Below are 57,671 nucleotides of genomic sequence, written 5' to 3'. Positions count from 1 at the left end.
TTGTAGGGGTTGACCAGCTTGTCCCAGTAGATGCGCTCCGCGCGCTCGTACAGCGCTTCCGGCGTGTAGTCGAAGTACGTCGCGTCGGTGTAGCGGCCGCCGGCGCCGTGGACGAACATGACCTCGGCGGCTTCCAGGGTCCGCATCACCCGTTCGGCGGCTTGCGGGAGCGTGTTGGCGAAGTTCTCGATGTTCACGAGGCGGTGGAAGAGTTCGCGGTCGTCGGCCGGGGCGGCTGAGGCGATCACGACATCCGGGGGCAGGTCGGCGGCCAGCCGCGTGCGCCATCGGGCGGCGTGCGCGTCGCCGGCGGTGCAGGGCGAGAGCTCGATCTCGGGACGCTCCCCCGCCGGCATCGACTCCGACCAGGCCTTGAAGGTCGAGGCCTCATGCTCGTCGAAGATGCCGAACATGGGTCCGCCGATCTTGACGGCCTCCAAGAACCGGGGCAGGTGAGGCGATTCGCGGAACTCCGCCAGGAACGCGGCGAGGTCGAGGTCCGGCTCGGCGAACGTCTCGGTCAGCGGCCGGCCGCCGACGCGCACGGCCCCGTGCTGCGAGCCGGCCAGCGGCGCGTGGCGCGCGACGATCTCGGCGACCCTCGACTCCAGGGACCTGTTCGACGTCCACTCGGCGAGGTCGGCGAGCAGGGCCACGTGCTCACGTTCGAGGGCGAGGGCCAGGCGGACGCCGTCGGCGAGGCGGGCGCGCTCGTCGGCGCCGGCCAGGGCCACGTACTGCGCGAGCACCGCCCGCAGCTCCGGCTCGGCGAGCCGGGGCGTCGTGCCGAGCAGCAGATCATCGACGCCGAGCGCGTGGAACACGTAGTGCACGCCGACCAGCTCCGGCAGGAAGTTCGCCGGCAGGCGCGACAGCGCGAGGTAGAAGCAGCCGTGCAGCGCGGTGAGCGGCCGGGCGGCGGCGGCATCGAGGAAGCTGGCGGCGCCGACGTCCGGTAGCTGGATGCCGGCATCCTCCAGGGCGCGCCGCCGCAGGTGCTGTGCCGAACGCAGCGGGCTGCCGGCGCCGCGCAGCACGACGTACTGCGCGAACAGCCGGTTGACGACGACAGACGGCTGGGTCGCGGGCTGCGAGAGCACGTCGAGCCAGCAGCCGCCGAGCTGTCCGAGCACGGCGCGCTGGCGCAGGACGGCTTCACGAGCGTCGGGGGCGTCGCGAACGTCGGGGGCGTCGCGAGCGTCGCGAGCGTCGCGAGCGTCGCGAGCGTCGCGAGCGTCGGGGGCGTCGGGGGCGTCGGGGGCGTCGCGAGCGTTGGACGCGAGCATGGCGATGGCCGCGCGGAGGTCATCGCGGGCTGCTGCCACCTGCGACGCGATGAGATCGGCATCAACATCAACATCGACATCGACATCGACATCGAAGGCGACGGCATCCGAGCGGCTCGAATCCAGGAAGGCGTGCAGGATGTGCCGCGCCGCGAGCAGAACCGACTCAGACTCCTGATCGCGCATCAACCGCCGGAACAGGACCGCAGGCTCCAGCGCCAGCATCGCCTTGGCCTCCTCGCGCGCGGCGGGGCTGAACTCGAAGGGGCGGCGCTCCAACGCGACCATCGTGTCCGGCAATTCGAAGACGGACATCATGAGCCGCCCTTCCGCTGCAACAGCACGCCGATCCGTGATCCCGGAACGCTCGCCGCGAGCATGTAGTGACCACCAGCCCGCACTTCGCCGGCGGCGGCACGGTCGGCGAGGTTGATGAGCGGGTCGGCGGCGAAGCAGTGGCCGTTGCGGCTGATGTTCTCCTGGTAGAGCTGCTCCGCGCTGAAGCCGGCCTGGCGCTCCTTCATCACCACGAGCGGGGTGAACAGGTTCAGGTGCATTAGGCCGGCGATGTCGCCGAGCTTCATACCCCGCGGCGCCAGGAGCCGCTCGTTGACCTCGCGGGCCAGGTCGGAGCTGATCTCGTTGCTCGCCTCGAGGGTCGCGGTGTCCTGAGCCGTGGCACAGCCCAGCACGCGGTAGGCGTCCGGGCCGTCCTCGTCGGAGGACACCACGCAGCTGGCCGCGCCGTCGCAGAACAGCGCGAAGCTGCCCATCCGATCGTCCTCGTCGGCGACCCGGTCGGTCGTGATGCACAGGACCCTGCGATAGCGGCCGGCCGCCACGAACGCGCTCGCCAGGTCCAGCGCGGCCAGCAGGTTCACGCACCGGTTCAGCGTCTGCCCGTAGTACGGGACGTCGCCGAGCCCGAGCCCGCGGATCACCGTCTGCATGAACCGACCGTGGTCCTCGGAAGGAACCGGAATCCGCGTGGAACACAGAATCAGCGCATCGATCGACGACGGCTCCATCCCCGCCGCACGCAGCGTCGCCGCCCCGCTCGCGATCGCCAGCCGCTCCAAGCTCCGAGCGCTCCGGCGGAACGTCCCCCAGCCCCACAACTGTGGGTTCGGCGCCAAGGCGAAGCGCGCGACCTGTGCATCGAGGTTGGCGATGCTCGTGTGGTCCACCACCTCTTCGCCGAGTTCGTAGCACGGCCCATGGAGGAACACCGACACTCAGATCACCTCGACATGGTGATCAGCACGGACCACCTCACGCAACACATCCGTGACCGCATCAGGGTGACGCTCGAAATAGAAGTGCCCGCCGTCGGCCCAGTGGTGGACCGGCGCAGCGCTCTCATGACGCCATGGCGCCAGCTGCGCGGGCCCTATATGCGGGTCCTGACGGCCGTTGATCAACGACAGCGGGACGGTCAGCTGTGCCCCCGGGCGGTACTCGTAGCCCACCGCCATCCGGAAGTCCGCGATCAGACCCGGCAGCAGCAGGGCACGCACATCCTCATCGGCAGCGACCTCCGGCGTCAGCCCGCCGAAGAAGCAGATCGCCTCAGCGAACTCCCGCCCCTCCAGCGCAGCGATCGCCCGCACGCGCTCAGACGGCAGCAACTCAGGGGCCGAGCAACCGGACGCGACCAGATGCCGCAGCTCCGGCAGATCGGCCAACTGCCGCGCGACCTCGAACGCGACCAGCGCGCCGAGGCTGTGCCCGAACAGGTAGATCGGCCGACCGTCGACAGCAGCACGGATGGCAGCGGCAGCACCATCGGCATACTCGTCGAAGGTGGGTGCCGGCTCGTCCACCCGATGCTCACGCCCCGGCCGGCACACGGCCAGCAGCTGAGCGTCATCGCGCAGCGCACTCTGCCAAGCCAGCAGAGAACGGCTGCTACCGCCCGCATGCGGAAAGCAGAAGATCCGGGCCGGCTGCCCGGTCACTTCGCCATCGGTGAGGAACCACCCAGTCCGCGCGTTCACGGCGCCGCCAACGAAAAGCTCTGCGTCACCGATCGCGACGGGTCCCCGGGCCGCAGATGCAGCTCACCGTGCTCGGGCCGCATGACGACCGCCGCGACGGTCCGCTCCCGGCGCACGTCCCCGTTGTCCGCGACGCAGATCGGCGCTGCGGACATCAGCGCGAAGTGCTCCTCGGGACTCGCATCCGCGGGCAGGGCGGGAAGAGCCGCTTGGCACGCCTTGAGCCGCAGAAGCGAGGAGTTGCGCGCGAAGACGTTGAGCTCGTCGTGGAGAACGAAGTCGGGATGCAGAAAGTGGTTGGTGTGGACCAGTTCCTGCGAGTCGACCACCCGGATCTCGTCCCCGAGTATCTCGACGCAGACCGCCTTCGAGCCGTCGCACAACATCAGCGAGCGGGAACTGGCCAGCCGCAGCCCCCGTAGAATCGCAACCGCGTCATCGACTCCGGTCGCGGTATCCAGCAGATGCCGGATCGCGAGGTACGGCGGCAGGCCGGGACGCCACTGGCCGCCGAGCACCAGATTCAGCCCGACCGCCAGGCCGTCGCTGTTGATCCCCAGGTAGCCGAGCAGCCCGCCGAAACTCAGCACCAGCGACCGCCGCCCTGACCCCGGCCGGGAAACATCGAGCACGGAGATCTGATCGTCCAGATCGCCGTTGAGGTCCACGGTCTGCGCCAGCACGGCCGTGCCGGGTCGCGAGTCCCCGAGGCGCGCATAGGTGGTGCAGTCCCCCATCGTCGGGATCTTGCTGTACCCCATGATCTCGCGCCGCAGCTGCAACAGCAGCGCCTGCTCGTAGCTGATATCGGCACCCTGTGCCAGGCCACGCAGCTCCTCAGCCAGATCCGGCGTCGCCGCACTGATCTCAACAGAGTACGCAGCCAGCTGCGAGCCCAGCGAAGCCGGCGTCACCGGCTCGGGCAGGATCCGATTGAGCCGGGTCAGCCCGTCATCGAGAAAGGCGTGCAGCGCCTCGGACAGGGCCGCACCATGCTGGTGGCCAACCGAGAAAGGGTCTCCATGGGCCCTGATATAGGGAACGCTCAAGACGCTCGTGTCCGTCATGCCGAGCCACCCGTGACACCCAGCAGATGATCACGCACCGACGGCCACTCGCCCCGCACCACGCTGAAGAACACCGCATCACGCCGCCGTCCACCCGGCATCGGGTTGAAACTGCGCAACGTGCCTTCCTCCGTGGCACCGATCTTCTTCAGCGCCCGCAGAGCCTTGACGTTGAGCCGATCGGTCTTGAACTCCACCCGCTCGGCACCCATGCGCTCAAAGGCGTGCTCCAGCATCAGGAACTTGGCCCACCGGTTGATTCCGCGTCCCTGGAACTCCGTACCCAGCCACGACCAGCCGATCTCCAACCGGCCGTCGCGCTCGGCGAGGTTGCCGAAGCTCATGCTCCCGGCGGTCAGCCCCTTCGCCTTGTCCGTGACGCAGTACGCGACCCGGACCCCGGCCGCACGGTCGGACAGCGCCGCGTCGAAGAACGCGTCGAACTCCGCCTCGGTATCGATCCGCGTGACGAAGTAGTCCCAGATCTCCGGGTCCATGGCCAGATCGTGCAGCGGCGCGCGGTCCGCCTCGCCCACCGGCCGCAGCCGGACGTGCTCGTTCTCCAGCGTCGTCGCCGCGATGTCGGCCCACGTCATCTCAGTTCTCCTTTTCCGGCGTGCGCGGCCAGCGCCGCGACCACGTCCCCCAGCGTCCGCATCGCGGCCACGTCGGCCTCGGTGAAGGCGGACAGGCTCACCCCGGTCTCGTCGCAGACCGCCATCAGGAACAGCACCTTGTTCAGCGACGTCAGCCCGTACCCGTCGCTCATGTCCAGGTTCAGGTCGAAGTCGGCCGGGGCGAGGTCCGAGGCCAGCACCCGCGCGAGGCTTTCCCGGGCGGGGCCGGCTAGCTCCAGTTGCACGATGTCTCCAGGGTTGATTCGGTGATCCAGTGCGCGATCTCCTCGACCCGCGGTGACCGCAGGAAGGAGTAGTGGTCGGTGTCCACGGGACGCAGGACGCTGTTCCGGCCCAGCAGGCGGGTCCAGTCCGCCTGGACGGCGGCGTTCGGAGATCGCAGAGCGCTGATGAGCAGGGTCCGCGTACGCAACGCGGCCGCCGGCCGGAAGCCGGCGACCATCGCGGTGTTCGCCTTGTACACCTCGAAGCGGCGCTCGATCTGACCTCGGACGGCGGCCAGGTCTGCCGCGCTCCCGCCCCCGGCGACCCGACGCGCCAGCCAGTCCAGGTGATCGTCATCGGGGCAGTCCGCGTCCCAGCCCAGAGCCTGCGCGGCATCAGCGGCGAACCGCGACGTCAGAAGGCTTTCGGACTCCGCACGCTTGGGCGGCGCGAACGGCGCGTCCAGCAGCACCAACCGCGCCACGTCCTTGCCGAGCCCTTCCAACCGCCGCGCGATCTCGTACGCCACAAGGCCGCCCATCGACCATCCGGCCAACCGGTAGGGCCCTTCGGGCTGCGCGGCAAGGATCGCGTTCAGGTACTCGGCCACCGTGGTGGCGAGCGAGGACACCGGCGCGGCACCCTCAGCCAGGCCTGCGGCTTCGAGGCCGTAGACCTGGAAAGAGCCGGCCAGACAAGCAGCGAGCGGGGTATAGGGATGAACCGTTCCGCCGACCGCGTGCACGATGAAGAGCGGCACTTCGCCCGCGCCATCGCTGAGCCGCACCAAAGGATCGCGAGCAGCCGACCGTACGCTGCCGCCCCCGGTCTCCTCGATCCGAGCCGCCAGCCGGCGCACCGTGGGCGCCAAGAAGACCGCGGTCACGGCGATGTCGGCACCCAGCTCCTGCTGGATCGCGGCGACCAGCCGCATCGCCTGCAGTGAGTTGCCGCCCAGGTCGAAGAAGCCTTGCTCCACGCCGACCCGGGGCAGGCCGAGAAGCCGCGCGTAGATGCCGGCCAGCGCGTGTTCGGTCGGCGTCGCGGGAGCGGCGTCCGGCGTCCAGGCCTCGGCCGCGGCTTGGGCCGGGAACACCTGCGGCAGAGCCGCGCGGTCCACCTTCCCGCTGGCGTTGAGCGGGAAGGAGTCGATGGTCACGACGTGCGCCGGAACCATGTACCCGGGCAGGAGCCCGGCCAAGTGCCGGCGCAGTCCGTCCGGATCGGCAGCGGCGGCGCGGCCCCGCGGCCGCACGTACCCGACGAGCATCTTCTCCCCGGCCGGGTCGTCGGCGGTGACCACCACGGCCTGCGCGACGTCCGGGTGCGCCAGCAGGCCGGTCTCGATCTCGCCGAGCTCGATCCGCAGGCCGCGGATCTTGACCTGGCCGTCGCGCCGGCCGAGGAACACGATGTTCCCGTCCGGCAGGCGCCGCACCCGGTCCCCGGTCTTGTACAGCCGGGCTTCCGGCGCGGTGGCGAAGGGATCCGGGATGAACCGCTGCCCGGTCAGCTCCGGCGCGTTCAGATATCCCCGCGCCACGCCGGCGCCGCCGAGATAGAGCTCGCCGGCCACGCCCACCGGCACCGGGTTCAGGTTCGGATCCAGCACGTACGCCTGCTGGTTGGCCACCGGCAGCCCGATCGGCGGCGGCAGCACCGACCCGTCGAGTTCGGCGGAAGTCGCGATGACCGTGTCCTCGGTCGGACCGTAGGCGTTGACCAGGCGCAGGCCCGGACGCAGCCACGCCCGCACGAGTTCGGCCGGGAACTCCTCCCCGCCGACCAGCAGCACTCGCAGGTCGGGAAACTGCTCGCCGGTGAGCAGGTTCACCACCGCCGGCGGCAGGCAGGTGAAGGTCACCTGCCGCTCCCGGATCAACGCCGCGAGCCGGGAGGGGGACAGCCGCGTCTGGCTGGAGGCCACGACGGCTCGGGCGCCGGACAACAGCGCGGTGAAGATCTCGTGCACGGACGCGTCGAAGTTCAGCGACGCGAACTGCAGCACCCGGTCGGCCGGACCCACCAGCCACTGCTCGGCGATGCCCAGCGCGTGGTTGACCAGGTTGCGGTGCTCGACGAGCACACCCTTGGGCCGGCCCGTGGAGCCCGAGGTGTAGATCGCGTAGGCCGCGTTCGACGGCTCCACCGGCAGGTTCGGATTCCATCCGTCCAGATGCGCGATGTGCTCCCACTCGGCGTCGACCGACACCACCTCGGCGCCGAGCCGCCCCTCAGCCGAAGCCGGTGGCAGGGCCGCCGCGCCGGCCTCGTCGGCGACGACGACCGCCACCGCCGCGTCGGTCGCCATGAACGCCAGGCGCTCCGCCGGCAGCGCCGGGTCCAGGGGCACATACGCGCCCCCGGCCTTCAGGATCCCCATCAGCACCGCCAACCGGCGCGTCGATGGACCCATACAGACCCCGACCAGCACCTCCGGCCCGACGCCGGCGGCGTGCAACCACCGCGCGATCCGGTTGGCCCGGGCATTGAGCTGCGCGTAGGTCACCGCGTCGCCGCCGTACTCGGCGGCCACCGCCTGCGGAGAGCACTCCACCTGCCGCTCGAACAGCTCGTGGACGCACCCCGACGGCAGATCGACCCGCGTGTTGTTCCACACCACCAGCTCGCGCCGACGCTCAGCCGCGGTCAGCAACGGCAGCCGGGACACCCGGGACGAGGCGTCCGCGACCACCCCGGCCAACAGCACCCGGAAGTTGCGCAGCATCCGCCGCACCGTCGAGCGGTCGAACAACGCCGAGGCGTAGGACAGCTCGACCCAGAGCCGGTCCCCGCGCACCTGCGCGAAGAAGGCCAGGTCGAACTTGGCAGCCGGCAGGTCGATGGGCTCGGGCCGGATCGTGACGGTGTCCAGCGCGAGCTCCGGCGCGGCCTCGCCGAAGTTGAAGGAGACCTGGAACACCGGCGAGCGGCCGGCGTCGCGGCGCACCCCGAGTTCCTCGACCAGCTTCGCGAACGGCAGTTCCTGGTGCGCGTACGCGGCGACGGTCCTTTCGCGGACCTGCGCGAGCAGGTCGCGGAACACCGGGTCCCCGGACAGGTCGGCCCGGATCGGCAGAGCGTTGACCAGATAGCCGATCAGCGGCGCCAGCTCCGCGCGGCCGCGATTGGCGCTGATCGTGCCCACCACCACGTCGTCCTGACCCGAATAGCGGTGCAGCAGGACCAGAAGACCCGTGAGCAGCACCACGAACGGGGTGGTCTGCTCCCGGCGGGCGACCTCCCCGACGCCCTGCCACAGCTCGGCGCCGAGGTCGAGCCATTCCACGCCGCCCTCGAAGCCCTCCACCGGCGGCCGCGGCCGGTCGGTGGGCAGGTGCAGCGTCTGGAACCCCGCCAGGGTCGAGCGCCAGTAGTCGGCGGCGTCGGACAGCACCGCGCCGCCGGCCCGCTCGCGCTCCCACAGGGCGACGTCCGCGGGCTGCACCGCGAGCGCGGGCAACGCGGCCGGCTGCCCGCACACCTGCGCCCGGTACAGCGTTCCGAGCTCGGCCAGGAACACCCCGAACGACACCGCGTCGAAGACGATGTGGTGCACGACCAGGATCAGCATCCACTCCCGCTCATCCAGGCGGATCAGCGTGGTGCGGAACAGGCCGCCCTCGGCGAGATCGAACGGTGCCATCGCTTCCCGGAGCGCCGTCTCCTCCAGCTGCTTCTCCCGCTCGTCGGGCTCCAGGCCCGACAGGTCAAGGCGGCCGAGCACGACCCCGGACGGCTCGGCGACATCCTGGACCGGCAGGCCGTCCGGTCCGGTCACGAACCGGGTGCGCAGGGCCTCGTGCCGTTCGACCAGCGCGTCCAGGGCCCGGCCGAGGGCCGCGACGTCGAGCAGGCCGGTCACCCGCAGCGCCTGCGGGATGTTGTACACGGGCTGGTTCGGCGCGAAGTGGTCGAGGAACCACAGCTGCTCCTGGCCGAAGGACAGCGGGAGCGGCCCCGCGCCGGCACCGCGCCGGAGGATGCCGGCCGGGGCCGCGGTCCGGCCGCGGCGCAGCCGCTCGGTGTACGCCGCCCGCTGGGCGTCGGTCAACATCCGCGCTACTCCGTTCCGCCGTCTTCGAGCGCTGCGTCGGCCAGGTCGACGTCGGCCAGGTCGACGTCGTCCAGGCCGACGTCGGCCAGGTCGACGTCGTCCAGGTCGACGTCGGCCAGGCCCTGCCGGTCCCGCAGGAACACGGCGAGCTGCCGGGCGGCGGGCGCCTGGAAGACGGCGGTGACGTCGATGTCGACCGCGAGGTCCGAGCGCAGCCGGGCGACCAGCTGCATCGCCTGCAGGGAGTTGCCGCCGAGGTCGAAGAAGCCGTCGTCGACGCCGACCCGGTCCCGGCGCAGCAGGCCGGCGTACACGTCGGTGAGCACGGCTTCGAGCATCGTGCGCGGCGCGACGAACTCCGCGCCCGCCATGGCCTGCGCCGACTCCACGGCCGGCAGCGCCTTGCGGTCGATCTTGCCGTTGGCGGTCAGCGGGATCGCGTCCACCGCCAGCAGGCCGGCCGGGACCATCGAGGCCGGGAGCCGGGTCGCCAGGTACTGGCGAAGCTGGGCGACGTTGACGGCGGGCTCTCCCGGTACCCCGCGCACGTAGCCGACCAGCCGCTTGTGGCCCGCGCGGTCCTCGGACACGACCACGACGGCCTGCTCGACCGCCTCGTGCGCGACCAGCGCCGCCTCGATCTCGCCGAGCTCGATCCGGATGCCCCTGATCTTCACCTGGCCGTCGACGCGGCCGACGAAGACGATGGTCCCGTCGGGATTGCGCCGCACCAGGTCTCCGGTCTTGTACAGGCGCGCGCCGGGCACGTCGCGGAACGGGTCCGGGATGAAGCGCTGCTCGGTGAGCTCCGGGGCGTTCAGGTAGCCGCGGGTCACGCCGGCCCCGCCGACGTGCAGCTCGCCGACCACGCCGACCGGGACCGGATTGAGCCATCGATCCAGCACGTAGGCCTGGTAGTTGGGCTTCGGGCGGCCGATCGGCGGCGGGAAGATCGAGCCGTCGATCTCCATGAAGGTCGAGCCGATCGCGGCCTCGGTGGGGCCGTAGCCGTTGTAGAAGTGCAGCCCCGGGCGCAGCCAGCGCCGCACCAGCTCGGCGGGCAGCTCCTCCCCCGCCGACAGCAGGATCCGCAGATCCGGGAACTGCTCGCCGGTCAGCAGACTGACCACCGCCGGGGGCAGGCAGGCGAAGGTCACCTTCCGGTCGCGGATCAGGTCGGCCAGGCGCGGCGGGGCCATGAGCGTCTCCTTGCCGGCCAGGACGGCCCGCGCGCCGGCCAGCAGCGTCATGAACAGGTCCATCACCGACACGTCGAAGTTCAGCGACGCGAACTGCAGGACGCGGTCGTCCGGGCCGACCTGCCACGGTCCGAGCATGCCGAGCAGGAAGTTCACGGCATGGCGGTGTTCGACCACGACGCCCTTGGGCTGGCCGGTCGAGCCCGAGGTGTAGATGACGTAGGCGATGTTCGAGGACTGGACCGGGTAGCCGGGGTTCTCCGATTCGAGCTTGGCGATCCGGTCCCATTCCTGGTCGATGGCCACCACCTGAGCCGTGGTCGCCGGTAGCGCCGCCGCGCCTGCTTCATCCGCGACGACCACCGGCATCGCGGTGTCGGACATCATGTAGGAGAGCCGTTCGGCCGGGAGCGCCGGGTCCAGGGGGACGTATCCGCTGCCTGCCTTCATGATTCCGAGCAGGACGGCCAACCGCTCGATCGAGGGCGCCATGGCGACACCCACCAGAATCTCCGGTCCGGCTCCCGCCTCGCGCAGGCGTCGGGCGATTTGGTTGGCGCGGGCGTTGAGCTGCGCATAGGTCAGCATCTCGCCGTCGAGCTCCGCCGCGACCGCGTCGGGGGTGCGGTCGACTTGGCGCTCGAAGCCCTCGTGGATGCACACGTCGGGGAGTTCGGTGGCCGTGTCGTTCCACTCGACGACTTCGCGGTGCCGCTCGGCTTCGGTGAGGATCGGCAGCTTGGACAGCCGCTGCGACGGATCGCTGGTCACCGCAGCGAGCAGGACGCCGACGTGGCCGAGGATGCGCTCGGCCGTGGGCGGGTCGTACAAGCCGGTGTCGTAGGTGAGGCGGAGCCAGAGTTCGTCGTCGCGCACGTGAGCGGCGAAGTCGAGGTCGAACTTGGCCGCCGGCAAGTCGACGTGTTCGATGCGCATCGACACGCCGCCGGCTTCGAGCTCCGGCAGGGCCTCGGAGAAGGTCAGACCGACCTGGAAGATCGGGGCACGGCTGGTGTCGCGCTCGACCGGGACCTCCTCGACGAGGCGGGCGAACGGCAGGCTCTGGTGCTCGCGGGCGCGATGGACCGTTTGAGCCACGCGCGCCAGCAGTTCGCGGAACTCCGGGTCGCCGGACAGGTCGGAGCGGATCGGCAGGGTGTTGACGAGAAAGCCGATCAGCGGCTTCAGGGCCTCGTGCGGGCCCCGGTCGGCGGCGGCCGTCCCGATGACGATGTCGTCCTGGCCGGTGTAGCGGTGGAGCAGGACCTGGATCGTCGCGGTCAGGACTTCCTGCGGGCCCACTCCCTGCTGCTCGCTCAGGGTCCTGAGTCCGGCGAGGGCTTCGGCGCCGAGGTTCTGCCACCGGACGCCGCCGTGGTGGCCGACGACGAGCGGTCGCGGTCGGTCGGCGGGGAGCTGGGCGGTCTGCAGCCCGTCGAGCTCGGTGCGCCAGAACGTGACCAGGTCGGCCAGGATGTCGCCGCGCAGCTGCTCGCGTTCCCACAGCGCGACGTCCGCGGGCTGCACCCACAGCGGCGCGAAGTGTGCCGGCGTTCCCGCCAGCTCGACCTGGTAGAGCGCGGCCAGATCGTTGAGCAGAACGCCGCTCGACAGAGCGTCGAAGACCACATGGTGGGTCACCAGGAGCAGGACGTGCTCCTGCGCGCTGTGCCGGATCAGATGGGCGCGCAGGAGCGGGCCGCGGTCCAGGGCGAACGGCCGGGCGGCCTCGTCGGCGGGCTCGATGCCGGTTTCGGTGTCGATTTCGGTGAGCTCGACGTGGCCGGGCTCGTCGATGACCTGGACCGGACGCCCGTCGTCGTCGCCGACGAACCTGGTGCGCAGGGCTTCGTGCCGCTCGACCAGGCCGTCCAGCGCGCGGCCGAGCGCCGCGACGTCGAGACCGCCACGCAGCCGGACCAAGTGGGGGACGTTGTAGGTGGGTAGGCCGGCGTGGAACTGCTCGATGAACCAGAGCTGTTCCTGGTTGAACGACAGCGGAAGCTCGCCCGCGAGCTCCCCCCGCGCTGGGATGTCAGTGTTCACCATCGGAGGTGGCTCCTGTCGCGATCGAAGCGCCCATCAGCTCGGGCAGAGGTTCGGTGGGCATGGTCTTGAGCCGATAGGCCGGGGAGAAGGCCACCCACAGGATCGGGGTGGTGATGAGGCAGGCGATGATCACCATGGCCGAGCGCAGCCCGACGGCCTGGCCGAGGAACCCGGACAGCGCCGCGCCGATCGGCAGCGTGCCGAGGACGGCCAGGCGGTAGCTGGCGTTGACCCGCCCGAGCAGCCGGTCCGGCGTGACGCTCTGGCGCAGGGTGGTGGCGTTGACGTTGAACATCAGCACGCCGAACCCGTAAACGAACTCGACGGTCGACAGGATCGCCAGCGACGCGAAGCTCGAACTGCGCGGTATCAGCAGGAACAGCGGGCACAGCGTGCCGGCGGTGATCCCGGCCGCCATGGTCCGCCCCAGCCCGAACCGCTCGCGGATCCGGTTGGCGGACATCGAGCCGCACACGCCGCCGACGGCGATCGCGCCCAGCACCACGCCCAGCTGGAACGGGGTGAGCAGCAGATCCTTGATCGCGTACACGACCAGGATGGTGATCAGCCCGCTCTGGAACAGGTTGAAGGTGCCGGACTGGGTGAGCAGGCCCCGGAGCACCGGGGAGCCGAACACGGCTCGCACTCCCTCGGCGATCGAACTGCGGACCGACTGGTGCTGCGCCGCCGGTGCCGGCTCGCGCCCGCGGATGGCGATCAGCCCGAGCGCGCAGCAGAAGTAGGAGATCGCGTCGGCGGTCAGCGTGGTCGGCGCGGTGATCGTCCCGACCAGGACGCCGGCGAGCCCGGGACCCGCCACCATGGCCAGCGACAGGCTGGTCTGCAGCCGGCTGTTGGTCGCGGCCAGGTGCCGGCGCTCGACCAGGCTCGGCACATAGGAGAACACCCCGACCTCGGAGACCACGGACAGCACGCCGGTCAGGATGCAGACCACGTACATCAGGCCCATGGACAGCACACCGAGCGAGGAGGCCAGCGGGATCAGCCCGATCAGCACGCCGCAGCCCAGCGCGCAGCCGATCAGGATCGGCCGCCGCCGGTGCCGGTCCACCCACACCCCGGCGAACAGGATGACCGCCACGACCGGCGCGCTGCGCGAGGCGTTGAGCAGGCCGACCTCGGAGACGCTCGCGTGCAGGGTCAACACCGCGATCAGCGGCAGCGTGAACTGGGTGATCTGGGTACCGATCAGGGAGATCGTCTCGCCGGTCCAGAGTTTGACGAAGTCGTGGTTCCGCCAGACGCTGCCGGACTCGGCGGGGGCGTCCTCAGGCGGGGCGGCCTCGGACGATGCGGCCTGGGGCGGGACAGGCTCGGTCAGCGCGGCTCGGGGTGACGTGGTCCCGGGCGGCACGGCCTGCGCGCCCGACGTGCCGGACTCACGCGGCTCCTTTTGCGTCAGTGCCATGTCAGACCCCTCCCACACCGGTGATCCGGTCCCGGTAGAGCTCGAAGATCTCCGCCCGCCGCGGCTTGAACTGCGAGGTCAGCAGCCCGTTGTCGATACTGAACCGCGGCTGGGCGATGACCACGCGCGCGATCTGCTCATCCGCGGCGGCCTCGGCGTTGGCGCGCGCCACGTGCTCGGCGATCGCCGCCTCGTCCACCGGTCCGGCCGCCGGCGAGACCACGGCGACCAGCCGCGTCTGGTCCGGGCAGAAGACCACGCACTCCTGGATCGCCGAGCCGCCGCGCAACCGTTCCTCGATCGGGCGCACGATCACCTTGCGGCCGTTGTCCAGCACGATCGTGTCGTCGGCGCGGCCCTGGATGTACAGGAAGCCGTCCCGGTCGAGGTAGCCCACATCCCCGGTGCGCACCACGTCCCCGGGCAGGAACATCCGCTCGGACTCCCCCGGCGGCGCGTACTCGTACCGGTCGTTGACCGGGTACTCGCTGTGGATGCTGATCACGCCGTCCTGGTCGAACAGCACCTTCTTGCGCGGCAGGACCCGCCCGACACTCCCCTCCCGATGTGCACCGGGATGGTTCTTCGCCACGATGCAGGCCTCGTTCAGCCCATAGCCCTCATACAGCGGCAGCCCGGCGTCATCGGTGAAGAACCGCAGCATCGCGGCGCGCGCCGGTGCCGAGCCGGTCCACAGGTAGCGGATCCGGTCGCCGAACAGGTCCTGAGCGGCAGAGCGCACCGCTGTGGCGCCATCCTCAGCGCCGGCGCGCCGTGCCTGCCCCTCGATATGCGCCATGGCGGCCTCGTAGAACGCCGGAACGCCCATCACCACCGTCGGCCGGACCTGCCGCAGCGACGGCAGCGCCGCCTCGTACGTGCTGACCGTGACGTCGTGGCCGTAGAACAGCGCGGAGTAGACCCAGAACCGCTGCTGGAGCAACGACAGCGGCAGGAAGACGAACAGGTTGTCGTCCTCGCCGTGCTGGAACAGCTCCTGCACGGCACTCACCGAGCTGTCGATGCTGCCGGCGGTGGCGGCCAAGCCCTTCGGCTCGCCGGAGCTGCCCGACGTGAACTTGATCGTCGTCGGCTCGTCCGGCGTGAACCCCGGCGCCGGTATGACCGGCGCGGCAACGGCCGGCTCAGCAGCCAGCGCGGCGACCTCGCCGACGGACCGGATCACGCCCTGCGCATCGCCCTCGAACGGCCGGTCGGTGAACAGCATCTTCAGGCCGTACTTGGCCGGCAGGGCTTCGAGCTCGAACTTGCCGGGCTCGAACCCGGCGGTGACCGCCTTCAGCCGCAGCGCGGCCAGATCAAGCAGCACCCACTCAAGACTGTTCGCAGCCAGGATGCCGAGCCGGTCGCCCGGACCGAGGCCGAGCGCGGCCAGGCCGCCGGCCAGCCGCCCCGCCGCCTCGTGGAGCTCCGCGAGGTCCATGGACTGCGCGGATCCGAGGCGGACAAAGGAAATCTGATGGCCGCGCGCGACAACACCACCGGCAGCGTGGTTGATGACCGGGTCGATCATGACGCCCTCCTCGCAGCCTCGACATGAGCCGCCATGGCACGCACCGTCTGCATCTCGTGCATCCGCTCCAACGTGATCCCGATGCCGAACCGCTTACGCACCTTGGTGAGAATGCGCGCCGCAGCCAGCGACTCCCCGCCGAGCTCGTAGAAGTCGACCTCCGGCGGGATAGAACCTTCGGGCAGCCGCAACACCGAGGCCCATATGCCGGCCAGCTCTTGTTCGAGCTCTGTGTTCGCCGTCGCCGTCGCCTTCGCCGCACCGCCGCTACCCGATCCGGCGCCGGACGGCGCGGCAGCGAGCAGCGCAGCCCGGTCGACCTTGCCGTTCCGGGTGAGCGGCAAGCTCTCGTGCCACACGAGCACCGAGGGCGTCATGTACACCGGCAGGTGCTCGCCGAGCCGGGCACGAATCGCCGCGACATCAGGATGCTGATCCCCGGCCGCGACCACATGCGCCACCAGCCGATCCCCTGACACCAACGCGTCCGGCGCATCCGGCGCATCCGGCGCATCCGGCGCACCGGCCTGGCACACCACGACCGCCTCCTTGATCTCATCGATCGCGGCCAGGCGCGTCTCCACCTCGCCGGCCTCGACGCGGTACCCGTTGACCTTCAGCTGGAAGTCGCCCCGCCCTTGAATCGCGATCTCGCCGTCGGGCAGGTAGCAGCCGAGGTCGCCGGTGCGATACAGCCGCACGCCCCGCCGCTCGTCGTCGAAGAAGCGCTCGGCGGTGCGCGCCGCATCGCCCCAGTAGCCGCGCGCCAGACCAGCCCCGGCGGCGCAGATCTCGCCGGTGACCCAGTCCGGAGTGTCCAGACCGTCGGCGTCCAGGATGTACGCCTGGTTGTTGGCGTTCGGCCGGCCATAGGGGATGCTGCGCGAGCCGTCCTCCTCGCGGCCGACCGGGTGCGAGATGTTCCAGATCGTGGTCTCGGTGGGACCGCCGAGACAGATCACGGACAGGTCGTCCTTGAGACGCCACAACCTCGCCGGAAGCTCCGGCGGGATCCGGTCCCCGCTCATCATCACCAGGCGCAAGGCGCCCAGCGGACCGTCCTGGCCGGCCTCACCGGCCGCGGCCTGCTCACCCAGCAGCGCCACGAGCGCCGGCACCGAGTTCCACACGGTCACCCCGAACTGCGCGCACAACGCCAGCCAGTGCGCCGGATCGGCAGCCCGGTCGGCGTCCGGCAGCACGATCGCAGCACCCGCGGACAGCGCGCCGAAGACGTCGTACACGGACAGGTCGAAGTTGAACGCGCTGATCCCGAAGAACCGATCCCGCGCCTCGACAGCGAATCGCGCGTTGCAGTCGGCCACGACGTTGGCCACGCTGCGGTGGCTGACCATGACTCCCTTCGGCTCACCGGTCGTCCCGGAGGTGTAGAGCACGTAGGCGAGGTCGTCGGGTCCGGAGCCGGCGGGCAGCGCCGGCAGGGACTCCCCGTCCGCGGGTTCGGTCGCGTCCAGCGCCAGGACGTCGGTATCAGGCTCCTGCCATCCAGCGTTGGTCAGGACGCACCGCACGCGGCCGTCGCGCAGCATGTACCGCTTGCGCTCCTCGGGCAGCGCCGCGTCAATGGGCAGATACGCAGCGCCGGCCAGCAGCGTCGCCAGGATCCCGACGATCTGCTCCGGCCCCCGCGTCATCACCAGGCCGACGAGCTCGTCCCGCCCGACCCGACGTGCCTGAAGCCAGGCCGCGGCCGATCGTGCACGCCGGGACAGCTCGCCGTACGTCATCGTGCCCTGAGACGTCAGGACGGCCGTCGCATCCGGCGCCGCCGCGGCCCGCGCCAGGAAGGCATCCGGCAGCCGGACGTCGTCGGGTCGCGGCCGCGCGGTGTCGTTCGCGACCCGCCGCCGCTCGCGTTGTGCCTCGGGAAGCAGATCGAAGGTGGCGGCGTTCCAGGCGTCCTCGTCGAGCAAGCTGTCGAGCAGCGTCTGGTACCCGGCGACCATGTCCTCGACCAGGCCCTCGGGGAACAGCCCGTCCACCGCGTCGAACTGGACGGTCACCCCGCCGTGCTGCTCGAACGCGAACGTGTTGAGCCACAGCTGCGGCGTCTGGCTGCTGGTGGCGACTTCCGGGCCGAACAGCTCCAGCGCGGAGCCGTCGACGTCGGCCTGCACGTACCCGATCGCGCTGTTGAACGTGTACGGCATCTGCGCCTGCCCGGCACCCGTGCGGCGCCCGAGCTCCCGCAGCACCTCGATCCCGTTGAAGTGCCGGTGGTCGAGGTCCCGACGCAGCCGGGCCTGCAACGCCTTGGCGCGCTCCTGGAACGTGAGCTGCCGGTCGATCTCGACTTCCACCAGCAGCGTCTCGGAGAAGTTGCCGATCGCGTGGTTGATGCGCGGGTGGATCGGCGGACGGTTGGCCACGGTCGTGGTGAGCGTGAACCGGTTGCCCGCGCCCCAGCGGGCCAGCGTCTCGGAGTAGGCCGCGAGCAGCAGCACGGTCGGGGTCAGGCCCAGGCCGGCGGCCCGCGACTTCACCGAGGCCCAGGCCGCGGCGTCGAGCCGCGCGGAGTACTGCGTGAACCGGGTCACCGCGATCGCCGAAGGGCTGGTCCGCAGCGGCAGGTCCGGATGCGGCGCCAAGTCCTCGATCCGATCGAGCCAGTAGGTCCGCGACCGCTCGGCCGGAGCACGGGTCCGGGCCTTCTCCAACGCGGCGACGTAGGCCTCGAACGACGCCTCCTCGCCGGAATAGGGCTCGGTCTCGGCCCCGCTGTAGGCGGACCACCACTCCCGGAAGAACAGGAACATGCTGATGCCGTCCATCACCAGGCCATCATGGCCCACGTGCAGCACCATGCGGTCCTCGGCCAGCAGCGTGACGTCCGCGGCCACCATCGGCGCCCGGTCCGCCGGCAGCACCCGATGCGACAGCTCCCTGCGCAGCGCGAGACGGCGCACGATCTGACGCTCCGCGGACTGTCCGCGCAGGTCCAGCCGACCGATCCGGATCTCGGCCGACTGCTGCTCGATCTGTCGGCCGTCAGCGGTGAACCGCGTACGCAGCATCCCGTGCCGCGCGACCACCGAGCGCAGCGCGCCTTCGAGCCGCTCCAAGTCCCAGCAGCCCTCGATCTCGTGGTAGACGTGGCTGGCGACCCCGCCCAGCTCGACCGCGTCACCGCGCCCGATCAGATAACCGCGTTGCAGCGGAGTGACCGCGAAGCCCTCCGGCTCAGGCGGCTGGCTGAGGTAGCCGACCAGCTCCGGCTTGACGGCCTTGATCCGCCCGACCAGCTCCGGGTCCATCCGTTCCTTGGGCCCCTGCAGCCGCAGATCGGCCCCCGAGACGGTGACGCTCAAGCCGCGGGACTCGATCTCGGCCAGAACCTCCGTCACCTGGCTCACGCCGTCACCTCCGTGACGAGCTCGGCCCGCGCCTCCGGCGAGAGTTCGCCGTCCAGGAACTCGGCCAGCTCGGCGACGGTCCGCTCCCCCAGCAGGACCTCCACCGGTACGTCAACGCCGAGCTTCTCCAGGAGCTGATATTGCAACGCGATGGACTGCATGGACTCCATGCCGAGCGCCACGAGCGTGCTGTCCACGACCGGCGCGTCCGGCGCCAGAACCAGCGACTCCCGCACGCGGTCGCCGAGCCAAGGCAGCAGCGCGGAGCCCGCCGGCATCTGCGACCTCTGCGACACCGCCGGCTCGCCGAAGTACACCTGACCGGCCAGGTCGATCTTGGTCCCGGCCGCGACCAACCTCACCTGCTCCGGCCAGCGCTCCGGCTCGGGCACGTCCAGCGCGGCAGCGAGCCGACCGGCAAAGCGCGGCATCACCGGCGCGGCGGCGACCGCGAGCAGCTTCGCCGCTGCCAACTCGAGCGCGATCGCGGTCCGCGCCTGGTCCTTGCGAGCTGCGATACCCGCGGCAGCGCGCTCGGAGTCGCGGAACGCCACGGTGTCCCGCACGATGCCGTCGAGGGCTTCGGCGGCCTGCCGCAGCGAGAACCCGTCCTGCCCAAGCGCCCCACTCACCTCGGCCAGACGCATGCCGAGCCGCGCGAAGAACGCCGTGTGCTCCGGCTGCCAGATGCCCGCGTCGGGGACCACGCCGCCGTACTCGTTCACGACGCGCGTCCCGAGGTCATCGAGCCATGTCTGCCAGACGCCGATCAGCGTCTCGTTCAGCGTGGCGTCGTAGTCGGCCGCCGAGTAGTTGGTCCGGCGGCTTTCGGGCCGGGTGCGCGCGAGGTGGAAGCGCACCGCGTCCACGGTCTGCGGATTGAGGACGTCCTTGCCCCACACGGCGTGGCGGCGGCTGGTGGAGAACTTGTCGAAGTCGAGCTCGTAGAACTCGTTGAGGTGGTAGTCGATGTCCGGCGCCCAGCCCGGGTACGCGAGCTTGTACAGCGCCGGGGTGAGGATCGCGTGGTAGAAGCTGTTGTCGAAGCCGAGGAAGTGCACGATCTTCCAGTCGGCCCGCGGCTCCTGGGCGCTCCAGTCCTCCCCGGTGCGGCGGCCGATCGCCTCGATGCCGTACAGGAAGCGGTAGGCCATGTCGATCCAGACCCAGATGACCTGGTCGTCGTCCGGCGCGTCGGCCGGCCGCGTGCCCCACTGCCCCGGGTGCGTGATCGCCAGGTCCAGGCTCTCCCGCCGGGCCAGGCGGTCGGCGAGCTCCAGGACCCGGGCCGGGACCCGGCCCAGGCGGTGGGCGACGGCGATGTCCGGCATCACCTCGTGCAGAGCCAGGGAGTACCGGGTGAGCTCGCCGACGCGCGGCTCGGCGTCGGAGTCGGCGGCGCGCGGGGCGACGAGGTCGGCGCAGATGTTGGGCTCGCCGCACTCCTCGCACATGTTCCCGCCGGTCGGGCTGCCGCAGGTGGGGCAGCCGCCGGAGACGTCGGGCTCGTAGAGGTAGCGTCCCGTGGCGCCGTCGAACAGCGCCGGGCAGGACCGGCGATCGACCGCCGGGGACTTCGCGACGCCGGCGAAGAAGTCCTGCACGCCCTGCGTGTATCCGGGGTCTGCGTTCGACACGGTGTACTGGTCGACGCTGATGTCCATCAGCTTGTGGGTGGCCAGGATCTCGGCGCTGTAGTGCGCCGCGGTCTCGGCCGGGGTGCGTCCCTCGCGGCGTGCGGTGGCCTCCACGTAGCTCTGGAAGTCGTCGCTGCCGGCGATGTGCCAGGCCTGCGCGCCGATCATCCGCTGATACCGGACGAACACGTCGGCACCCAGATACGGCCCGGACAGGTGCCCGAGGTGCAGGTCCCCGTTCGGCGTGGTCGGCGAGGAGAAGACGAAGACCGGCCGGCGGTCGAAGGAGCGCCGCCCCGGTGCGACGGCGGCGCGCGCGGCCCGGTCGGGGTTGCGCCAGTAGAACGTGGCGAACAGCAGGTCCTGCGCTCCGGTGTTCTCCAGATGGTGCGTCTCGAAGGGTTCGAACTGGATGACGCTGCCCGGGTTGACCTGCCGCCGCTCGGAGTTCACGATCAGATCGCCGTGCCCTGCGACGATCACGAAGGTCTCGATCTCGTCGTGCTGGTGCGCGTCGGACCGGCCGCCGGGCGCGACGCGGCCCCAGCCGCCGCCGACGCCCCGCTCCTCGATCGGCCCCAGGTCCATCGAGCCCATGTCGATTCCGAACGCTTCGTGCAGGGCTGCGGCATCGTACTCGTTGATGATCAACTCTGGCTCCAATGCCTGGTGGAAGGGGGAAGCGTGGGAAGCTTGAACAGCAGGCCGGCCGCCTCCGAGGCGATCGCCGGGGCCAGCCGGTAACCGGAGCCGTTCGCGGCCCCGGCGAAGACGATCCGTCCGGCCTCGTCGAGCGCCTGGACGCGGGGTTCGCGGTCCGGGCTGTAGGCGTCGCAGAAGACCCGGCCGGACGTCGCGTGCTCGGCCAGGGCCGGGGCGAGCCGGCCCAGCAGGTTCCGCGCTTCGCCGAGCACGGCCGGGGACAGACCGTCGTGCAGGGTGTCCGGGTCGACGTCCCACTCCTGGCAGGTGTAGCTGAACAGCCAGTGGCCGCGGTGGGCCATGGGGAGCAGGAAGGCGTCGTCGTCGGCGAAGTAGCGCACTCGGTCGCCCGCATCAGGGCTCTGTTCGACGTGCAGGGCGGCGATCTTCTTGACGCGCAGGCCGAGCGGTTCGACGTAGCGCCGCCAGGCAGGTGCCTTGATCCACGGTCCCGGCGCCAGCACGGCGTGGTCGACGTTCAGCGTCTCGCCGGTGCCGAGTTCGAGTTCGACGCCGCCGCTGTCGGACTCGATCCCGGTCACCTGCACGCCTTCCCGCACCCGAACCCGCGGCCGCAGGTCACGGACGAGGGCCCGGACCAGGGAGTCGACGTCGGCGTAGTGGCAGCCCTCGACGTGCTGCGCGCCGGCGCCGGACGCCTCGGCGACGACGGTCATGTCCACCGGGTAGATGGGAAGGTCGGGACGGGATTGTGCGAGCTGGTCGTAGTAGTCGCCGCTGACCTTGGCCATCCCCCGGATCCGGTCGGTGGCTCCGCTCGGGATGGACAGGCCGGCCGAGCGCCGACTGGCGCCGGAGCCGACGGCGTCCCGCTCCAGCAGCACGACTTCGGTCTGAGGGCTGCGCGCAGGCTTTTCGGCGGCACAGATCTCGCGGGCGACGAGGCAGCCGAGGATTCCGCCGCCCACAACAGCGATGCGCTGCCTCTGCTCACGCATCGGATCAGCGTCCTTCGATCGGCTGGGCCGGGACTTTGGAGTTCCACTCGATGAAGGAGCTGTGCTGGTGCTCGTGGCTGCTGCCCATGATCCGGTCGAGGATGCGCTGGGCCCGGAAGGCGAGCAGCGACAGGTTAGGGTCGGCCAGTCCGCGCTGGCTGCGGGTGTTGTTCTGGATGAAGACGTGGTGGCCGGGCGGGCCGTCCCAGACGGCGGCATAGTGCTGGTCGACCCGGATCTCGCCGCTGTCGGGCTCGCGCTCCAGCCGGCCGGCCAGCGGGGCCAGGAAGTCGGCAGAGGCCGGCCGGTAGCCGGTGGCCCAGACGACCGTGTCGACTTCCAGCACCTCAGGGGCCTGCGAAGGGTTGTTGTGCTTCAGGGTCAGCTGCCAGGGAGCCGTGGACGTGCGCTCGGTCTGCACCACGTGGCGATCGGGGTAGAGCGCGACCAGGTCCGGCGCCCCGGACAGGAAGCGGTGGTGGTAGACGCGCTGGTAGATGGCCCGCAGCGTCGACTCCGAGACGCCGTCGCTGGTCAGTACGTGCTCGGCGGTGAACCGGCCGCGGGTCGCCGGGTCGAGGCCGGCGAAGTGGTCGGAGAAGCAGGGCATGTAGAAGTCGTTGGTGAACGGCGAGTCGTCGATGGGCAGGTAGTTGGGGCGCCGGGAGATCCAGGTCACGCGGCGCGGGAGCCGGTCGTGCGGGCGGGAGATCAGGTCCAGGAAGGCCTCGGCGCCGGACTGTCCGCCGCCGACGACCGCCACCCGCCTGCCCGCCAGGCCGTCGGCGCGGGGGATGAAGTCGGCGACGTGGAACTGGCTCTCGCCGAGGTGCTCGCGGGCGTGCTCCGGCACCCACGGCTGGGTGCCGACGCCGACGACCAGGTGATCGGCGCTCACCATGCCGGAGTCGGTGTGGATCCGGAACACCGAGTCGAACTCGACCGAGGTGACGGTCCGCCCGAAGGCGATGTTGGGGTTCCGCGCGGCGGCCCAGGCCAGGTAGTTGCGGAACTCCAGGCGCGGGACCTCGTCGAACTGGGCGTTCAGGTAGTGGTAGGCGCGGCCCTTGGCGTGCAGGTAGTTCAGGAACGAGAACGAGTTCGTCGGGTCGCTCAGGCTCACCAGGTCCTTCAGCATCGACACCTGCAACGTGGCGCCGGGGATCTGCTGCCCGTCGTGCCAGCCGAAGGCGGCCCGGCGCTCCAGGAACAGGTTCTTCAGCCCCGGGTGCGGGTGCAGGAGCGAGGCCAGCGAGAGATTGGCCGGACCGACACCGACGCCGACACATGCGTAGTGTGCGGACCCATCAACACTATTTGACGTCACCGGTATGGTCCCCGTTCGAAGGCGAATCAGGTTTCGAACAACAGGGTGGGGACCGGTTCCTTCAAACCTCCTACACTCTGCCTTCTGCGACCGTTCGATACCGGCGGACAGCGGGGTCTGGCTTATGGATTTTCGGCTCTTGGGACCGTTCGAAGTGCTCGACGACGAGGGAGAGGCGTGCCGTATCCCGGAGGGGCGGCTTCGGACGCTGTGCGCGGTGCTGCTGGTGCACGCCGACACCGTCGTCTCGGCCGGCTCGCTGGTCGCGCACATCTGGGGCACGGACGCCCCGCAGCGGCCGCGCGACGCCCTCCAGGTGCTGGTGGTGCGGCTGCGCAAGTGCCTGGGCAAACAGGTCGCGGCACGGATCGCGACCGTGCGGCCCGGGTACGTGTTCACCGTCGAGCCCGGCGAGCTCGACGTCCAGCGCTTCGACGACCTGTACCGCGGCGGCATGGCCGCGCACGCGCGCGGCGAGTGGTTGCAGGCCGCTGAGATGCTCGGGCAGGCGCTGGTGGACTGGCGCGGCGAGCCGCTGTGCGACGTGCCGGGCGACCTGCTGGCGGTCGAGACCGTCAACCCTCTGCTGGAGATGCGGCTGGACGCGAGGTGCACGCGTCTGTCGGCCCGGCTCGCGCTGGGCCACCACGCCCGGATCGTCGGCGAGCTCAGCACGCTGGTCGAGGCCTGGCCGCTGCGCGAGCAGCTACGCTGCGACCTGATGCTCGCGCTGCACCGCTGCGGACGGCGGGCCGACGCGCTGGCCGCCTACCAGGCCGGGCGGCGGGCGCTGGTGGAGGAGCTGGGGATCGAGCCGGGCGAGGGGCTCAGGACCCTGCATCACGCGATCCTGGCGAACGATCCGAGTCTGACGTGGACCGGGAAGCCGCCCGCGGCTGCCGGCGGCGAGCGGTCGGTGCGGAACCGGCCGGACAGGTCCGTCGCCGAGTCCGCCCCGCCTCCCGCGTCGCAGTCCGCTCCGGTCACGGCGAACCCCGCACCGGCCTCGGCCCCGGTCCCGGTCCCGGCGCTGGTCGCGACCCCGCCGAGCGCCGCAGGGGTCCGGATCATCCCGGCCCAACTGCCCGCGACCACCGCGGACTTCACCGGCCGGCAGGCGGCGGTGGCGGCCCTGACCACCCTGATGACCGGCGGTTCGACGGCCGGGAGGGTGGTGATCTCCACCATCTCCGGCATGGGCGGCATCGGCAAGAGCGCCCTGGCCGTCCACGCGGCCCATCAGTGGCGTCAGGACTTCCCGGACGGGCAGTTGTACGTCGAGCTGCGCGGCGCCACCGCACCGCGCGATCCATCCGACGTCCTCGTCGACCTGCTGACCGCGCTCGGCGTGCCTCCTGATACCGTGCCGCCGCAGCTGGATCAGCGTGCGACGTTGTATCGCAGCGTTCTGGCCGGGCGGCGGTTCCTGCTGGTGCTGGACGACGCGCGCGACGCGGCGCAGGTGCGTCCGCTGCTGCCCGGCTCGGAGGGGTGCGGCGTGCTGGTCAGCAGCCGGTCCCGGCTCGCCTCGCTCCCGGGGGCGGTCCGGTTCGACCTCGGCGGTTTCCAGGAGCGAGAGGCCCGCGCGCTGTTGACCTCGATGATCGGCGCCGAGCGGATGGCCGCCGAACCCGAGGCGGCAGCGAGGATTCTGGCCTCCTGCGCCGGTCTTCCGCTGGCGATCCGGATCACCGGGTCGCGGCTGGCGGCGCGGCCGTCCTGGAGCTTGCGGGATCTGGCCGACCGGCTGGCCGGCGCGCATCGGCTGGACGAGCTGGAGGTCGAGGACGCCGCCGTGCGGGCGAGCTTCCAGGCCAGTTACGACGCGCTGCGGGCATCCTCGTCCCGGTCGGACAAGGCGGCGGCCAGAGCGTTTCCCCTTCTGGGCTTGTGGGTGGCGCCCGATCTCAGTCTGGAGGCCGCGGCAGCGCTGCTGGGTGTGTCCAGCGTGCAGGCCGAGAAGGCACTGGAGGCGCTCGTCGACGCGCAGCTGCTCGAAAGCCGGGTCGCCGACCGCTACCGGCTGCATGATCTCATGCGCGACTACGCCGAGACCTGCGCCGAGGACGATCTGTCGGAGCAGGAGCGCACCACAGCCCTAGACAGAATGCTGAATTGGCACCTGCACAGCGCCGACAAGGCGACGCGGCTGCTCCCCCCGCTGCGCAGACACCTGGACCTGGTGCCTCAGAAATCGGAGATCATTCGTTCGGCTTTCCAGCGTGGCCATGGGTTGCCGGGCCTGCTGGGCGACCCACTGGCCGGTCGGATGCGCGGCTACGCCCAAGATGTGCACGTGGCGCGTCTTCGCCTCCGTCACGAACAGGACGTAGAGCCGCTCGAGCGTGACCGTGTCGACGGGGAACAGATCGGTGGCCAAGGTCCCGTGCGCTTGTGCCGTGAGGAAGGTCCGCCACGCGGTGTCGGCACGCATCGGCGCGGGTGGGATCCCGCGCTGCTTCAGGATCCTACGGATCGTGTCTCCGCCGACGCGGTGGCCCAGACGGTGTAGCTCGCCCTGAATTCTTCGGTGGCCCCAAGCGCGAGTATCTCAACGTGGTCCGCCGCGTCGTTACGCGCGGAGCAGCGCGAGCCAGGCATCGACCGCTGGTCAAGTGGGGCAGCCGTCCGCATCGTTTGCCAGTTCGGGGTTGCGGTTGCAGCGCGGCTAGCGGCGCCACGCAGCGTCGTCTGCTCGCCGCGAGTACGCAAGTGCACCGGCACCGGCACCGGACGGAGCGCATACCTCTACTGGCGGTAGCGGCGTTGCGGCGGACACCGGATCCACGGGCGCCGAATGTTCGGCGGCCGCGAGGCCCGACCTGGGCGTTTCGTGCTACGGATAAAGCGATCTAGTTCGCGGTCCGCCGGTATCTCCCGGGCCCCTTGGTGCACTCTGTTACTGACGCTGTAGGGCTCGGGCGGTCGGCTGGAGGGTGGCGCGCAGATGGTGATCAGTTTTCGCCGCGATCAGGATCGTCGGGGGCGGTTGGGGAGTCTTCGGACGAGGACGTGGTCCGGGCCGACGGACCCGGTCTGGCTGCCTCAGGACGTGCTGGACCGCCACGGGGCCAGGATTCTGCGCCCGACCACGGCCGTCACGTTCGCCGGGGCGCCGACTCCGCTTTCGACGATCTATCGCAGTGCTGTGCTGCAGGTGCCGAACAGCTTCTTCGAGCCGGGGAACCGCCTGGTCCTGGCGCGGCTCAACGAGGTCCTGGCCGCGGTCGGCTACCGTCTGGCCTTCGAGCGGGTCCGGCCGCTGGCCCACGCGGTGCCCGATGTGCTGCGGCGCCACCAGCCCCACTACCCTGACGTCCATCGGCGGGTGCGGATCGAGGTGGTCGCGGGGGCCCTCGCGCGGTCCGTCGACGCGTGGCTGGCGTTGCAGACGCTGCGCGCCGCCGTGCTCGCCGAGCCGGATCTGCGGGATGCCGTCAGCCGGATCGAGCTGGAACACCTGCTGGTCGGCGCGGTGTCGTTGGTCGGCGATCCGTCGACCGAGGGGCATCCCGCCACTGAGGGGCAGCCGTCCACCGAGGGCCACAGCGGCGGCTGGTCGTACTCGCGGGCTGGGAGCGGCGGCCGCGCGCCGGTCGACGTGATCGCGCCCGCGCCGCGTCGTCGAACCCTGAGCCAGCTCGGCGGCCGGCGGCCGACGGTCGCCGTCCTGGACACCGGGATCGGGCCGCACCCGTGGCTCGACTACTCCTCAGACCTCTACGACGACGGCTTCGTGCTGGTGGATCCGGCGATCCAGGCGTTGCTCGTCGCCGCCGAGGCCGCTGCCGACGTGCCCGAGCCGCTGCCGGATCCGGTGGAGGGCCCCGTCTACGACACGCCACTGCTCGGCGAGCTGGACACCCATTCCGGGCACGGGACATTCATCGCGGGCATCATCCGCCAGGCCGCGCCCGACGCCCGGGTGCGGAGCATCCGGCTCATGCACGACGACGGCGTCGTCTACGAGAACGATCTGCTGGTGGCGTTCGCGGAACTGCTGGCTCAGGTCCGCTACGCGCAGGCCGGCGAGGGGGACCCCGAGCGGTTCGTCGACGTGGTCTCGCTGTCCGCCGGCTACTACTCGGAGAACGCGGACGACGTCGCCTACACCTCGCAGCTCGCTTCGATCATCGGCCAGCTCGCGGAATGCGGCGTGTTGGTCGTGGCCTCGGCCGGGAACGACTCGACGGACCGCCCCTGCTACCCGGCCGCGCTGCCGCCGGGCGCCGGCAACGTCCCCGTCGTACTCAGCGTCGGAGCGCTGAACCCCAACGGCAGCAAGGCCTTCTTCAGCAATGACGGCCCGTGGGTGCGCTGCTGGGCCACCGGTGCGGCGGTGATCAGCACGTATCCGACGACGTACGACGGCAGCGAGGGCGCGCTCAACTCCCTCGCCGAGGTCAACGGGCCCGGACTGCCGCAGCGCCGCGAGACGATAGATCCCGACGACTTCCGGTCCGGCTTCGCGACGTGGAGCGGGACTTCGTTCTCCGCGCCGCTGGTGGCGGCAGCCCTCGCCGCCGCGGTGCTGTTCGAAGCCGAGCGCGATCCGGCGGTGGGCATGGAGCATCTCGACGCCTCGCACGCGATCACCCGGGGCGCGCGAGCCCTGCGCACGGTCGGCGGGTGATCGCGTGACGATACGGACTGCTCCCGACGGGATCGGCACGGGCACCGGCGCGGGTGCGGCGGCCGAAGTGGGCCGGACGGGCCAGACGGGCCAGACGACCGACGCGAGCCAGACCAGTCAGAGTCAGGCAGGCCTGACAACACTGACAGGCGAATCAGGGTATTCAGACAAAGTGCGACAGGCGGATGGCAACGCGAAAACCGAGCCGGCCCAGGATCGCGCCGAGCGCCTGGGCGGTCTCCTCAGCCGAGCACAGGCCGGCGACCGCGAAGGCCTGCACGAGATTGTCGCCGAGCTGACGCCCCTGCTTTGGCACATCGCGCGCGGCCAAGGGCTCGTCCACAACGACGCCGAGGACGTCGTGCAGTCGGTGTGGCTCAGCCTGGTCGCGCGCCTGGCGCACATCGAGACGCCGGCCGCGCTGATCGGCTGGCTGGTGACGGCGACGAAGCGCGAATCGTGGCGGCTGGGCAAATCCCTGGACCGCACCCGGTCGATCGGCGCGGAGGAGCTGGCCGGACTCGTCGACCCCGCCGAGCCGGCCGAGGAGCGGGTGATCGCCGAGGAGCGGCTGCGGTTCGTGCGCGAGGCCCTGGAGCGGCTGACCCCGCGCTGCGCCGAGCTGCTGCGGCTGTTGGCCGTCACCGACCGCCCCAACTACGACGCGGTCGCGCAGTCGCTGGGGATGCCGCGCGGCTCCGTCGGCCCGAATCGCGGGCGATGTCTGGCCAAACTCAGAGCCATCCTCCTGGCCGACACCCGCTGGAGCGCCCTGTGTCCCTGACCGAGGAGCCGAGGCCCGCCGGCGCGGACGACCCGATCGACGAGATCGACCTGGCGATCCTCGGCGATGTCAGAGCCCTGTACGAGGACGCCGACCCGGTGCCCGCCGGACTCCTCACCCGCGTCGCCTTCGCCCTGGACCTCGCGGGCCTGGAGGACGAGATCGCCCGGCTGGAGGCGTCCAGCCTCGAAGCGGTCGGCGTCCGAGGCACCGAGCAGAGCCGGACGATAACGTTCGACAGCGAGAGCCTCACCATCGTGGTGCAGGTGAGTCCGTCCGGCGACACCATGCGGGTCGACGGGTGGCTCGCCCCGCCGGCCGTGCACCATGTGCGGCTGCGGACCGGGGAGAAGGACTTCCACACGTCGTCCGACGAGCTCGGCCGATTCGTCTTGGTGGACGTCCCGCACGGTCTCGTTCAGATCGCCGTGGAGGCGGAGGACGGCGCATCGCCGGCTGGCGGGCGTACGGTGGTGACCCCGGCCGTCGTACTTTGACCGAGTGATGGACGGAGCAAGACCGAGCTATGACTGATGCGCTCCGTGCGAGGCCGTCGGCGCTGGTCGAGGCGGGTCGACTGCACCGGCTCGGCGTCGAGGCGGCCGCCCTCGGCCGGCCTGCGGTGGCGGCGCGTCATCTGCGCAAGGCGTTGCGGCTGCTCGGCGTCCCGCTCGGCGCCCGACCGGTGGCGGCATGGGAATCAGCCCCCTCACCCGACCGCGACGTCGTCGCCGCGAGGATCCTCACCAGCCTGGCACACGCCGAAGCGGAGCAGGGCCGCACGTCGCTGGGGTTCGCGCTGCTCGTGCGGTGCGAGCCGCTGGTGGCGTCCGCCGACCGCGGCAAGTTCTTCGGCCAGCGGGGGCTGCTGCTGCTCCGGACCGGCCGGGCGCGGGCGGCGCTCGCGGATTTCGACCTGGCCGTCGGGCTGATCGACGCCGAGCGGGAGCCGGTGGAGATGGCCCGGGTGCTGCTCAACCGGACCGTCGCGCGGATGGAGACGGGCGCCTTCGCCGGCGCACGGTCCGACTCAGAACGCTGCCTGGAACTGGCGCGGGCGGCCGACCGGCCGCTCCTGGCGGTGAAGGCTCTGCACAACCTCGGATGCTGCGACCTCATCGTCGGCGACGTGCCGGCCGCACTGCGGACGATCGGGGAGGCCGCCGATGGTTTCGCGGTGTTGAGTCCTTCGTGGCGGCCGGTCGCCGTCGTGGACATCGCCAGGGCTCTGCTTCTCGCCGGCCTCGCCACGGACGCGGCTGCCGAGTTGGACACGGCGATCGGGCTCTTCCGGGGCCAGCGGATGAGTCAGGACCGGGCCGAGGCCGAGGCGGTGCGTGCTGAGGCGTCGCTGCTCGCCGGAGACGCCAGGGCGGCGCGAGAGTGGGCTCGATCGGCTCGTGCGGGATTCAGGCGGCGTGGCAACGCCTCGGGTGCGGCCGCCGCCGAGCTGATCGCGCTTCAGGCCGCTTATCAGCTCACTGTGTTCTCTGGCACGTCGGTCGCCGGCGGAGGCAGTGTGGCCGGCGATGTGGCGGGCGTCGCGTCGGCGGCTTTCGCAGAATCGGTCACCTCCAGGTCGCCGGCCCGACTCGCGGCCCGCGCCTTCGATCTGGCCGGACGCCTTCGCGAGTTGGGCCTGGGCCACGACGCGACAGCCGCCGAACTGCTCGGCATCAGGGCGCTCGTCGCTGCCGACCGCGTCGCCGAGGCCGCTCGTCGCGCACGAACGCTCAGGACTCCCGGCAGAGCCGTCCCGCTGGATGTACGGATGCTGCGATACCTGACCCTCGCGGAGCTGTCATCGGCAGCCGGCGAGCGGGAAACGGCGCTACGCACGCTCCGCTCCGGCCTGGCCGTCCTGTCACGGCACCGTTCGCGGCTGGGCAGCGTCGACCTCCAGACCGGCACCGCGGCGCTCGGCGTCGAGGTCGCGGCGGCGGGCCTGGCCCTGAGCCTGGTGGACGGCAAGGCCGCCGAGGTCTTCACCTGGTCGGAGCTGTCCCGGGCGCAGGCACTGCGGATAAAGCCGGTGCGTCCTGCGACGGACCCCGAGGTCGCTGCCGCGGTGGCCGAACTCCGGCAGCTCGAATTCGGGCGACGGACGGCCGTGATGGCGGGCACCCCGGCTGATCCGGCGTTCAACGGCCGCCGAACCGCCCTCGAACGGCGGATCCGGCAGAGCGCGTGGCCGAGTCCGGGCGCGGGTTCGTCCGGCAAGGTGGCGGGTCTGGACGAGACGGCCGCGGCCCTGGCGCCGTCCAGACAAGCCCTGATAAGCCTTTTCCGGCAGGGCGGGACGCTCTTCGGCCTCGTGGTCACCGACACCGAGCGCCGGGTGCTGCCGCTGGGCGGCGCGGCCGAGACGTACGAGACGGCTCGGCGGCTGCGTGCGGACATCACCGCGCTGGTCGGAAGGCTCCTGCCCAGCCGGATGGAGAAGGCGGTCACCGAGGCGCTCACCGCGCACGCGACGCAGCTGGACGCGCGGCTGTTCGGACCGACGATGCTCGGGCTGATCGGCGACCGCGAACTGGTCGTCGTTCCCTGCGGACCGCTGGCCGCGCTGCCCTGGCAACTGCTCCCCGCGCTTCGTGGACGTCCGCTGACGGTCGCGCCGTCGGCGACGAGTTGGCTCGCGGCTCATCGGGCCAGAGCCGTGAGCGCGCCGGCGGCATCGAACACTGCGACACGCCATGCCGACGACGCGGCTGCCGCGACCGCCCGGAACCACCTCGCCCTCACCCTCATCGCCGGCCCCGGGCTGCGCGAGGCGACCCGCGAACTGAACGCCATCGCGTCGCAGTACCCGGACTCCACCACGCTGGACGGCGCCCACGCCACCGTCCAGGCGACCCTCCGGGCCCTCGACGGCGCCCCGATGGCCCACCTCGCCGTCCACGGCCGCCACGAACCGGACAACGTCCTGTTCTCCCGCCTCGAACTGGCGGACGGCCCCCTGATGGCCTACGACCTGCTCCACCTCGACGCCGCCCCGCGCCACGTCGTCCTGTCGGCCTGCGACGTCGGCCACGTCTCGATGCGTCCGGGCGAGGAACCCCTCGGCCTGGTGACCACCCTGCTCCACCTGGGCAGCTCGACTGTCGTCGCGGCGTCGGCCCCCGTCGGCGACGCCGCCACCGCCGAGGTGATGGCCGCCTACCACCGCCATCTCCTCGCCGGGAGCACGCCGTCCCAGGCTCTCGCCGCCGCGACCGGGCCCAACCCGATGGCCGCCTTCACTTGCTTCGGCGCCGGCTGATCGGCGCCGGCGTGAGGAGCGCCAGAAGACCGGCGCTGCTGACCTATGTGTGGGTGCTGGTGGCGGGTGCGGTTTGTTTGTGGGTTGACAGTCAAAGGCGTTTTTTGACGGCTTCGCCTAAGGTTTGGTGACCTCGCTGGGTAGCGCAGTTCGGTGGTGTGCTGCGGGTGGCGCTGGCGGCCGGCGGTGTTGCTGGGCACGACCGCGCGCGGGTCCGGGTCACTGCGCATGCGTTGCGTAGGCGGCGATCGTCGGGCGTGGTGGGTGCCTGAAGTCAAGGGCAGGCGCCTCCGGCGGGGGCACTCGAGACTCTGAGGGATCCCCAACCCCCCGCGTCGGCGGCGGCCCGAATGTTGGTCGCCGAGTCCCGGATCCCTCGTCGCTGACGTCGCCCGGAGGGAACCATCCCGGCCTGGCGGGGTAAAGCCGGATCACACGCTGCTGTGGTCAAGTTTCGTCCGGCTTGACCCCGCCAGTCCGGGCTGGTTGTGCAAGCACCGCCGACAGCGACGAGGGATCCGGGACAACCCCACCTGTGGGAAGGATTCCCGCATCTCGGGCACGCCACGTCACCACCCGCAGGTGTACGCACCCGAGTGGACCATGTCCACACCACAGGCCGGGGTTGTCCCGGGTTCCCCGTCGCGTCGGCGGGCGCCGCCAAGCTGACCGGGCCGGTGGTGTCAAGTCGCACGCGACAGCACCACAGCAGCAGGGGTCCGACTTGATACCACCGGACCGGTCAGCTTCCATCAGGCGACGACGCGACGGGGAACCCGGGACAAAGGCGACCACAAGCAGTGTCCGGCAGCAGACAGCGCGACCCCCCCTCCCCGGAGCGAGTGCCGCTCGCCGCGCAGGCGCCGCCGGAGGCCCTGTCTTTGACTTTCAGGCACCCACCACACCCGGCCGCCAGCCGCCAGACCAAACGCGTGCGCAGTGACCCGGACCGGTGCGCGGTCGTGCACACGAACAACCGCCAGCCGCCAGCGCATCCCCAGGCACACCACCGAACTGCGCCACCCAGCGGATCCTTCTTAAAGCCCTGCGAAGCCGTAAAAAGCTCTTAAAACCCACCAACAAACCGCACCCGTTGCACCCACCACACCCCAACCACCCACACCCACACATCAAGAAGGGGCGCCGGAAAAACCACCCCCGAACATGTATCCAGCCCCCGCGCCGCCGCACTGAACCCATGTAGGGAGACGGACCGCGGGCGGACTCATCCGTCCGGCTCGGCCGTAGCAACAGGGGGGTGTGGCCTCATGCCGGGGCATTTCACGCACGTCTACACAGCTCGCAGGCTCGCTGACTGGCTGGAGGGCCAGGAGAGCTTCAACCCGAACGACCAGGCCGGGGCGACCGACGGGCCCGGCGGGGCCGTCACGGCTCTGACGGGCGCCGACGGCCTGACGCCGAAGCACTGCGGCGAGCTCATGAAGAAGTGGCCGAAGTACACGAACGTCGGCGCGATCGGCCCCGACCTGTTCTTCTTCTGCCAGGACTACTCCAGCGGGCCCCTGGCCGAGTTCCCGTTCCAGGACGACCTGATCATGCTCGCGATGTCGGTCTACTACTGGATCGACCATGCCAAGGACGAGGATTGGGAGCCGCTGGTCGTCATCTTGGCCGAGGTGGACCAGACCTTTGCGAAGGTCGTCAGGTTCCTGATCAAGCTTCGCAAGATCTGGGCCGACTTCATCGCGGTCTGGGACGCCACGGTGGGACCGATCGTCGACACCGCCGTGAACCTGCTCGACGACTTGTCCGGCGGCGTCATCAGCGCGGCGGCGACGGCGTGCAGCGAGCTCGTGACCGCCCTGGTGAAGGTCGCCGAGGAGGAACTGGTCACGTTCACGGACGTCTTCTCCTGGTTCTCACTGAAGATGCGGGTGGGCTGGGACGAGCAGGCGTTCGTGTGGAGCGACATGCTCCACTACCGCAAGACCAATCAGATGGCGCAGAACCTGCTGGCCGAGGCCAAGCGGCAGTTCGCCCAGGACGGCGACCAGGACAAGCTGGAGCAGTTCCAGGCGTTCGCCCTGGGCTGGATCGCGCACATCGGCACCGACGTCATCGGCCACTCCTTCGTCAATGAGCAGGCCGGCGGCCCCTTCCGCACGCACTGGCAGCGCCACCACGTGGTCGAGAACCACATCGATGCCTGGAACTACCGGCAGGCCCGGACGGACGGCACGGGCACTCTGCCCGCCGACGACCTCGCGGCCGACGACGTGTACCCGGACCTCGGCCGTTCGGCCTTCGTCTACGCCGTCGCGCTGGACGAGGACCACCCCAACGGATGGGAGCGCCCTGCGACGCTGCCGGACGACGCCGCGGCCGCGAAGGCCGCCGTCGACCAGGACGGCTTCATGCCCCAGTGGCTCGCCGACGGCATCGTCCGCGCGCTCATCGCCACCTACCACGACGACGGGTTCCCCGAGCCGGCCAACCTCGGCGGCAGCACGTTCCAGAACGGCATGGGCACGGTCCGGACGACGCTCGAACAGCTCCTCAACGACGCGGGCATCACCCTGAACCAGCCGCTGGACGACGTGCTCGCGGCGGTCGCCCCGACGCCGTCCTTCGACGTCCCGCCCGGCTACCCGCTGCCGTGGGAGGTGCAGACCTCCTACCGCTTCATGATCTCGTACTACCGCCTCGCGTTCTGGTCCGGCTTCGACCTCGACAAGCCCCGCAAGCCCGACGTCGTCGAGTGGCCTCCGGCTTCGGACTTCACGAACCTGGCCAGCCCGCCCGACTTCTCCGGCGTCGACAGCAGCGACCCGATCGAGGACGTCTGCGCGATCCTGCTCGCCCTGCTGACGTGGCTCTTCAAGGAGGGCGAGGCGATCGTCGACCTCGGCGGCGACCTCGTCAAGACGATCCTCAGCCCCGGCACCTACCCGGTGCGGTGGGCGCTCTACCAGCTGGCCATGTACGCCTGGGACATCGTCAACAACACGCACGAGGTCCTGGCCCACATCGGCTTCGAGATCCCCCACGGCGAGCTGCGGTACCCCGACAACAACGAGCTGCGGCAGCCGAACGAGATCGACGAGAACCTGATCAAGCTGGGCAGCACGGTCGACAACGCGTTCCTGCAGGCCCTCGCCGACGCCACCGATCCGTTCGGCCATCTGGACCGGGACCCGTCGCTGATCGTCGAGCCGACCAACCCGCGCAACGACCGCTACCCGCTGTTCCCGGTGCGCCCCAAGCAGGACAGCGGCGACGCCCCCAACGAGTTCCGCCGCCCCTGGGCGTATCCGGTCATCTCGCGCCGCGACGACAACAGCGTTTACGCGACGCCGACCGAGACCTCGGACGTCGTCGCTGAGCTCGACTACGCCGGAGTCAACGCTCGGCTGAGCGCCGAGATCCTGGCGGTCCTCGGCAAGCGCGCCGGGACGACGGTCAGCGGTCCGTACCCGACCGGCGTCACCCCGGACCAGGTGCTGTTCCGTACCGACCGGCCGATCACGCCGGCCCAGCGCACGGCGTACGAGAACGCTGTCACGCCGGCGCACACCGACGCGATCAACGAGTCGGTGATCGGTCGCGACCCCGGCACCGACCACAGCCCGCTCGGCGACCCGATCCCGTTCGCCGCCTACCTCATGGGCCGCATCGTGGACCCCGACGGCGGACCGGTGGCCGACTTCAACCTCGACGCCGACCGCGGCTACGGCTACCGCTGCTGGGACTGGATCCGCGGCTCGGAGGTCGGTCACGACCACCGCGGGGACGCGTTCCAGCAACCGGTCGCGCAGCCGGAAGGCAGCCCGACCTGGCAGGGCGCTCCTCCGGACGCACCGCGGCAGATACCGGTGCAGCTGCACTACTTCGACGGCCTGCCGATCCCGGGAGGACACCTCCCGATTCCGGGACCGGTCCCGGGCATGGCCGCTCCGCAACCCGCCGGAGCGACAGCGGGTGGCGCGACGGCTCCCGCGCAGCCCGCGGGGGCGGCACCGGCCGCAGGCGCGGCACCGGCGGCCACGGCTGCCGCGAACCCGAACCAGCCGCTGTGGAAGCCGGCTGAGGACACGAACGCACAGACGCTCTTGACGAGGAGGCCGCCGAAGTGACCACGAACGATCTGCCGAAGATCGCCGCGGCCGCGGTCGCGGCCCAGCGCGGCACCGAGCCCCGCGACACCGGACCCCGCGCCATCGAACCCTGCGAAGCCGGAGCCGACGTGCGCAGCGACGCGATGAGCCTGGTGCGCCAGGCCTTCGACCTGGCAGCCGACGTCATCGAGGGCACCGCGGGAGGGTGCGGCTGCGGTTGCGGCCGATCAGTGCCCTGCCGGCCCGCCCGCGCGAACTGCTCTCACTGCAACCGCCATGGTTGCGCAGGGACCTGCGGCGGCGACTCGGGCGGCGGTACCCCCGGCGGCGGTACCGGTGACGTCCCGGGACGGCCGGGTCGCGTACCGGGAACCGTCAGCGGAGGCCCGTACGGCCACCCGATCACTCCGGGCGACCTCGGCTCGCTCCAACCGGGGAGCCTCAGCCCCCTGCCACCGACGGTCTGGCCGGGGGTGCGCAAGAACCTCTACCTGCCGTACCTGCTCATGCGCGGCAACCCCGGCGACACGGGAACCCGGCCGCTGGACGTGTTCTGGGAGAGCCCTGACGTCTACATCCTCGCCGGAGTCGCCCCGGACCTGGCCCCGCCGATCCCGCCGCAGCTGGGGCAGGTCGCCCTGGCCGGCCAGGACAACACCGTCTACGCGCACGTGTGGAACCTGGGCCGGGCACCGGCCAACGAGGTGATCGTCGAGTTCTACTGGTGCAACCCGTCGCTGGGCTTCAACCCGGTCGGGGCGCACCTGATCGACACGGCCGTCACCAACCTCGGCGCGCGCGGCGCCGGCGACTGCCACAAGGTCGTGAAGTGCCCGACGAGCTGGCGCGCGACCTACGCGAACGGCGGCCACGAGTGCCTGCTGGTCCGGATCTGGGACGTCACGGCCGACCCGATGACCACCCCGGAGTGGGACGCGCGGGTCAACCGCCACCTCGGACAGCGCAACATCCACGTCGTCCCCGCCGTCGGCGGCAACGGCGCGCTGCCGCTGAAACTCTCGGTCGGCCAGCTGTTCGGCCAGAACGCCGACATCGCGGTCGCGCGGCACGCGCCCACGACGATGCCCTGGCTGCAGCTGCACGGCGGGGTCCGTGGAGTCTTCCCGACCCAGGCCATCGGCACCGGCGCGATCACCCTCGCGGCCCCCGGGCAGATCGGCACTGGCGCAGCGGTCCAAGCCGCCGGCGACGGCGCGCAGGTCGTCTTCGCCACCGGCGACCAGACGCCGCCGCCGGGCCAGGCCCAGGTCTACCGGGTGACCGCGAGCCAGGGCGGCCAGGTCATCGGCGGCTACACGGTCGTCCACACGGGCTGACGGCCCGGCGCGCCCTGATCCGGGGCGCGCCCCAGTACGGCGCGGCTCGTCCGCTGGCCCCCGTCCGGCAGGCGGGCCGCGCTGCTCAGACTCTCAAACCTGTTCCGACCATGCTTCTCACAGAATCGGCATGCCATGGCCATCGACGTCCGCCAGACCACTTACACGACGATCCGCGACGCCCGGTACTTCCAGCTGGTGCCGGACCTCTCGCATCCCGACACGGTCCTCCTCCAGCAGATCAGCGACGCGCTCACCGCAGCCGGCTCGGACTTCGTGGCCCGGCGCTACCAGGATGCGATCGCGGACTACAAGAAGGCGCAGACGCTGATCTGGTCCCAGCTCGACCCGGGCCTCAAGGCGGGATCGGGCTTCGTCGGGCGCGTGCCCTTCGACACCGCCAGGCTGAGCACGCTTCTGGAGACGTCGCTGAACTGGCTCAGTGTCCTGCCAGTCCCCGGCCCCCTGAGCCCCGTCAACCCGCTGGGCCCGGACAGCGCCAAGGAGTTCCCGGCCTTCGACCAGGTCGGCCTGCTCGCCCCGGCGGTCTCAACGCCCGCGAGCGCGGAGGCGGCCAGTGCCGCGCGGCTGTCGGCCATCTTCACCGCACAGGGCAGCAAGCAAGCCGGATCGAAGTTCGAGCAGCACGCGATCTCCCTGGACCGGAACGTGGCGGACGCCGTGCTCGCCCTTCCGGCGGACGGCGGCATCACGCATCGGGTCGCCTCGCTGTTCACCAAAGCCCTGACGCGCACGACGGGCCAGCCGAGCGCCCTGGCGGCCGAGCAGCTTTCCTCGGGTTCGGCGGCAGCGGCAACCGCCGCAGGCCAGAGCGCCGCGGTGGCGCCGGTCATCACGACCATGAGCGAGGACATCACGGTCCTCCCGACGTCCCTCACGCAGCAGCGGCAGATCGGCGTGGCGACAGGCTCGCTCGGCTCGGCGCAGCAGATGAGCGTCTCGTCGTTCGACTTCGCCGTCGGAACGATCCCCGACTCGGCGTCGATCGAGAAGTACGTCTACGCCTCGCGCGTCGGCCTCAGCATTCTGCCGGACATCCTCGCGCAGCCGATCAGCGGCAGCGACTTCGTCCTCTCCCTGGCCCACACGTTCTACTTCATCATCCCGATGGGCCTCGGCGACTGCTACGCGGCGCTCGGCGACTGGCCGAACGCCGAGACCTGCTACCTGCAGGCGGCGGCCTACCAGTACATCAACACCCAGATCGAGGCGCCGCAGCTGTGGGCGAAGATCGCGGCCCTGTATGTCGCCTGGGGCGACAGCCTCTACCGGAACGACGACCCTCCCAGCGCGCTGCCGATCTACGAGCGCATCGTCACCCAGGCCGGCGCCGTCCCGAACAGCGTCCTGTACACCACCACCGGGATCGGGGCCGGGGCACAGGTCGCGCGGGCCGTGATCCCGACGCTGGCGCAGCTGATCGGCAACCCGGCGGCGGTCGCGGCGGTGACCAGTCCGGCGATCGTCGGGCCGATCATCGACGCCTTCGTCAAGCTCGGGCAGATCAAGGCCGGCCTGGACTTCCACGGCCACTGGGCGCCGTCGGTGCCGATCTGGACGTTCGAGTACCTCCAGGAGGTGGCCGGCCAGTTCTGCCAGCTCGCCGTGACGGTCGAGCAGAACGTCATCAACTACTGGGACCGCGCCGACCAGGCGCAACTCACCCGCCTCCAGCTGACCCAGCACGTCGCCGACTGCCAGGCCGAGGCGGCCGCCGCGACCCTCCAGGTCCAGGCGGCGAGCGCCGAGGCCGCCGCCTACCAGGCCGGCCTCGCCCTGGCCGACCTGCGTGCGCAGGACGCGACGCAGAACGCCGCCGACTATCAGAGCTCGCACAGCCAGTCGATCCTCTACGCGGCGGAGAGCAGCGAGGTCAGCGGCGGCGACGACGGCGACCCCGACTACCTCAACTCCCTGGCGGACCAGTTCCAGAGCGGCCAGACGATCTCCGGCGACAAGGGCGACATCGGCGCGGCGGTGCAGCTGGTCTCCAGTCGGCTGAGCCTGCAGTACGAGGTCGCGTCCATGCAGCGGACCGCGACCGAGATGCAGGGCGCCGCGACTCAGGCCGCCGCGGAGGTCACCGCGGCCAACGCGCGGGTCGTGGCCGCGCAGGGGCAGGTCGCGCTCGCACAGCTGCACACCTCCGAGGCCCAGGCCGTCGTCGGCGCGTTCGACGACATGACGTTCACCGCGGGCGTGTGGAAGGCGATGGGCGACCGGATGTACCAGATCTACCGCCGCTACCTCGACATGGCGCTGCGGGCGGCGAAGATGATGCAGAGCGCGTACAACTTCGAGAACGACACGTCGATGACCGTCATCCGGGCGGACTATTCCACCGACGAGATCCGGGGCCTGCTGGCCGCCGACATGCTGATGGCGGACGTCCAGTCGTTCACGGACACGCTCCTGGGCACCCGGCGCACCAAGGCCCAGCCGGTCACGCACGTCCTGAGCCTGGCCACCCGGCACAGCTACCTCTTCGAGACGCAGTTCCGCAAGACCGGGCAGATCGCCTTCGACACCACGCCGGACGACTTCGACCTGGCGTATCCGGGCACGTACGGCGGCCGGATCCGGCACGTGGAGGTGACGCTCGTCGGTCTGACTCAGCCCACTGGCATCTTCGCGACGCTGACGTGCGGCGGCCTGTCGTTCTACCGGACGCCGACCGACACCTGGACCGACCAGGACACCGACCACATGCGCCGCCGCGTCCAGACCGCCGAGACCCTCGTCATCAGCGACTTCGACCGGCGGACCGACCCGGCCGCGGCCCTCGGGGACCCGCACGAGACCGGCATCCTCGCCGGCGCCGGCGTCATCGGCAGCTGGGTGCTCGACGTCCCGATGGAGGTGAACGACCTGGACTACAACCTCGTCACCGACGTGCTCGTCAGCTTCACCTACGACACGCGCTACGACCCCCAGCTGGCCACCCAGGTGCGCCAGATGCTCGACACCCAGCCGGGCGCCCACACCACGCAGATCGGCCTGCCGCTGCGCTGGCTGTACCCGGACACGTTCTTCAACCTGGTGAACAACCACACCGCGACGCTGACGGTCGCGCCGTCGGACCTGCCGCTCAACCACACCGCGACGCAGCTGACGCAGGTCGGTCTGCTGGTCACCACCTCGGGCGGCCACTCGCCGTCGGCGCTGACGCTCAACCTGACGGCGCCGGGCGCGGGCAGCGCCGCCGCGGCGGTCACCGACACCGGCGGACTGGCGACCAGCACGACCACGGGCAGTCCGCTCACGACCCAGCTGGGAAGGCCGGTGGTCGGCGACTGGACCATCACCGTGCCGGACACGGGCAATCCCGCGTGGCTGACCTCCGGCGCCCTGGACCTCACATCTCTGGCCAACCTGACGCTGATGCTCGAGTACAGCTACACCCCGAGGAGCGCAGCATGACCGTCCGGGCCTGCCGCCGGCATGAACACGGCTACGGCCGTATCGCGGGGAGTGCGACATGACCGCCGCCGACCCGACCAGCGAGGAGATCCTGAAGCTCCCGCCGGGCGGAGGAGCGGTCACGTCATCGGGCACCGACTTCGACATCGACCTCAACACCGGCACGGCCGGCACATCCCTGCCGCTGCACCTGCCGGCCGGGCCGAACGGCGTCACCCCGGAGCTCTCCCTGCGCTACCACTCCGGCTCCGGCTCCGACTGGCTGGGCCTGGGCTGGTCGCTCAATCTCCCCCGGATCACCCTGCGCCGGGGCAGGTCGGCAGACGGCAGCGCCGCACAGCCGGCACTGGACGGCGTCGGCGCACTGTATCCGCGGATCGACTCCGGCTGGGCCCCCGAGGTCGACAGCCTCGGACAGCGGATCCTCGGCGGCCCGGACACCGGATGGCAGCTCCTTGATCCGGCCGACACCGTGCACGCGCTGGGAAGCACCGCGGCGAGCCGGCTGACCGACGGCGCCGGCACCACCGTCGCGTGGCTGCTCGACTCGGTCACCGACAGCACGGGCAACGCCGTGCGGTACGACTGGGAGACGTCCGAGGCGACGCAGCCCAGCGGGGGGAACCTGCGGCTGTCCACGGTCACGTGGGGCCGCTACCTGGTCCGGATCGTCTACGAACAGCGCCCTGACATCCTCACCGACGGGACCCTCGGGGTGCTGCTGGCCATCGGCGCCCGCGTCGCCGTGATCGAACTGCACCGCCCCGACCTCGGGTCGATGAGCCTGCTCCGCTCCTGGCACGTGGGCTACGACGACGCCGGCGGCACCGGACGCAGCCTGCTGACATCGGTCGCCCAGACCGCGCACGCCGCGGACGGCACGGTGTTGAACGGCAGCACCGTCACCTTCCGCTACACCGAGCCGGGCAAGGCCTCGCTCCGAGTCCTGCCCCGGCTCCCCGTGTCGGTGCGCCAGCCGGGCACCCAGTTCGTCGACCTCGACGGAGACGGACTGCCCGACCTCCTCGACCTGAGCAGCGCGCGTCCGCAGTGGTGGCAGAACACCGGCGGCGGCGTGTTCTCGGGGCCGCATCGCCCGCGGGCGCTGCCCAGCCCGGTCCGCATGGACCCGGGCAGCGTCACGTTCGCCGACGTCGACGGGGACGGCGCCGCCGACCTGATGGTCATGACCGAGCGCTTCAGCGGCTTCTATCCGCTCGACGCGGTCGGCTTCAACGCCTCCGGCGTGCGCGGCACGGATCCGCTCGCCGCGCCGTTCGGCCGGCCGGTCAGTTGGCGGCGGGCGCCTTCCTACCGCCTCGACGACCGCCTGCTCCGGATCCTCGACCTCGACGGCGACGGCCGCAGCGACATCCTGGTACAGAGCGGCGCGCAATGGCTCGGCTGGCTCCAGGACGCGCACGCCGGCTGGGCGGCGCTTCCGGTCGAGATCGCCGCGAGCGATCGGCCGGCCGTGGACCTCAGCGATCCGCGCGTCAGCTTCGCGGACATCAACGGCGACGGCGGCCTGGACATCGTCCGGGTGACCGGCGCGACGCTCACCTACTGGCCGTGCCTGGGGCCCCGTCGGTGGGGCGCGCCGATCACCGTGACCATTCCCTCGGCGCCGCCCAGGTTCGATCCCAGCCGGCTGCTGCTCGTCGACGTCGACGGGGACGGCTGCGCGGACGTCGTGTACCTGGACAGTGCCAGAGTCCTGCTCTGGCGGTGGTGCGGCACCAGGACCCTGAGCGGTCCGACCGTCGTGGTGGGCATCCCGCCGACGGGCCCGGGCCACTGCCGCCTGCTGGACCTGGAGGGCACCGGCACGCCCGGCCTCCTGCTCGACCTGCCCGACGGGAAGCAGGGATTCATCGATCTGCTGGGCGGCAAGCCCTATCTGCTCGCCGAGATCAGCGACGTGGGCGCCACCACCGTGATGGAGTGGCGCACGTCCACGCAGTTCGCCGCGGACGACGCCGCGGCGGGGCATCCTTGGAGGACGTTCCATCCCTTCCCCGTGCAGTGCGTCGCCGGGGTGTCCACGACGAACGCGGCCACCGGTGTGGTCACGACGACCCGCTACCGCTATCACGAAGCGCGTTACGACCCGGACGCCCGCGCGTTCCTCGGCTTCGCGCGGGTCGACCGCGACGACGTCGGCGACGCGAGCGCACCGACCACGCGCAGCACCACGGCGTTCCACCTCGGCCTGGATCCCACCGATCCGAACCGGGTCCTCACCGACGCCGAGCGGCTGCGTCTGGGGGCCCTGCGACGCCGTCCGTTGTCAGTGCTCGTCCACGACCCGGTCGCCGATCCCGGCGCCACGCGCCCGGAGAGCGTCGTCCGCCACACGTACGACCTCGTCGATCGCCTGCTGGCCGACAGCCGCCACAGCTTCCTGCCGTACACCGCGAGCACGGTCGAGCAGCGGTGGGAGGGCAACAGCGCCCCGGTCAGCACGCACACCGTCACCTTCCTGAAGGTCGACGGCACCGGCATGGTGCTCGAGCAGCGGAGCGTGGTCCAGCGTCCGGGACTCCCCGCGGACCGCGACGTCACCCTCACCCGCCAGATGGCGACCGGCGGGACGAACCTGCGGCTGCCCTGCCGGACCCTGGAGACCGACGTCGACGGCGTCGTGCTCGCCCACAGCCTCACCTTCTACGACGGCCCGCCGGAGATCGGGCTGCCGCTCGGCTCGGCGACCGAGGGGCTGATCACGAGAGTCGAAGACCTCGTACTCACCGACGCGATCGTCACGGCGGTCTGGGGTTCCAGCCCGCCGGACTTCTCGCTGCACGGCTATCACCGTCTGCCCGGCGAGGACGGCTGGTGGGTCGCGCGCTCCCGGCTGAACCGCGACCCGGCTCAGCCGACCATCCTGAAGTCCGTCAGCCCGATGGGCGCGGTCGGCACGACGGAGCTCGATCCGACGCGCCACGACGTCATCGCCGTGACCGACTCGCTGGGGCATCGCAGGACCGCCCAATACGACCCCCGCACCGGCAACGTCACCACGGTGGTGGAGTTCGACGGGAACGCCCGGCACGAATCCTTCGACGCGCTCGGGCGGGTCACCGCCTACTGGCCTGCCACGAACCCCGACGGCGACCCGATCGCGATCTGGCAGTACGACACGAGTGCCATGCCGGTGCGCGTCACCGCCGTCGGCGCGGCCACGGCCGACGATCCGAGCCGGGCCGTCAGCTTCCTGGACGGTTCGGGTGCCACCATCCTTCGGCTCACGCCGACCGGGGACACCGCGCGGCCCTGGCTGGCCGCCGGCGGCAAGACCGTCAACGCTCGCGGTTGGGTCTCCGAGGCGTACCTGCCGTACACCGTTGCCGGCGACACCTACGCCGCCCCGGCTACCTCGCTGCCGCACAGCAGCTTCATGTACGATCTCGCCGGCCGTCTGCTCAGCGAGGCGCGCGCCGACGGGTCGACGGTGACGTGGACACGGGCGCCGGGATCGGCGACCGTGAGCGTCCGGCCCGACGGCTCCGTCACGGACCGGCCGAAGGAACGGCATCTGGTCGACGCGTGCGGGCAGATGCTGAGTGTCGGCCGCTGGGACGGGGCGCGCTGGGTCGAGCAGACGTACACCTGGGACCACCGTGGCATGCCCCTGACGATCACGACGCCCGACGGGATCGTGAACACGCTCGTGCACGATCTCCTGGGACGGATGATCAGCCACGCCAGCCCGGACAGCGGCCTGACGCGGCGGCTGATGGACGCGCTCGGGCACGAGGTGCGGACCGAGATCGCGACCGGCGCCGTCGTGACGCGCGAGTTCGACGAGATCGGGCGGCCGACCCGCTTGTGGCGCGACGGATCCTCCGGGTCTCCCGACGTGACGTGGGAGTACCTGCTGCCGGGGGCGCCGACTCCGTCGGACGGGGAGCGCCACCGGATCGGGCGGCTGTGGCGGGTGACCGATCCGCTCGGCACCCTCACGTTCGGCTACGACGCGGCCGGCCGGATCGTCAGCAAGGTGCGGAGCGGCTCGCACCTGGCCTGGGACCTGGTGTCCGAGGGCGAGTACGACGTGGACGGCCGCCTCACCGCGGTCACGCTGCCCGCGGCAACATCTGGCGGGGCGCGCCGACGGGTCGAGTACACGCACGACGAGCTCGGCCGTCCGGTCGCCGCCACTGGTGTCGTCGACCAGGTCAGCTTCGACGTCTACGGCCGCACCACCGACATCCGGCACAGCAACGGGACGGTGACATCGCTTCGGTACGACGCCGTCACGGGGCAGGTCACGGGCCAGAAAGTCGTCGGACCGCAGGGGGAGACGCTGCGGGATCAGGCCTATGACTATGACGACGAGCACCGGCTTGTCGGCATCGGGATCGGCGGCGCGGGGACGGAGGAGACCGGCTGGTCCTACGGGTTCGACGGCCTCGGCCGACTCGCCTCAGCCACACCTACTGACGGAGGCGGAGGCGGAGGCGGAGCGACGGCGCGGGCCTTCACCTTCTCCGACGGCGGGAATGTGCTCACCGGTCCGCTCGGCGACGCGCAGACCTACGTCGCCGGGACCAGTCGCCTGGCCACCGTCGCGGGGAACGCCTACACCTACGACGCGGCCGGCCGGATCACCAGCGCGCCGTGGGGAGACCTGACCTGGGACGCCGACGACAACCTGGTCGAGGCCGTCTCCGGCCAGACCCGCGTCCAGCACATGTACGACCACGCCGGAATGCGGGTCCTGAGCATGAGCAACGACGTCGTCTATCACTTCCAGCCCATCGACGAGCTCGTGGTCAGCGGGGACGTAACCTCGCTCCTCATCCGGTTCGCCGGCGTGGTCATCGCCTCCGCCGACGCCGCCGGGCAGCTGACCTGGTACCACCCGGACGTCCTCGGCGACGTCACGCTGCTGACGGACGCGACCGGGGCGGCGTCGGCCCGAGTCCGGCTCGATCCGTGGGGCAACAAGATCGCCGGAACGGCCGCCCCCGGAACGGGATTCCTGGGGCAGCCCGCCGACCCGACCGGCCTGGTCTGCCTCGGCCACCGCTGGTACGACCCCCGGACCGGCCGCTTCATCTCGCCCGACCCGCTCGCCGGAGGGCTCTACACGCTCGGCGCGTGGAACCCGTACAGCTACGGGATGAACAACCCCGTGCTGATGTGCGACCCGAGCGGACTCACGTCGATCTGGGCGATCATCGCGATCGCCGTCGTCGTGGCGATCATCGTCGTGCTCTGCGTCGCCACGTGCGGGGCGGCGCTCGCGGGCGTCACGATCCTCGGCTGCACGATCGCCGCCGACGGCGTGGCCACCGGGACGCTGGTCGCCGTCGGCATCGGCGCGTTCGGCGGCGCCCTGGCCGGGGGGATGAGCGCCGACAAGGCCGGCGGGGACGTGATGCTCGGCGCGCTGCTGGGCGGCATCATCGGCGGCGCCTGCGCGCTGATCGGCGGCGCGATCGGCGGCGCGATCACCGCCGGCCTGAAGGGCACCGCGACCTGGGCCGTGTACGCGATCAGCGGCGGCGTGCAGGGCGCGATCGGCGGCTTCGGCAGCGGGTTCGCGTCCGGCTGGGCGGGCGGCAAGGGCAGCCTCGGCGACATGATGCTCAGCGGGGTCCGCGGCATGATCTGGGGCGCGACGATCGGCATGGTGGTCGGCGGCTTCCTCGGCGGCTCGTTCGCCACCAGCGGAGAGGACCACAGCTACCTGGAGGTCGGGACGTTCCACAAGTACGGCCTGGGCTTCGCGGAGGGAAGCAAGGACCTGACGAGCGACTTCAGCATCTGGGACAACAGCGTCGGCACCGCCTTCGACGCCGGCCAGGCCGGCGCGCACGCCGCCGCCGGCAGCTTCAGCCTGGGCAACGACGTCGCCGCCAACGTCATCGACGTCACGAACATCCGCAACGTCGGCGCCGACCTGGGATTCATCACCACCAAGATCCCCGGCACGCTGTTCGCGGTGGACGTGTCCGTCATCGCCAACGCCGTCGGGCAGAACGGCCTCGGCGCCGGCCTGGCGTCGCTCAGCGTCGGCGCGGACGTCGCCGGGTTCAGCTACGCGCAGCAGGTACTCATGCTGCTCAAGGCCGTGCCCATCCTCGGGAACCTGCTGCCCATCTTCGACGACTACGGGTCACTCGACGGGATCAAGAAGGGGTTCAACACGTTCTACGGGAGCAGCACCGTCAACAGTTGACGCTTCGCAGGGCCCGGTGTCGGGGTGCGTTCTCGGCACCGGGATCCGGGTGTGTGATGAGTGCGGTCCCGACGAACCGAATCGCATCCCAGGTTCGGGCGTCAGCTGCCGGCCCGACGTGCCCCGCACCGTCGACGAGGCGGAACTCGTGGACGATGCCGAGCTCCGTCAGGACCCGATGCAGGAACTCCGCACCCTCATGCAACAGAAACTCGTCGGCGGCACCGCAATCGATCAGGATCGGAAGAGCAGCACCGCGGATCCGGCTGGTATTGAGACGGGCTCTGCCGTAGACGGAGTTCTTCACATAGGCCTCAGCATTGCCGGTTCCGTTCGCCATGGCCCGGTGGAGGTCTCCCAAGACAGAGGGGACGTTCGGCTCGGGAACGGCCTGTGACGTCTCACCGGGGAACACGGCCGGTGAGATCGCCGCGACTACCGCGAAGCGGTCTGGATCACCGAAGGCCACTTTGAGGGCACCGTAGCCGCCCATCGAAGCACCGATGAGAGCTGTCGCGGTGAACGGCCCGTATGTCTCCCCCAGATGCTCTGGGAACTCATCGGCGATCAACGACTCCCACGAGTTCCCATCCGGCCAGTCCATGTAGAAGCCTCCTGCCGTGGGAGTGCTCGGGCATGCGACGACGGCGCGGGGAAACTGGCCCTGCTGGAAGAGGTCCTGGTAGAAGGGCCTCGCGTTCTCCAGCGACGCAGCTGACGACATCGCGCCGTGCAGGTGGAGGACGAGCGGAAGCCGCTCGCCCTGCTCCCAGTCGGATGGATGAAGAACCTGATAGTCGACCTCGCCACCAGCCGTCTTCGACGCGAAGTGGCTCCTGGCGATGTGCATGGGTGTGTCGTTCATCAGTCCTTCTCGCCGGATGCGGAGGTGTGCCGCGTACAGTAACTTCCATCGTGGTAAAATTTCCATCATGGTAAACAGTGGGCTCCGAGAGCGCAAGCGCGCACAGACCCGGCAGCGCATCTCAGACTGTGCAACACGGCTATTCGAGCGTGACGGCTTCGAAAACGTCACGCTGGCGCAGGTCGCGCAGGCAGCGGATGTCTCGGTGAAGACGGTGACCAACTATTTCGGCGCGAAGGAGGACCTGTTCTTCGATGCCGAGCCGGCAATCCTCGAGGCCTTAGTCGACGTGCTGCGGCACCGCGCTGCGAAGTCGCCGACCGCCGTTCTTCGACCACTGATCCTCGATGGCCCACTGCTCACCGCCCCGAGTCCGTGGGCCGGAGTCGACACCCATTCGTGGAACGCGATGCGCGCCTGGACCCAGTGCGAGCACGACTCACCGACGCTGAGAACTCGTCGCGCGGCGATCCTCCAGTCGTGGTCGGGCCCGCTGGCTACGGCCAGCGGGTCGGCACCGTGGGCGGCCCTGATGGTCGGGGCTCTGATGCTGCGCCACGATCTCCTTCAGCAAGGACTCCTCGGAGGGGCAACGCCGACTGACGTCGAACGGCAACTCAAAGCCGCCGTCGGGCAAGCACTCGACGCCCTCGAACGAGGCTTTGAGAACGCCTGATCTGGAGCATCACGGGCAGCAGCGGCCGCGGCCGACGCGGTCGCATCACGCTCTCGGCGGAACCTCCTGCGGAGCCGCGTAGGAGGAGATCGCGTGCGAGAGTTGGCCTGTCAACGCGGGGCATCGCCCCCGGGTGGCGAAGTCGGCCGAGATCGACCACCATCAAAGCCTGACCGTGGCAGAACTTTCCTCACGCGCGCAGCCCGTCACTTGGCTGGCGCCGACGGCACCAGCCTTCCGACATGGCAGCGCCGGAACCCGTGCTCTCACCCGCCCCAGACACGTGTGGCGAACTCGATGAAGTTGCCACCGAGCACCTTCCTCACCACGTCCTCCCGCACGCCGCGTTGCTCCAAGCGGTGAATCAGCTTTCGGAACTGGTCGATGCCTCGCAGGTCCTCCACGAATGGCAGTGTGTCCGCGCGTTCGCCCGCTGCGGCGACGCCGGCGCGGGTTCGCTCGGCCACGTGGCCGGCCAGGGTTTCGCGGTAGGCGTCCAGGTCGTCGATCGGTGTCACCGAGCCGTCCGTGCCGATTCCGACTGCGTCCTCGCCGCAGATGTTCAGGGCGTGCAGGAGGTGTTCGACGACGTCGTCGGCTCGTGCGTGGCCGGACGCCGCCAGGAATGGCATGAAGTAGATGCCGACGAAACCGCCGCCGTCGGCGACCAGGCGGAGTTCCTCGTCGGTTTTGTTCCGTGGGAGGTCGGTGAGGGCCCGGCATCCGGTGTGGTTGATCGACACCGGCTGACGGGAGGCGCGCACCGCCTCCAGGCAGGTCTGCTCGCCGCTGTGCGAGAGGTCGACCATCACCCGGTGGTCGTTCAGGCTCGCCACGACTTCGCGGCCGAAGGGCGTCAGTCCGCGGTTCTCCGGGGCCATGGCGCCGTCACCCAGGTGGTTCGACTGGTTGTACGTCAGCTGGATGACGCGTACTCCGCGCTCGGCGAACAGGCCGACCCTGTCGTCGATCAGGGCGGGATCCTCTCCGACCGCGACGGCGTTCTGGAAGCCGTAGATGACGCCGATCCGCTCGTCCGTGTACGCCTTCCGGATGTCCTCGGCTTTGTGGACCGGGGTCAGCGCATCGGCGTGCTCTGCGATGATCCCGTCCCAGACGTCGAGCTCCCGCAGGGTGTGCTCGTACGGCGGCAGGTCGCCCAGCGTGTATCCGAGCGTGATGGTGACCGCCGTGAGCCCTGACGCTCGGCTGTCGGCCAACGCCCGCGCGTCGACCACCATCTCCTCGCTCGTCTGCTGAAGCTGCGAGCCCGTCTCGACGTCCACGTTCGGGTTGTCCAAGCCGCCCAGAGCGTTGACGATCGGGAAACCCACTCCGTGCGATGCCGTTGCGCTCATTCGCCCGCTCCCGCGCTTCGGGCGGCGGCCGTCGCGCCGCCGGCTCGATCGAACCTGCGTCCGCGTTTGACCACCGCGACCACGCTCCGCAAAGCGCTCAGGTGCGCCACCGGATCGTCCGCCAGGATGACGAAGTCAGCCTGCTTGCCCACCTCGACCGTACCCAGTCGGTCCGCCGCGGCCATGCTCACGGCTCCGCCCCAACTGGCGCAGCGCAAGGCTTCCGCCGGTGTCAGTCCGCATCGATCCACCAGGAAGTCGAGCTCGTCGAACAACGGCGGCCACGGCTCCTCCGGGTCCGGATCCCGATCCGTCCCGGCCGAGACCGTCACGCCGGTCCGCCAGGCCTGGCCGGTCAGAGCTGCCGACACCCGGTCGTTCGCCGCCGCCCGCTCCCGAGCGTCGGCAGCCTCGGCAGCCTGAGCAGCGCCGGCAACCCCGGCCTCCTCGTCTCCGAGCTTGTCATCGGCAGTCCGTAGTTCTTCGTCCGTCCGTAGTTCTTCGCCCGTCCGTAGTTCTTCGGCGATTCGCCCCCAAAGACTGGCCGTCGCGTCCAGCACGATCCCGCGTTCCCGCATCTGCGCGAACAGCGCCCCCATCACCGGATCGTCCCCGCCTTCGAAGCGGGCGTGGTCGATCGGCGGCTTGTCGCGATACGTCGTCAGGGGCCGTCCCGCAGCCTCGTGCACCATCAGCTGCACGTGGGACACCGTGTCCACCCCCGCGGCGATCACTTCGCCGGGTGACGCGGGGAACACCGCGGCGTGCGCCCAGACCGCGATCCCCTGGCGCTTCGCCTCGGCGACGATCGCCGCGACCGTTTGTCCCGGCAGATCCGCGTAGACCTTGATCGCCGATGCGAACGTGCCGCGGGCCATCGCCACCGCGAGCGGCAAGTCCGTCGCCGGTGTGATCGCCTGCATCCACGGCACTTCGCCGGGCGTGGCGCCCTGCGACACCTGCCACGTCCGCGGGTCGTCGAAGAAGCCTGGACCTGCCATGAGAGCCGCGTAGCAGATGTCCGGCGCCACGATCTCGCCGACCAGCGCGGCGCGTGCCAGATCAGCCACCTGGCGCAGGTCGTCGGCCATGTCCCGCACCGCCGTCACCCCGCCGAGCAGGTCCCGGCGCAGCACGGCCTCGGCGAGCGCGCGGTCCGGAGGCGTGGCCAGGTGCTGGTGCGAGTCGATCAGCCCGGGGATGAGGTGCCGGCCGGCGAGGTCGACGACCTCGGCGTCCGCGAGCAGGTCGGTCGGGACGTCGCCGTCGGCCCCGACGAACCGGATCCGCTCCCCGTCCACGACGACCGTCGTCCCGGTCCGGGCCGGGGCGCCGGTCCCTTCGAGCACTGTCGCACCGCGATAGGCGACGACCATCGGCGACCTCCTTGTTACATCTGACATAACAAATGATGCAGACTATGCAACACTAGTCCGGCCACCCTAGCTCATCGGATCGGACCGAGGACCCCATGCCCGCCTCCCCCACCTCAGCCGTCGACAAGGCGCTCGCTCTCATCGAGGCCGTCGCCACGACCGATCGGCCACTCCGGCTGAGCGAGGCCGCCGAGCGCGTCGGGCTGCACCGCGCGACGGCGCACCGGGTACTCGCCGACCTGGTCGGCCGCGGCTGGATCCTGCGTCTTGAGGACCACTACCTGCCCGGCCCGGCCCTGCTGCGCCTGTCGCGCGCGACGGCCGCTGCCACGACCTCGCTCACGGGGATCGCGCGACCGGTCCTGGAAGACCTCGCCGCCGTGACCGGCATGATGGCCAACCTCCAGGTCGCGGCGGCCGGCGGGTCCCGAGTCGTCGACGTCGTCCGCCCCGCCCGGCTGGCCATGATCAGCGACCTGCGCGACGAACTCCTCGCCGCGCACCGCTTCGCCGGACCGCTGGCCCTGGTCGCCGCCATGGACGCGGAGGCCCGCACCCCCTACCTCCGCGCCGCCGAAGACGACGGCTGTCATCTGCGGGGCCCGGACGGCCTGCTCGCCGCGATCGACCAGGCGGCGCGCGACGGCTTCGCGCTCCAGCGCGGCAGCAGCCAGCCGCTGGTCGGCTCGCTCAGCCGCGTCGTCACCACGACGGCCGACAGCGGCCCGGTCTGCGCTCTGACCCTCGTCGGCCCGATCGCAGAGCTCGACGACGCCGCCCTGCCGACACTCCGTCTCCAGTTGACGGCCGCGACCGACCGCCTCGGCCGCGAGTTGCTCGCCCTCACAGCCCGACAGGACGAACGATGACCCCGAACCCGCCCCTGATCCTGGACCGCGCCGGAACCGAGGCCGCCGTCGCCGACCCGACGGCGCTCGCCGAAACCCTCACCACCGCACTGATCGCCATCGCCGACGACACCGTCTCCGTCCCGCCACGCATCGCGGCCCGGTCGCCGCACGGCCTGCTCGGAGCCATGCCGGGCCACGTCCCCGGCCTCGGTCTGGCCGCCAAAGTGATCACCGTGTTCCCCGATCCACAGCGACCGGGCCGCAGCGCGCACCGCGGCGTCGTGGCAGCCTTCGACGCGGAGGACGGCCGCCTCCTGGCGATCCTCGACGCCGAGCCGCTGACCACCGCACGCACCGCGGCGACGTCGATACTCGCTTTCCGCACCCTCGCCCGACCCGACTCCCGTCACATCACGGTGATCGGCACCGGCACACTGGCGACCGCGCACCTGGCACTGCTCGCCGACGACCCGCACCTCACGATCACGGTCGCGGGCCGCGATCCGGCACAGGTCGAAGCCCTGGCCGAACGCTTCGACATCCGCCCCGCCGCGTCCATCGAAGCCGCAGTACGGGACGCCGACGCAGTCCTGTGCTGCACCGGCACGAACCGACCCGTCATCCGCCACGCGTGGCTGGCACCGGGAACACACGTCAACTCCATCGGCGGCTCCGACGGCCCGGAAATCGACGCCGCGACGGTCGGCGCCGCATCACTGTTCGCCGAGTGGCACGGCGCGGCCACGTCCCCACCGCCTGCGGGAGCCCACGAACTCCAAGGCGTCCCCACCGAGCGAATCACGCTGCTGGGTGCCGTACTCGCCGGCCGGCACCCCGGACGACGCGACCAGACGGAGATCACCGCTTTCAAGTCCACCGGCCACGCGGCGCTGGATGTCGCCGCGGCGGCCGTGGCGACGCGGCGGAACTGAGCGAGGCGCAGGGCCTCAGGTCGGGCCGCACCTCAGCGAAGCCTGTGGCAACCGCGTTCTCACTGATCGCGGGGATCTATGCACTGTCCAGCACGGCCTGGAGCCGCTGGGCCAGGGCGGTGTTGCGATCGCGGCCGGCGCTGTGGACGGCGATTTCGAGCGCGCGGCGCTGCCCGACGAGGACGACGAGCTTCCGGGCTCGGGTGACCAGGGTGTAGAGCAAGTTCCGGTACAGCATCAGCGGCCCGGTTTCCGTGGTCAGCGGGGCGACGACGTAGGGGTACTCGCTGCCTTGGGAGCGGTGGATGCTGATGGCGTAGGCGTGCAGAAGGTCGTCGAGCTCGTCGAAGTCGTAGACCGCGATGTCGCCGTCGTCGGTGCGCAGCTGCACGGTCCTCGACTGCGGGTCGAGGCCGGAAACGACGGCTGTGGTGCCGTTGAAGATCCCGGAGCTGCCCTTGTTCGGGTCGTTGCGGATCGGCATCACCTTGTCCCCGATCCGGAACACCGAGGTGCCGGCCCAGTACTCGTTCTTGTCCGGATCGGCGGGGTTGAGGCGTTCCTGCAGCCGACGGCCCAGCTCCACCGTTCCGGTCACGCCGCGGCGGGTCGGGGCTAGGACCTGGACGTCGGACGGCGGAACGCCGTGCGAGGTCGGGATCCGGACCGTGGCGATCTCCAGGACCCGCTCGGTGACCAGCGCCAAGTCCTCGACCTCGTCGAACCAGAACTCGCTCGTGCGCGGGTTGGGCATCCGTCCGGCGCGGATCAGGTGGGCGTTGGCGGTGATGGAGGAGCCTTCGCCCTGCCGGAACACGTGCGTCAGTTCCGTACGCGGGATCTCCGGCACCCGCAGCAGGTCCTGCAGGACGCTGCCCGGTCCGATGGACGGCAACTGGTCGACGTCGCCGACCAGCAGCAGGTGCGTGCCCGGCGGGACCTGGCGCGCGAGCTTGAGGCCCAGGAACACGTCCAGCATGGACGCCTCGTCGACGACGATCAGGTCGGCCATCAGCGGGCTGTCGTCGAACAACGCGTCGGGGTCGGCGTCAGGCAGGTCGGCCACCAGCCGGTGCACGGTCATCGCCGGCATCCCGGCCAGCTCCGAGAGTCGCTTGGCGGCCTTGCCGGTGGGAGCCGCCAGCGTCACCCTCCCGCCGCCGGCCTTCACGATCTGCGCGATCGTCTTGACGGTATGGCTCTTGCCACACCCCGGGCCTCCCGTGAGCACCGACACGGTGTGCGTCAGCGCCATCCGCACCGCCGCCCGCTGGCCGTCGTGCAGGTCGGGGTGGTCGACGTCGAGCGTGTCAGCACGTCGTCGGGCTGCGGCGGGGACGTCCGAGTCTGCGTGCAGCAGCTTGGTGATCGCCGCGGCCAGGGACCGCTCGGTGTTGTGCAGCGCCTTGGCGAAGACGACCGCCGCCGACGGGCCGGGCTCGTCCGGATCGGGGTTCGGATCGGGCTCGACGATCACCGACCGCTGCGCGGCCAACTGCTCCAGCTCGATGCGCACCAGTTCGCGGTCCTGCCCGACCAGGCGGGCAGCGTCCAGAAGCAGCCGCGTGTGGTTCACGTAGCAATGGCCGTCCCGCCGAGCGGCATCCAGCCGGTCGGCCAACGCCGCCCGCAGACGCGTCGGATCCTGCTCGGCGACACCGGAGGCCAGGGCGATCTTGTCGGCGATCGCGAAGCCGATGCCGCGGACCTTCTCGATGAGCTGGTACGGATCTTTGCGGACCACGACCAGCGAGTCCGCCCCGAACTCCGCGTAGATCTTCGCGGCCATCAGCGGCGAGATCCCGAACCCCTGGAGCACCACCATCAGGTCCCGGATCACCTTCTGCCCGACCCAGGACGACACGATCCGGTCCTTGCGGACCGCGCCGATCCCGTTCACCTCGGTGAGCCGCCCCGGATCGGCGTCGATGACCTTCAGCGTGTCCTCGCCGAAGTGCTCGACGATCGCCGTCGCCAGACTCGGCCCGATGCCGCGGATCAAGCCCGAGCCCAGGTACATGCGGATACCGCGGATGTGCGATGGCAACACGCACTCGCACGAGGACACCGACAACTGCGTCCCGAACCGGGAGTGCTGCACCCACCGCCCGCTCAGCAGAACGACCGAACCGGGCTGCACCCCCGCCAGCGCCGCACCGGCAGCGGTGAACTCCCCCTGCTCCTCAGAGTTCAAGCGGACAACGGTGTACTCGTCGGCGCGCACGAAGATCAGGCGCTCCACCGCCGCCTCAAGCCGGACCTCGCCGGCGGGCTCGGACTCACTCACAGGCCACACATACTTCCCGGGCACAGAGTACGACCGGGAAACCCAGCCCTCGGTGGTTGGCACAGCATGGTCCGGCCAGTTTAACCGCCGCCACCACCACGATCTCGGCCGACGCCGACACACCGACAGCCGCTCAGCCCCGCCGCCGTGCCGGACCGTGATCCGGGCCCGTGGTCGCCGTCGAGCGCTACGACACATCTGCGACACGACGGCGACCACGTACCGACAGCGCCGCTGAAGAGTCGCCGCCATGACGACGACCCTGCCGAAGCACGCAGCCCGCGAGCACCCCGCCTCGCCCCCGACCCCGACCCCGCCTCCGCCGCGCGCCAAGCGTCACCTTCCCGCGTTGGACGGCTTGCGCGGCGTCGCGATCCTCGGGGTGCTGCTGTTCCACACCGGCCACCTGAGCGGCGGGTTCCTCGGGGTTGATCTGTTCTTCGCTCTGTCCGGGTACCTCATCACCGATCTGCTGTTGCGCGAGATCGACGCGACCGGTTCTGTCTCCCTGGTCGCGTTCTGGGGACGGCGCGTCCGCCGCCTCGTGCCGGCTCTGGTCGTCATGCTGGCGCTCGTCGCCGGGGCGGTGTGGCGGTTCGGGACGCCGGATCTGTTGCGCAGCACGCTCTCGGACGGTCCGTGGACGCAGGCCGACCTCGTCAACTGGCATCTGCTCGCCGAGTCGGCCAGCTACTGGGACCAGCACGACGCGCCCCGGGTGTTCGAGCACCTGTGGAGCATCGCGGTCGAGGAGCAGTTCTACCTGGTCTGGCCGGCGCTGTTGCTGGGGCTCGCCTGGTGGGCGCGCCGGGGCGGTCGGCGGGTGGAGCGCTGGGCCGCGGCCGGTGCGCTGCTGATCTCGGCGGTCTCCCTGGTCCTGATGATCGCGCTCGTTGACCCGCACGATCCGACCCGCGTCTACACCGGCACCGACACCCGGGCGTTCTCGCTTCTGCTGGGCGCGGTCATCGCTACCGGGCCGGTCCGCGACGCGCTGGCTCGCGCGGTCGGCCGGTACCCGTACGGCGGTGCGCTGGCAGCCGTCCTGGCGTCGGCCATCGCAGTGGCCTGGCTCCTCGTCAGCGGTACGGACTCGCGCTGGCTCTACACCGGCGGGTTGTTCGCGCACTCCGCCGCCGCCGCGCTGCTGATCGGCCTGCGTGTGCAGGCCCCGCACTCCGTCGTCGCGACGACGCTGGCCCGGCTTCCACTGCGCTGGGTGGGTCAGATCTCCTACAGCCTCTACCTGTGGCACTGGCCGGTTTTCGTCCTCCTGACGCCGCAACGCCTCCATCTCACCGGCTGGCCGTGGGCCGCGGCGGTCTGCGCCGTCTCGATCGCCGTGGCGGCGGCGTCGAAGTACCTGGTCGAGGACCCGATCCGGTTCCGCGCCGGCTGGGCACGCGGCCGTGCGGGGCTTGCGGTGTTCCTCGCGGTCATGGCCGGCCTCGCCGCGCTGTGGTGGCTGCTGCCGGTCCCGGGCGCGCCGACCATCGACATCACGAAGCTGAGCTGAGCTGAACCGCACGCCGGCCGCGTCAGCCGGTCTGCCGGTCAGCCCGCGATCAACGGACACGTCCGCAGCTGGTCCGACTGCGCAGTCGGCTGGGTGAACTCCAACTGCACCTTGGCGGAGGTGGATCCGCCGCCTTGGACGTGAACGCCCAACGCCGTGCACACGATCTGCTCGATCCCCAACGCGCTCACGTCGTTGACGGACAACGGCACGATCAGCTCCAACACCCCCGGTTTGACGGTCACCACGACCTGCGTGACCCCCGCATTGGCGATCTCCGTGTGCAGCCCGGTCTCGCCGGGCACCCCGGGCGGCCCGGACAGCAGCGCCGACAGCGCCTCGGCCACGGTCCCCAGTTGACCGGTCAGACGTACCTGCGGGTGAAGGTGCTCGCCGGCGTCGACGTAGTACAACGTCGGCCCCGGCGCCACCCCGCCCGGCGCCTGTCCGGCGGCCCGCACCCCGGTCGGAGTGACGCTGCACCCGGCGAGCAGCGCGAGCAGCAGAAGCACCGCCGCCGGCCACGACACCCGTTTCATCCGTCCTCCCCTCGCCGAGGCAGACGCACGACGAAGCGCGCGCCGCCGCCTCCGCCGTTGCCGCCCCGGCCGCCGCCGCCACCACCGCC

The 57,671-nt window shown here is 70.9% G+C and carries 33 protein-coding genes (2 of these 33 cut by a window edge); 13 read left to right on the top strand and 20 right to left on the bottom strand.

Annotated features, from left to right (window positions below; all coding sequences use genetic code 11):
• The 14 genes in view from ABH920_RS32455 to ABH920_RS32390 are tightly spaced (at most 5 nt apart) and all read right to left on the bottom strand, a layout consistent with a single transcriptional unit that may run on beyond the window.
• Positions 1–1,601, bottom strand: partial view of an iron-containing redox enzyme family protein gene (locus ABH920_RS32455; RefSeq protein WP_370353032.1) — the 5' portion only. 694 nt of this gene lie to the left of the window's left edge; the window shows 1,601 of its 2,295 coding nt (coding positions 1–1,601); the start codon lies at positions 1,599–1,601; its stop codon lies off the left edge, out of view.
• Positions 1,601–2,521 carry a 3-oxoacyl-ACP synthase gene (locus ABH920_RS32450; protein WP_370353031.1) on the bottom strand — a complete coding sequence of 307 codons (921 nt, stop codon included), beginning with the start codon at positions 2,519–2,521 and terminating at the stop codon, positions 1,601–1,603. Before ABH920_RS32450 ends, ABH920_RS32455 begins: the two co-directional genes overlap by 1 nt.
• Entirely contained in the window at positions 2,522–3,283 is a 762-nt protein-coding gene (locus ABH920_RS32445) for a thioesterase II family protein (protein WP_370353030.1), read from the bottom strand.
• Positions 3,280–4,350: a C45 family autoproteolytic acyltransferase/hydolase gene (locus tag ABH920_RS32440; protein WP_370353029.1), complete on the bottom strand. Its 1,071-nt coding sequence runs from the start codon at positions 4,348–4,350 to the stop codon at positions 3,280–3,282. The genes ABH920_RS32445 and ABH920_RS32440 overlap by 4 nt, the downstream gene beginning before the upstream one ends.
• Positions 4,347–4,946, bottom strand: coding sequence for a GNAT family N-acetyltransferase (locus tag ABH920_RS32435; protein ID WP_370353028.1), 600 nt, complete (start codon positions 4,944–4,946; stop codon positions 4,347–4,349). Before ABH920_RS32435 ends, ABH920_RS32440 begins: the two co-directional genes overlap by 4 nt.
• On the bottom strand, positions 4,943–5,212 hold the full coding sequence (locus ABH920_RS32430) for an acyl carrier protein (RefSeq protein ID WP_370353027.1): 270 nt from the start codon (positions 5,210–5,212) through the stop codon (positions 4,943–4,945). Before ABH920_RS32430 ends, ABH920_RS32435 begins: the two co-directional genes overlap by 4 nt.
• A complete protein-coding gene (locus tag ABH920_RS32425) occupies positions 5,197–9,249 on the bottom strand; it encodes an amino acid adenylation domain-containing protein (RefSeq protein WP_370353026.1) in 4,053 nt (1,350 codons plus the stop codon). The genes ABH920_RS32430 and ABH920_RS32425 overlap by 16 nt, the downstream gene beginning before the upstream one ends.
• 5 nt (positions 9,250–9,254) lie before the next feature.
• The gene (locus tag ABH920_RS32420; RefSeq protein WP_370353025.1) at positions 9,255–12,497 is read right to left on the bottom strand and encodes an amino acid adenylation domain-containing protein; all 3,243 of its coding nucleotides are present in this window, start codon (positions 12,495–12,497) and stop codon (positions 9,255–9,257) included.
• The gene (locus ABH920_RS32415; protein ID WP_370353024.1) at positions 12,484–13,926 is read right to left on the bottom strand and encodes an MFS transporter; all 1,443 of its coding nucleotides are present in this window, start codon (positions 13,924–13,926) and stop codon (positions 12,484–12,486) included. The genes ABH920_RS32420 and ABH920_RS32415 overlap by 14 nt, the downstream gene beginning before the upstream one ends.
• Position 13,927: 1 nt before the next feature.
• Positions 13,928–15,460, bottom strand: coding sequence for an AMP-binding protein (locus ABH920_RS32410; RefSeq protein ID WP_370353023.1), 1,533 nt, complete (start codon positions 15,458–15,460; stop codon positions 13,928–13,930).
• Positions 15,457–18,834, bottom strand: a complete 3,378-nt coding sequence (locus tag ABH920_RS32405; RefSeq protein ID WP_370353022.1) for an amino acid adenylation domain-containing protein — start codon at positions 18,832–18,834, stop codon at positions 15,457–15,459. Before ABH920_RS32405 ends, ABH920_RS32410 begins: the two co-directional genes overlap by 4 nt.
• The gene (locus ABH920_RS32400; RefSeq protein WP_370353021.1) at positions 18,831–21,122 is read right to left on the bottom strand and encodes a class I tRNA ligase family protein; all 2,292 of its coding nucleotides are present in this window, start codon (positions 21,120–21,122) and stop codon (positions 18,831–18,833) included. The genes ABH920_RS32405 and ABH920_RS32400 overlap by 4 nt, the downstream gene beginning before the upstream one ends.
• Positions 21,119–22,132: an NAD(P)/FAD-dependent oxidoreductase gene (locus ABH920_RS32395; RefSeq protein ID WP_370353020.1), complete on the bottom strand. Its 1,014-nt coding sequence runs from the start codon at positions 22,130–22,132 to the stop codon at positions 21,119–21,121. Before ABH920_RS32395 ends, ABH920_RS32400 begins: the two co-directional genes overlap by 4 nt.
• Before the next feature lie 4 nt (positions 22,133–22,136).
• Positions 22,137–23,459, bottom strand: a complete 1,323-nt coding sequence (locus ABH920_RS32390; RefSeq protein WP_370353019.1) for a lysine N(6)-hydroxylase/L-ornithine N(5)-oxygenase family protein — start codon at positions 23,457–23,459, stop codon at positions 22,137–22,139.
• 139 nt (positions 23,460–23,598) lie between these two features.
• On the opposite strand from ABH920_RS32390, the gene ABH920_RS32385 reads away from it, so the two are divergent.
• The 9 genes from ABH920_RS32385 (at position 23,599) to ABH920_RS32345 (ending at position 47,182) form a co-directional block, all read left to right on the top strand.
• Entirely contained in the window at positions 23,599–25,971 is a 2,373-nt protein-coding gene (locus tag ABH920_RS32385; protein ID WP_370353018.1) for a BTAD domain-containing putative transcriptional regulator, read from the top strand.
• 435 nt (positions 25,972–26,406) lie between these two features.
• Complete coding sequence (locus ABH920_RS32380) at positions 26,407–28,092, top strand: S8 family serine peptidase (protein WP_370353017.1); 1,686 nt, start codon at positions 26,407–26,409, stop codon at positions 28,090–28,092.
• Between the two features lie 172 nt (positions 28,093–28,264).
• Complete coding sequence (locus ABH920_RS32375) at positions 28,265–28,876, top strand: RNA polymerase sigma factor (protein WP_370353015.1); 612 nt, start codon at positions 28,265–28,267, stop codon at positions 28,874–28,876.
• Positions 28,867–29,373: a hypothetical protein gene (locus tag ABH920_RS32370; protein WP_370353014.1), complete on the top strand. Its 507-nt coding sequence runs from the start codon at positions 28,867–28,869 to the stop codon at positions 29,371–29,373. The genes ABH920_RS32375 and ABH920_RS32370 overlap by 10 nt, the downstream gene beginning before the upstream one ends.
• A gap of 29 nt (positions 29,374–29,402) precedes the next feature.
• Positions 29,403–32,138 (top strand): CHAT domain-containing protein, encoded by a 2,736-nt coding sequence (locus tag ABH920_RS32365; RefSeq protein ID WP_370353013.1) that lies wholly within the window; start codon positions 29,403–29,405, stop codon positions 32,136–32,138.
• Between the two features lie 1,268 nt (positions 32,139–33,406).
• On the top strand, positions 33,407–36,232 hold the full coding sequence (locus ABH920_RS32360) for a zinc dependent phospholipase C family protein (protein ID WP_370353012.1): 2,826 nt from the start codon (positions 33,407–33,409) through the stop codon (positions 36,230–36,232).
• Positions 36,229–37,551, top strand: a complete 1,323-nt coding sequence (locus tag ABH920_RS32355; protein ID WP_370353011.1) for a hypothetical protein — start codon at positions 36,229–36,231, stop codon at positions 37,549–37,551. Before ABH920_RS32360 ends, ABH920_RS32355 begins: the two co-directional genes overlap by 4 nt.
• Positions 37,552–37,686: 135 nt before the next feature.
• Complete coding sequence (locus ABH920_RS32350) at positions 37,687–40,992, top strand: hypothetical protein (RefSeq protein WP_370353010.1); 3,306 nt, start codon at positions 37,687–37,689, stop codon at positions 40,990–40,992.
• A gap of 58 nt (positions 40,993–41,050) precedes the next feature.
• Positions 41,051–47,182, top strand: a complete 6,132-nt coding sequence (locus ABH920_RS32345) for a toxin TcdB middle/N-terminal domain-containing protein (protein WP_370353009.1) — start codon at positions 41,051–41,053, stop codon at positions 47,180–47,182.
• Here ABH920_RS32345 and ABH920_RS32340 read toward each other — a convergent pair.
• Positions 47,172–48,047, bottom strand: coding sequence for an alpha/beta hydrolase (locus ABH920_RS32340; RefSeq protein ID WP_370353008.1), 876 nt, complete (start codon positions 48,045–48,047; stop codon positions 47,172–47,174). The two genes, ABH920_RS32345 and ABH920_RS32340, sit on opposite strands and share 11 nt — an antisense overlap.
• A 67-nt stretch (positions 48,048–48,114) precedes the next feature.
• On the opposite strand from ABH920_RS32340, the gene ABH920_RS32335 reads away from it, so the two are divergent.
• Positions 48,115–48,723, top strand: a complete 609-nt coding sequence (locus ABH920_RS32335) for a TetR/AcrR family transcriptional regulator (RefSeq protein WP_370353007.1) — start codon at positions 48,115–48,117, stop codon at positions 48,721–48,723.
• A gap of 266 nt (positions 48,724–48,989) precedes the next feature.
• Here ABH920_RS32335 and ABH920_RS32330 read toward each other — a convergent pair whose 3' ends face one another.
• Both ABH920_RS32330 and ABH920_RS32325 read right to left on the bottom strand, forming a co-directional pair.
• Complete coding sequence (locus ABH920_RS32330; protein WP_370353006.1) at positions 48,990–50,081, bottom strand: dipeptidase; 1,092 nt, start codon at positions 50,079–50,081, stop codon at positions 48,990–48,992.
• Positions 50,078–51,457 (bottom strand): amidohydrolase family protein, encoded by a 1,380-nt coding sequence (locus tag ABH920_RS32325; RefSeq protein WP_370353005.1) that lies wholly within the window; start codon positions 51,455–51,457, stop codon positions 50,078–50,080. The genes ABH920_RS32330 and ABH920_RS32325 overlap by 4 nt, the downstream gene beginning before the upstream one ends.
• Before the next feature lie 95 nt (positions 51,458–51,552).
• Between ABH920_RS32325 and ABH920_RS32320 the strand changes: the two genes are divergently transcribed.
• Positions 51,553–52,326, top strand: coding sequence for an IclR family transcriptional regulator (locus tag ABH920_RS32320; protein WP_370353004.1), 774 nt, complete (start codon positions 51,553–51,555; stop codon positions 52,324–52,326).
• On the top strand, positions 52,323–53,240 hold the full coding sequence (locus ABH920_RS32315) for an ornithine cyclodeaminase family protein (RefSeq protein WP_370353003.1): 918 nt from the start codon (positions 52,323–52,325) through the stop codon (positions 53,238–53,240). Before ABH920_RS32320 ends, ABH920_RS32315 begins: the two co-directional genes overlap by 4 nt.
• A 76-nt stretch (positions 53,241–53,316) precedes the next feature.
• Here the strand turns inward: ABH920_RS32315 and ABH920_RS32310 are convergent, their stop codons facing one another.
• Positions 53,317–55,527, bottom strand: a complete 2,211-nt coding sequence (locus tag ABH920_RS32310; RefSeq protein WP_370353002.1) for an ATP-dependent RecD-like DNA helicase — start codon at positions 55,525–55,527, stop codon at positions 53,317–53,319.
• Positions 55,528–55,777: 250 nt separating this feature from the next.
• Here ABH920_RS32310 and ABH920_RS32305 point away from each other — a divergent pair, with 250 nt between their 5' ends.
• The gene (locus ABH920_RS32305) at positions 55,778–57,043 is read left to right on the top strand and encodes an acyltransferase family protein (RefSeq protein WP_370353001.1); all 1,266 of its coding nucleotides are present in this window, start codon (positions 55,778–55,780) and stop codon (positions 57,041–57,043) included.
• A gap of 38 nt (positions 57,044–57,081) precedes the next feature.
• Here ABH920_RS32305 and ABH920_RS32300 read toward each other — a convergent pair whose 3' ends face one another.
• Positions 57,082–57,582, bottom strand: coding sequence for a hypothetical protein (locus ABH920_RS32300; protein WP_370353000.1), 501 nt, complete (start codon positions 57,580–57,582; stop codon positions 57,082–57,084).
• Positions 57,579–57,671 carry the final stretch of an ATP-binding protein gene (locus tag ABH920_RS32295; protein ID WP_370352998.1) on the bottom strand. The gene runs 1,584 nt beyond the window's last position, so the window shows 93 of its 1,677 coding nt (coding positions 1,585–1,677); its start codon lies beyond the right edge, outside the window; it ends in the stop codon at positions 57,579–57,581. The genes ABH920_RS32300 and ABH920_RS32295 overlap by 4 nt, the downstream gene beginning before the upstream one ends.

Origin of the sequence: Catenulispora sp. EB89 (genome assembly GCF_041261445.1) — a bacterium.
Taxonomy (GTDB): Bacteria; Actinomycetota; Actinomycetes; order Streptomycetales; family Catenulisporaceae; genus Catenulispora.
Note: the sequence above shows the minus strand (reverse complement) of the source record. Positions and strands in the feature narration are given on the sequence as shown.

Coding starts and splice junctions, on each gene's coding strand:
- ABH920_RS32340 (WP_370353008.1), bottom strand. CDS start 48,047: ATGAACGACACACCCATGCACATCGCCAGGAGCCACTTCGCGTCGAAG.
- ABH920_RS32350 (WP_370353010.1), top strand. CDS start 37,687: ATGGCCATCGACGTCCGCCAGACCACTTACACGACGATCCGCGACGCC.
- ABH920_RS32330 (WP_370353006.1), bottom strand. CDS start 50,081: ATGAGCGCAACGGCATCGCACGGAGTGGGTTTCCCGATCGTCAACGCT.
- ABH920_RS32320 (WP_370353004.1), top strand. CDS start 51,553: ATGCCCGCCTCCCCCACCTCAGCCGTCGACAAGGCGCTCGCTCTCATC.
- ABH920_RS32305 (WP_370353001.1), top strand. CDS start 55,778: ATGACGACGACCCTGCCGAAGCACGCAGCCCGCGAGCACCCCGCCTCG.
- ABH920_RS32335 (WP_370353007.1), top strand. CDS start 48,115: ATGGTAAACAGTGGGCTCCGAGAGCGCAAGCGCGCACAGACCCGGCAG.
- ABH920_RS32440 (WP_370353029.1), bottom strand. CDS start 4,350: ATGACGGACACGAGCGTCTTGAGCGTTCCCTATATCAGGGCCCATGGA.
- ABH920_RS32415 (WP_370353024.1), bottom strand. CDS start 13,926: ATGGCACTGACGCAAAAGGAGCCGCGTGAGTCCGGCACGTCGGGCGCG.
- ABH920_RS32395 (WP_370353020.1), bottom strand. CDS start 22,132: ATGCGTGAGCAGAGGCAGCGCATCGCTGTTGTGGGCGGCGGAATCCTC.
- ABH920_RS32300 (WP_370353000.1), bottom strand. CDS start 57,582: ATGAAACGGGTGTCGTGGCCGGCGGCGGTGCTTCTGCTGCTCGCGCTG.
- ABH920_RS32380 (WP_370353017.1), top strand. CDS start 26,407: ATGGTGATCAGTTTTCGCCGCGATCAGGATCGTCGGGGGCGGTTGGGG.
- ABH920_RS32410 (WP_370353023.1), bottom strand. CDS start 15,460: ATGATCGACCCGGTCATCAACCACGCTGCCGGTGGTGTTGTCGCGCGC.
- ABH920_RS32325 (WP_370353005.1), bottom strand. CDS start 51,457: ATGGTCGTCGCCTATCGCGGTGCGACAGTGCTCGAAGGGACCGGCGCC.
- ABH920_RS32420 (WP_370353025.1), bottom strand. CDS start 12,497: ATGGTGAACACTGACATCCCAGCGCGGGGGGAGCTCGCGGGCGAGCTT.
- ABH920_RS32315 (WP_370353003.1), top strand. CDS start 52,323: ATGACCCCGAACCCGCCCCTGATCCTGGACCGCGCCGGAACCGAGGCC.
- ABH920_RS32345 (WP_370353009.1), top strand. CDS start 41,051: ATGACCGCCGCCGACCCGACCAGCGAGGAGATCCTGAAGCTCCCGCCG.
- ABH920_RS32425 (WP_370353026.1), bottom strand. CDS start 9,249: ATGTTGACCGACGCCCAGCGGGCGGCGTACACCGAGCGGCTGCGCCGC.
- ABH920_RS32365 (WP_370353013.1), top strand. CDS start 29,403: ATGACTGATGCGCTCCGTGCGAGGCCGTCGGCGCTGGTCGAGGCGGGT.
- ABH920_RS32360 (WP_370353012.1), top strand. CDS start 33,407: ATGCCGGGGCATTTCACGCACGTCTACACAGCTCGCAGGCTCGCTGAC.
- ABH920_RS32435 (WP_370353028.1), bottom strand. CDS start 4,946: ATGACGTGGGCCGACATCGCGGCGACGACGCTGGAGAACGAGCACGTC.